Origin of the sequence: Shewanella sp. GD04112 (assembly GCF_029835735.1) — a bacterium.
In the GTDB taxonomy this organism is placed as follows: domain Bacteria; phylum Pseudomonadota; class Gammaproteobacteria; order Enterobacterales; family Shewanellaceae; genus Shewanella.
This window is the reverse complement of the sequence record NZ_JAOEAL010000002.1, coordinates 1-57,084: the sequence shown is the minus strand read 5'-3', so window position 1 is coordinate 57,084 and position 57,084 is coordinate 1. Positions and strand designations below refer to the sequence as shown.

The window sequence follows — 57,084 nt, the reverse complement described above, 5'->3', positions numbered from 1 at the left end:
GTTACCCGTGGTGGCGATAGCGTCGTTATTACCTGACATAGATCATCCTGAGTCGAAATTGGGAAGAAGGATTAAACCAATATCAACGATTCTTTCGCTCTTCTCACATCGTGGTATCACTCACTCATTGTGGGCTGTTGGGCTAATGGTCTGGCTTTTAGCCAGCCATCAAGCTGACTCTATCGCATCGCAAGCCCTAGTCATTGGCTATTTAAGTCATTTACTTGGGGACGCGGTGACTCCTGCCGGAATTAGACCATTTTGGCCATTGGGTAGAGCGCAACGAATTGGGCTAAATCATGCAGTAGTAGCAAGTGTTGGTATTATTTTATTTTTAAGATGGATGTATTGAAGATGGGAAGTTCTGGTGCGCAAAACGTAGTGATGATGTTTAGAGCTCGCGAAGAGAAAACTCTCAGAGATTCAAGATTTTCTGAGATTGTTGATTCTGCGACGCCAAAAGATGTTAAAGCTATGATCACTGTTGTGTTGGAGCAACAACTGAATCGCTCAGTCGTTGTAATTCAGCACGACTCGCATCTTGAGTTTGTCGCCGGTGACACTCGATTAGAAGTCGGGGTTAACGGTAATTACTTCAACGAAAAATTTTGGAACGATGAATACCCTGCGGCTGAGCTACGTTTAGCGTTAATGTTTAGCTCGGATTCGGTGAAATGTACGCCGGAATGGAATGCAATGGTGAATTTCAAAGCTAAGCACATTCGTGATTCTATTCGTGTATCACTCGCCACTGGTGTCGTAACGTGCGCAAGTTGTGCTGATTTCTGGGGTGGGGCAAGTCTGCTAAAATTGAAATTTTTAATCACTAACTTAGTAAATAGCCTGCATCACATCACGTCTTCAGTCTAAATTATTTAACGAAATCTCGCGAAATTCTCCATCTATAGCGAGCATCGCTTAGGTGGAGATGGATAGCGAACCAGCCGTTAGGTTGGCCTATCTTGGTTTTGGATATATTGCTTTAAGATCTCCAAAGGCGCACCGCCTGCCGTTAACAGGCAGTATGCACGACTCCACAACACGGGCTTCCAGTAAAATGGCTTCAAGTGGTCGGCATACTTTTTACGAATCAGCCTACTCGATACTGTTTTGAGGCTATTTATGAATTTAGCGGGTTCGATGGTGGGATTTAGCTCCAACATTAAATGAACGTGGTCTGCCTCCCCGCCAAACTGCAATAGTTGGACGCTCCAATGCTCACACTGAGCTTGAAAAATTGCCTCTAGCTCATCAAGCATTTCATCGGTGAAGCATTTATGCCGATATTTAGTAACTAACACCAAATGAAACTTTATGTCGTAAATGCAGTGATAATGGGATTTCATCGATTGACACCAAATATTATTTACTGCTATTTTTTCAGGTATGAACAAAAAAATCCACACTAAAACACTTAAAGTTAGAGTCCGTGATAAGCATGTCAAAACGCTTAATGCATGGGCTTTTGCCGTTAATCAAGTGTGGAATTATTGCAATGAACTATCTCACCGCGCCATTAAGGAACGCCAAAAATGGCTTTCAGGTTATGATTTACAAGATTACACCAAGGGTGCCAACAAAGAGCTTGGGCTTAATTCTGCCACCATCCAAATGATTGGACACGAGTACGTGACGCGCAGAAAGCAGTTTAAAAAAGCCAAGTTGAACTGGCGTAAGTCTCGTGGAGCAAAGCGATCACTCGGTTGGATTCCTGTTCGTAGCGATTGCATCAGCTTTAAGAATGGGCAGATCTATCATAATCGTCACTATTTCAAGGTATGGGACAGTTATAGCCTCTCTCAATACCAATTCAAATCAGGATCATTCAACGAAGACGCCCAAGGCCGCTGGTACTTTAACGCTGTGGTCGAAGTAAAGCCAGAGCAAAGCTCAGGGACAGCCAGTGTCGGCATAGACCTTGGTTGTAAAGAGGCCGCGACGGATAGTAACGGTCATAAGGTAGTAGGTCGGCAATATCGCAAACTCGAACAGCAATTAGGTATTGCGCAACGGGCTAACAAAAAAACTCGAGTCAAGGCGATTCACGCCAAAATCTGCAATCGTAGAAAAGATGATTTGCACCAATACAGTCGCCAGCTCGTCGATAGCAACGCGGCGATCTTCGTTGGTAACGTCAATTCCCTAGGTTTAACAAAAACCAAACTGGCCAAATCCGTTTTAGATGCTGGATGGGGAATACTCAAAACAATGCTGGAATATAAATGCGCTCACGCAGGCGTTGTTTTTGAAGTGGTCAACGAACGTTACACAACCCAAATCTGTTCGTGCTGTGGGGAGATCCCCGCCAGCAGTCCGAAAGGTAGAGCAGGTTTGCGAATAAGAGAATGGTCTTGTGGCAGTTGTGGTGCTACGCATGATAGAGATGTCAATGCAGCCAAGAACATTCTTGCGGCCGGGCATGGCCGTCTAGCGGTAGGAATCCCCCACTATAGTCAGCTTGTCTGATTTAGTGGAGGGAGGATGTCAAGTTCAAAGATGGCAATATCTACATTGCCAAGTCCAAACAGCCGCTTGATATTCGCTGGTCGCGTGAACTTCCTAGCGAACCAACTACCGTCACTATCTCGAAAGACAGTGCAGGCCGCTACTTCGTGTCTATGCTTTGCCGCTTCGAGCCTAAACCACTGCCTGTTACCAAAAAGACAACGGGTATTGATTTGGGTTTGACCGACCTTGTGATTACCGCTGACGGGTTTAAATCTGGCAATCCCCGCCATACTGCAAAGTACGAGAAGAAATTGGCTCAGGCGCAACGCCGCCTTTCCAAGAAGAAGAAAGGAACTGCCAACTTCCACAAAGCCAGAATCAAAGTTGCTCGCATTCAGGCGAAGATTGCCGACTGCCGCCGCGACTTTACCCACAAACTCACCACTACGTTGATAAACGAAAACCAAGTGATTAGCTGTGAGAGTTTGAGCGTTAAAAACATGGTCAAGAATCCGCGACTTGCTAAGGCCATTGGTGACGCCAATTGGGGCGAAATGGTTAGGCAGCTTGAGTACAAAGCAGAATGGCGCGGCAGAACACTTGTCCAGATTGACAAGTGGTATCCGTCTAGTAAGCGTTGTAATTGCTGTGGTCACGTAGTTGATTCTCTACCGTTACATATAAGGCATTGGACTTGTCCAGCGTGTGAAGCGCGCTTAGACCGTGATACCAATGCCGCTATTAATATCAAAGCCGCTGGGCAAGCGGTGTTAGCTTGTGGAGCGTAAGTAAGTCCCGATTGTTCTAATGAACTTCGGGCATAACGCCTTGAAACAAGAATCCCCTTCGATAGGGAGGGGAGCAGTCAATTAGCGCTCTGATTCTCTATTACTCCAAGTAAAGAAGTGCTTTTGCTTGTGGGTAATGGTCATCCAAGGACGATATTCAGTCCCCTTGTTCTGTGAAAGTCTGGTATAAATCTGCATTACATTCTGTAAGTATTGGATTTTTACCGTGGCAGTTTTAGAGTTGTAATGACCAACCGCCTCCCACACCGACTGACCTACGTTCAATTCTGACATACGGCGCAGCAATACGTCAGCGGCAGCAGCAACGCCAGTACACGTATCCTGGGCCACTTGACGCCAATCAGGGTAGCGCGACTTAAACCATGTCTCCGTATACTGAATCGTGTTGATTTGACCAACGCCCAGATCAAACGAACCATTCTTATTCTGAACAATCGCCCCACGTCTGCCGCCCTCAGCAACCAGTACCGCGAGTAATAAGTCTGGGTCGATAGGCCGAGCAGCTTTAGCAATACAAAACTCAAGTTCCTGCTGGGGTACTCGATAGCCATTACTTAAGTAAGTGTCGTTCAAATCTGCAATAGTTGACATGTTGTTTGCGTTTAAAAAAGTGTGTAATATCGGCGAGTATAACACGAGATATTTATTAGAGAAGCATTCGAATGGCATTCAGCGGCGCAACGATTTTGGAATCATTGGTTAAGAATATTAAAGCCAACAAATTCAGTTTTTTAGATTCGCTTAAAAACAAGCTAAAAAACAAATCGCTTGCGGATAACTCTCGAAAACGGAGAGGTCTTGATCCGGTAATTGTCTCCGTGGTGTCGGTATCTGTCCTTGCGTATTTTATGTATTCCGGCGGTGTCGATAGATTTATCTTGTGGTACAAACTGGCGAGTAATGCAGACAACGCGTTGTTAACTGATCCTGTCAATGTTTCTATTCGCTCACTCGACACATTGGCTGCAGCCAATCCTGTGGCCAAGTCGAATTTGACTGTGCAATTCGATGGGGTGACCACTTACCTTGCCGACGATACAAAATTTAAAATCAGCCTCGTGTTTACTGATTACCCTGACTGCGCTGTCGTTATTGACGGGTATATGGCTGAGACCACTGGCGGAATTAAAGAGGACAGCAAGGCTCACGTAAGCTGCTTATTCTACGAAAGAGAGTCAATTTTTGGCACTATTCCACTCACGAGCATTACCACTATACAGAAGCCAGGCCAAGACAATGAAGTGAACTCCGAACAACGTAATCAGCGTAAGTATCTCGTAGATGCAGAGCCCCTTCCCATGGCCAAAATGATAGGTTGGAACCAACTGACATCCTCCGAGAAAATCAAATTTGGCAGAGAGTAGTTAAGGAGTACCTATGCTGTCAGTTTTGCATATCAATGACCTTTACATCGTTTTAGAAAATCTAACGTCCAACCGAATCCCTGCGACCTATATCTCAGAATTTTTGCCGGAAGCGAAAATACCAGCAATTGTGTACCTAATTGACCGAGGACGACTGGTGAAATTATGTCGTGAAAGAGGTCAGATTGTGGGATTTGAAGCCTGTTCAGTCAGCCAGTTTTCATGGATGCACACCATGATCGCCGCGACAACCACAAATCAAGTGGCTTGTTTATAAAGAAATATTCCAAAAATTTGCCAGAAAAAAAGTGTGTGGCTTAATACTCATAACAGTAAAAACAAAGCGATTACGTTATGAAAGCGAGTCAGTACATACAGTTAGCTATAGCCAACAATCGGCAAGTGACCGTTCCTGAGATAAACATCGAAAAAATGCATATTCAGTATGTTATCGATGAATCGGGTTTTGACCTTCCCAGAGACCAGTTAGAAGCCTACATGCTCAGTGTTTACGCTGCGACAGGCTTGTCATGGAGCCCAGGTGAAAATCTGCTGTATTTGGCGCTGAATGACGAAGGTCAGATTGAAACCAAACTGACCTATATCGGCGGTCTGGATTTAGCGCTGCAATCGGGTGAAATTCAAGCATATCAGGCATGGGCCATTCGAGAAGGGGACTCTATTCGAGTTTTTAACGACAGAATGCCACTGGTCAGCTTGGTTGGCTTATCACCTAAACGTGGCGAATTGCGTGGCGGTATTGCTTCAGCGCTATTGCCATCAGGCGAATACGTGTCCTTTGAGATTGACCAAATTGAACTGGAATCTGTAGCTGAGAACGGCTCAGAGGTTTGGCAATCAATCTACGTCGATGAAATGGTAAAGAAGCAAGCGCTTTGGCGCCTATTAAACCATGTCGCGATCACTGCATTTGACGGCTTTTATAACACCCTTACGGCGCATTGTGAGGCGTTAAGGCCAATCCGCAAAATTGAAGCACCGACCAAGAAAACAAAGTTTATGGCTGCTGGCGTGGTAGAAACATCAGCATGTCGTTTCGATGCACTATTTGACTAAACCAGAGGTTTTTATGAGTACCAGATACACCTCGGCAGATGCCGCACACTACGTTCAACATCTCTGTGTCGAATTTAATACTGCATACCCTAATAACAATTTTCCGTACTCGGAGCTAAACATTTTATTTGCTCAGTTGCAGCGCCTGTTAATGCTCAATCCATCCCAAATTGGCTGGGTAAATATTCATAGCGTTTTTGATGTCATGACTGAGTTGACACAAGCACAAATCAGCCTCAATCCGAACCGCAAGCAGGCATCTATTCTGTTAGGGGCTTACTACGATAGTGGTTGGTTAGGGGTGCAACTGTGCTGGACATACCGTGGTTACCGTGACGCGGCGGCAAAGGCGGGGATCATCCGTTCTGCACGACCTGTGATTGTGTATGAAGCCGATGATTTTCAGTGGATTGACTCTTTTACTCCACCTCGCCACCAATATGACCCATTTAGCAAGAATCGTGGAAATATCCGCGGTGCCTATTGTGTAGCAGAGCTCGCTGGTGGCGGTGTGTGCGTAACACATTTCACCTTTGATGATCTCATGACGACCTTTGAACATCGTCAGGTGGCCACAAGAGCTTGGAATGAATTTTTTGTAGGGATGATCTTAGCTAAAACAGTGAGACTTTCCGAAAAAGCATGGTCAGAAGCGGCTTAAGAGGCGAAAAATGGAATTACAAGTAAAGCCGACAACCCGTTTAAAAACACCCTTCACGATTGCGTCTAACGTGACATCTACTTTCACCGTTGAGGCGTATGTTGAACATGACTCGATAACCATTGCCACTAATTCGGTTAATCAAGGCGTGAAAGCGCTAGAAGTGATCCTGCGTGACAACAACTCCGTGTGGGAGGTCATTCAAAATCGATTCGCGGTGTGGACTCAGCATTTTATTCAGTTAGGGGCTTACTTCTTACAAGAAGGGACGTTGCCGCTCCCAGCGACTAAAGTGAGTGAGCCATTAGAGATACTGAAGTCGATGCCGGAAATCTGTGCCGGTGATTGGATTGTAGAAAGCGGTACTAGCCAGATTTTTACGCTGGTTAAAGATCAGGGAAAGTTAAGTGTATTAACCACGCATCACTGTGAGAGCTTCCATGTTTGCACCAAATTGATTGCATGGTTTGTGGGCCAAGAGCAAGTCACGTCTGCGATGTTTGAGGAATCAAATAGCGGTTATCTCATTTTGGACGTGGCAGAGGATGGGGAGCCATTATCGCCCAAGTTAACCCCAAGTCTGAATGCGCGTAAAGCATCTGCAGGGCGATCACTCGCTGCACTGCGTCATTTGCCCTCGGTTGATATTCGGGTGCCGGTGATGGCTCCTTTGCCAAATATCGACGTGCTGGCCAAGATGCCGACAGCCTATGAAGTGCTGAGCAAAGTTAGCGCCTTACAGCGCAGAGTCGTGGCGATTGGGACTGTGGTGAAATCGAACCAGACAAAAGAAATTATGGGGAACACGTTACAGGGTTTGGCGGGTTTAAGAGACTCTGGTTTGTACGATGTAGAACTCATTCTAAAAGGTAAAAAATTGCTTCGTTGGAAGTATCTGTCAGAGTGATTGGACATCAAGAGAGGTCAACGTGAACGCAAAGCAAATCAAAGTGTATATGGGGCAGCATCAGCCATTTGCGAGCCAATTCCCGCTAACGCTAGGCAGTGGAAAGATTGTCAGTGAGTTTAAGATGGAGTGTAAGTGTGGTGAAGAATTTAAGGATGAATTAGTTAGGGGCAGTATTCATCTCGTAGAGAGTGACATTCTCTATCGTGGAATCGGTATCTGCGATTCATGCCACAAAATCGTGTGCCTAAGCGGCACGGCTACCATGAAGGGGGATGATTTTGAGCTTGAGCCGGACCCATTTGTTGTTCAATCACTGTTTAACCAATAAGGCGCCTAGTATGACCAGGCTGAGTTCACTCGCATTACTTATGCTTTCCTTGTCCATTACTAACGGTTTGGCTGCGGCCGACCTGAAGTATCACCGTGAAGATTACCCGCATTGGAGTGATTTGGATGGCAATGGTCTCAATACGCGCCACGACTTACTCGCTACACAATCCACGGTTAAACCAAGTTTTAGCCGTGATGGTAAAACCGTGACTCGGGGAAGATGGGTGTCACCTTGGACGGGGCAAATCTATCTCGATCCCTTTGCGCTCGATGTGGATCACACTGTACCGCTTGGCTATGCCCATGCCCGAGGCGGTAAATATTGGGATCGCTATCAGCGTGAGATGTTCGCAAACGATGTGAGGGATCTGCAGGTAGTCGAAAAGGGATTGAATAAAGAAAAAGGATCTGCGGGGATCACCGAGTGGTTACCGCCCACCAATCAGTGTCAGTATATCTTGCGATTTTACCGGATCATGAAAACGTATCATCTAAAATATTTCACTAAAGAAGAACCACGGGCGCTGGCGCTGGTAGCTCAGTGTCAAAGGGGGGAAACGTGGTCAAACTTGTTGGAGAGTAATACTTTTCACCAAGTTAAGTTTGATACTGAGTATTAAAGGATCATACTGAAAGGCAGCGCTCACATCGCTGTACTGCCTTTTCTAAATCGTTTATGCCCCAAAACGTGTTAACGTAATTACTCTATAGGTCGGCTTTGAGCGATTTGCGGACATTCGATTTTTCGTGAACCCAGAGCGTATCCTCTAATCAGGGGGCCAATTTCAGTGTGGCACTACACTTTACTTACTCAATGGATCGCAGACACAGACTGTACAACCTCTTGTGCACCTTTTTCTATATCCAAAATTATGCTGGAAAGGAGAGCAATTTTCTCACCATTTTGACCGCTGAGCCCATCGATAGCATTAATGGCTTGCATAACCTGACTAGTTACTTCCAGATTTCTTGCAACAACACTTGATATCTCATCAGTCGCTGAGCTTGTTCTTGAAGCCAGCGATCGGACTTCATCTGCGACAACAGCAAATCCACGTCCAGCCTCGCCAGCACGAGCTGCTTCGATAGCTGCATTTAGAGCAAGCAAGTTGGTCTGCTCTGCTACGCTACGAATGATATTGACCATACTAGAGATTTCTTTTGCTTGGTCACTTAATCGTTGAATAACTTGATTAGTAGTTAAAACTGTTTCGGATATCTCGCTTGCTAAATCTAAAGAGGATTCAATATGACTCTTCCCTTGTTCAGCGATATTAAAGGTTTGAAGCGCTGTTTCGTGAGCAACCTGGGCAGCTTGTTTTGCCCTCATTGCCTGCATAACACGATCTGTAATTGCAGTCGCAAATTTGATAACTTTGATGACTTTGCCGTCATTATCTTTTACAGGGTTATAACTCGCCTCAAACCATATATCATTACCTCTGGCATCATATCTCTTAAACTTACCAGAGCTGAGTTTACCCACAGCCAGGTCTTTCCAGAACTCTGGATTTTCTCTATAAAAACTGTCATCACAAAACATCTTATGGTGTCTGCCTACGATCTCCGATAGTTGATATCCCATAGCTTGAAGGAAGTTTTTATTTGCATTAACGATCTCACCACCGGGAGTGAATTCAATAATAGTCATAGCTTTATCTAGTGCGTGATATATCGCGTTTTGGTCCGTTAACTTTAATGTCTGCTCAGTTACGTCTGAGGCAATTTTGATCACGCTTGATACTTTCCCTACACCACTATGCACGGGAAAATAAGTCGCCTCTAACCAAATAGATTTTCCACGCTTTGTTTTTCTGTTGAATGAGCCATGCTTCGCTTTGCCTGAGGCAAGCTCAGACCAAAAGTTCTTGTACTCATAGCTTGCGGAATATTTGGGATCACAAAAAATTGAATGATGCTTGCCAACAATTTCCGATAGTGAATACCCAACAGTGTGCAGAAATAAATCGTTTGCATCCTGAATATGACCATCAGGGGAGAATTGTATAAATGCAACACTGCCTCTGATTGCGGCAATCACCGAGGTAGCCTCTGACAAAGCTGTACTCAGTCTTTCGTTTTCCTGTTTGATTTTTTTGTTGAACATCGCAGTCTCTGTACGATTGAAAATGTAACAAATTATATCTGAATAGAATGAATTCGAGATGAATTTTCGACAATTACCAAATTTATCAGATATTTGTCTATTTAATGAACGATTTGGCATTTAATGCTGTTTAATAACGACATAAAGGAAGTGGAGGGGCATAGTTAAGACAGCTGAGTAACTGGCCTATTGGTAAAAAATATCAGAAAACTTCGGTCTATGATGGTCCGCTTTCAGTGAAAAGCGCCGATTTTATCGAATCTCAGTGAATTTCCGCTTTTGGCACAGAGCCGTCATTCGGCTCTGAAACGTTTTTGTCCAGAAGTAAGCCACAAGGAGTATGAAAGTTATTCCTCTCCAACACGAACATCCTTCGAAATATCTTATTTTTTCTCGGTCTGACTGCCCGCCACACGGTTGGCAGCTAGAGCTTGGGATAATATCTCCCGTTCACGCTCGGATTGAGATAGATCTAATTTCACCTGATTCAGTTGTTTTTCGACGCTAATAAGCTCAGCTTGGACGCTTCCGAGTTGGTTTGCTTGCTGACGATAACTATTGAGATCTGTATTAAGTCTTTGCGTATCACGCTCAAATGCCAACTTTTCTGCATTAACCTCGGCTAGTTTTGCTCGAGAGTCTGCTAATTCATTGCGCACCGATACTAAGGTTGCCGTTAAATTTTCCGCAGTCTTACCTAGCTTGGCTTCTGTAGCCTTTAATTCTGTTCGGTCCTGCGTCAATCGCTCAAGGTTCGCTGTGGTGTATGAGATCTGGTCTTGCTGCTTTGATAGTGTGGCCTGCAGAGTTGCAATGGTGGCCTTCGCTTGCTCTAACTCTCGCTGTTCTAGTTCACGCTTCGCAAAATCGATGCTGAGTAATTTAATTTGCTCTCGAGATGCCCTTAATTCGGTCTCTGCTTGTGCAACGCGCCCATTCGCTGCGTCTACTAATGCTTCTGCTTTTAATACTTCGGCTTTTGCGTGATTTCTTGCGTCATCAATGGCCTTTTCGCTGGTGGCCTTTAACTCTCGCAGTTGTTGCTCTATCAGGCTTACAGCGGATTGGGCCTTTTCGACCTTGGCTGCGGTGCTGGTTTCAATCTCCGCAACTTGAGCCGCCGTAGTATTCAAGACGCTTTCTAACTTATCTTCACTGTCACTTAACAGCGATAGCGTTTCATCAAGGTTTCGCGTCAACTGGGCAACTTGCTCGGTCAGCGATTCGTTACGACGGTCAATCATGAGCAACAGTTCTTGAGACAGCAACTTAGCTACGGCAAGGCTTCCAACCTCTTCCGCGATAGCATTTTTTCTATGCTCAAGATTATTTTTGTACTCAATCAAGAACCCTTGGATCGACGATGTTCTGCCCTGCAGATGAACGCTCAAGTTACGTGTCGTTGGCTCGACACCGTTTTTAAGCATTTCATTCGCGAGCTTAGTCACTTCCTCAAGAGTTGCCTTCGGTTTCACTGCCAATTGTTCCATTTGCTTGCCTCAAACATCTTCAAAGTTAATGACTTACATCGATAAATCACAGTGTAGCCAGTTATTCAACACTCTGCAATGGAAACGATGTTTTTACGGAAACATCGTTTCCCGTTTCCCGTGGTGATTTGCGTCATTCTTGTCTTGTATGGTGCTGATATAGAAGGGTAAATCCTGAAATTGGCCAGAATCGGCCGCCGTAATAGAATGTTCCTACATCAACTGAATGGGACAGAAAAAATGACCGAACTAGCAACTACGCCAACTGCACCGCGCAACCATGCAGAGGTCGCTATGTACCACTACTATCTGACCAATGCCGTGTTGACGACGAGCCCCAACGAGCAAGTCATTGGTGATGTGTTGGGGATGGGGGAAGATGACTTTGTGATGGAGCTGTTTGCGCTGTCTGAAGCGTTTTGGCTAAAAGGTGAAGATCTCTATGCCGAGGGTAAAGCGTTCTCAGGGCTTGCGGTATTCGACGTTGTGGCTGAGCTGGCTGAGTTCTTCTGGGGGTATGTAGAGCATACTGGAGAAATGCCTGACCTTGATGCGTTCAAGCTGGATATTGACCGAGTGTTTGAGACTTACACGCGATAAATCACCTGTCTAATACTCTTCAAAACAGTGAGGCCTACAACCCCGATGGTAGTAGGCCCAACTTCCAAGCAGTAGTTTCTAACCCTGTAATGGAGTGCTTATCTTTTTAATATTTGTTCCCTCCATGTATTCTTTACGCAAAAAATCATCTTCGGGATTTTCGATGTTTCAATAATTAGTTATACTGTATTAATGTACAGTATTTGTGATTTGTCCTATGAACGTCATCATTGGTTTGGCATCGGCAGGCATACACGGCTTTGAGAGCCCCGCCGCTGGATACCAAGAGAAGGCGCTAAGCCTCAATAATCTTATTGTCTCACACCCATCAGCAACGGTATTTGCAGAGGTTACCGACGATGCTATGACGGGTCTTGGGCTATTTACCGGAGATCTACTTGTCGTTGATAAGTCATTGACTGCGACGCGGGGAGATGTCGTTTTGGCGCTGGTGGACGGCGAAACCGTTTGTCGGCAGCTAGACCATGACCATCATAAACTTCATGCCAATACCAATGCTCATTATTCCGAAATATCAGTCACAGACGGGATAGAGATTCAGGGCGTGGCCATTTGTGCCGTGCGCTTTCATCGACGAAAGCGCGATCCTCTAGTGTTGAAAAGCCTTGATGACCTTCTGGTTGAATCGACGTTTGTGGGCCGTGCAAGAGGTGACTCGATGACGGGGGTGGGCATTCACTCCGGTGACATCCTGATAGTGTCACGTCAACTCACCGCAGGTTCAGGCGATGTCATTATTGCCATGTACGAAAACGAATTTGTCTGTAAAGTCCTCGATCTCACCAATAGCAGGCTGTTATCGGCTAACGACGATTTTGAGCCGGTGTTAATCAAGCCGGATGATAGATTTTGGTGTGAGGGTGTTGTGCCAGCATCAATTAGGCTACTAAAACAGCCGAGTTTATTGCTATGAGCAGTATTATCGCGCTTTGCGACGGGAATAATTTTATAGCTCATGCGAACAGATTTTTAACCCTCTGTATCGTGGTAAGGCACTAATCGTGGTCTCGAACAATGACGGGATGATCGTGACGTTAAGCCCAGAAGCGGCCGCGTTGGGACTTAAAAAATTCACGCCTTACTTTCAAGTGGCCGAGTTCTGTCGGGCGAATGGGGTGGTCATTTGCTCGAGCAATTATGCGTTGTATTCAACAATCAGCACCCAGTTCATGAGGGTCGCGTCGAGAGAGTGCTATTCGTATTTTCCCTATTCTATTGACGAAATTTTTGCTGAATTTGGCAACGACACACCACAAAACCTATCAAAATTAGGCCGTAAGCTAAGGCATGATGTGTGGCGCGAGGTTAGATTGCCTATCGGTGTCGGGCTAGGGGATTCCTTGACGCTGGCGAAGGCCGCAAATCATGCTGCGAAGCGCTTAGGCTATCGCGGTGTTTGCGTGATTAAAGCGCATAATCGCGAAGCCATCTTAGGGGCGATGTTGACTACCGATGTGTGGGGGGTGGGTAAACGAATTGGTCAGCGGCTAAGTTCGATGGGGATTCACACGGCGCTGCAGTTGGCCCAGATGAAGACTAAGACCGCGAGGAAAATGTTTGGCGTTAACATCGAAAGAACGGTTTTCGAGCTGAATGGGACAAAGGCGTTTAGCTGGGACGATATGCCCGTTAATAAGCGACAGATATTCTCTACACGCTCGGTTGGCCAGCGAATAACGACGATAGCAGGGTTAAAGGAGGCGTTGTCATTCCATGCGTGTGAAGCGGCTCGAAAGCTAAGGGGTCAAAAATCGGTAGCACGTTGCTTGGTATTTTTTGCTCAAACATCCGCGTATGACAAGCATGGTGTTAGTGGTTTCAGTCGGACAATTCATTTACCAGCTCCCACCAGTGACAGCATGATCATCAGTCAGCAAATTACCTCTGCGGTTGAGTCATGTTATGCCGCAGTGCCGTACTATCGCGTTGGGGTAGGGCTATTAGATATAGAACCAGGCTTGCAGCTCGATATGTTCAACGACAACCTGGGAAAACCAGCGTTGATGTCAGTCATGGACAGATTAAACGAGCAAATGGGCAAAGGTGCCGTGTTCGTCGTCGCCAATGGCATTGAGAAAAATTGGCAGATGCGCCGTGAGTTTTTGAGCCCGTCCTATCTAACCAACTGGAATGACATCCCTAATATCAAGTGTTAGGACTTGATTAAGGAATACTAGCGTATTAGTACATTTGTGTGAGTAGAATAAAGTTTCATACTAAGTAATAAAGAATCATACTGAGTATTAAAGATTCATACTTAAATGGCAGCGATCAGAGTACACTGCCATTTCTAAAACGTTTATGCCCCATTGCGAGTCAGCATCATGAATTTAGGCTAGGTGTGATACCCACTGATTGACCAAATTTTAGTAATACTACAGAGTGTCTATAAACGAGGTCCACTCCAACCATATGTTGCTTAGGTAATCACAATACTTTAAAGTTAATTTTTGAAAATTAACGATTCAAAAGGAACTTTGAACTTGGTCATTTCATTTTTTGTCGCCTTTTTGCTTGCTTGGCCTACGAAGGGAATATCTTTAGTTATCTATGCCATTATTATTGCTATAAAAATCTATTTTGATGGTAGATCCATGAAATTTGAAATTTACGAAAAAAAAGCGACAATGGCTGTAAATTCTAATCTTTCAAGACTTCCTCAATGGTTCGAGAATGAGGCGAAGTTGGAAGAATTTACTGATGGAGTCATCGAAGTTGCTAGAACTAAAGGGATTCCAGCAGCTTTTTCTAAAGCTCTTTTTAATGACCAAAGTAACAAATTGTTGTTATTCCATTTTGCTGGTGCAATGGAATCTGAAGGTGCATCATTTTTAGAGCAACAAGTCGGCGTGACAAACAAGGTTGTTGAGTCTTACATACATTATAAATCATGAAATGTGTTATAAATATTGATTTTTTGTTCTAAATACTGATTTGGTATTTAGATCTTGCCGATAAACTCATCAACCTAAAAAGGCACTATACTACCTAGGAGTCTTATGCATCTCTTCGTTCCTATAGGTTTTTTCATAGCCTTGGTACTGGCAATCCCTACATTTGGGGTATCGATCATCGTCTTCTTCGTTTTAAAATTCTATATTGACTTGCAAGGTGTGTCCTCAATCGTAGCCGCGGCGTTCAATGCAGAAAGAACCGATGAAACGGTCGTAGCGCCATTCGTTACGAATACGGCTATCCGAAAGTTCTTCAAGAATTATGGTACCACCGAGAACAAGTACGACTCGTTCTTTGGTGCTGGTCTGACTTTTATTGGTTATGTACAGTTGGCTAACACAGAAATTGTTGTGGCAATAGTGAAGAGTAGAGATGCCACATTCATATCAACTTATGAACTCCCTTACCAATTCGGAAACGACTTGAATTCACAGATTCAACGCAAGGAATGTATTGATGAGATAGCTACAGCTATTGGCCGTCCCTCTGCGGCCACTTAATAAACCTATCTAGGGTAATAGCTATGCCGTTTTGCCGCGAAATAATTGCAGGGGGTAGTTTGTAGTTATCAGAAGACAAGGACACCGAGAATTATGAAAAAAACTATGAGAACTTTGTTAAACGGCACGAAGGAAGCTTAGGTCCCTTTATAGTCGGCGTTCCAGTTGTAGGTTAAGTTCAGCCTAACAAGGCAAATCAATGGACGCTTAACGCTTGGGTGCTTATTGTTTAAAGCTTTTCGTTGTTGCAACTTTGGTGAAAACGCCACTGTTTGCGGCGCAAAACCGCTTTTGTGTGCGCGTAACCTGCTGTTTTTATGGGGAAATAAGATAATGCTTTTTTATACTATCGTTTTCGTAATTATCGGCTTTGTTATTGGTGCTTTTATTAAGGACCCACGTAGTGCGATTTTATCTATTGCCGCTATATCAGTCGTTTGGGCATTAGTATGGGGACCATGGGCTTTTGCTGCATTTATAGAACTACTAGTTGGCTACTATATTGCGAAAAATGCTCTAGATAAGCAGCGACAGTCATAGACATTTAACAACGCAAATCAATGGACACTTAACGCTTGGTTCTTGTTATTTAAAGGTTTTGTTACTGAAAAATTGGCAATAGCGCTACTGTTTGCGACGTTTAATCATAGAAATTTTAATCCGAAATAGACTAATTAGAGCAAAGGGTCTATCACGTTAATGTCCAACAACTAGTTGGTAAACTGTCCGGCACGTTTCTGCCCCTAAATGCGCTAGCCCCCGAACTAGGACCACACTCTCGCGCTAGTTATTGACCTACTTTTCCTAATAGCAGATTATGAACCAAGTTGACCAATTGGAATTATACAGACAAAGTCATGGAACGAATTGAACCATTCAATGCACAAACTCTAGAGGCGGCTTGCCGAGTGCTTGCTGACACTGAAAGAGGCTTAACGGGTCCAGAGTTAGGATATTTAATTCAGGATTGCAACATCCATGATATCAGCCCAACGATGACCAAATGGAAGAGGTTATTTAACTCTTTAGTCGATGCTCAAAATACATATCAAGTTGGCAATCATCTAATTATGTTTATTAATCGTGCATTGAATCCTGTTAACTATGCTCGAGATAAGGAAAAATTTGAATGGCGTCGGTCTGAGCTGAACGTGGTTCTATCTTTCTCAGGTTTTCACGTCCGAGAGGATGGAAAAACTATCCGAATAGCCAAAGAGACGACCCTTAAAGGGGCAAGAGAGAAAGCTGGAGCGCTTAGAGTAAAGCTTGAAGATAGAGGTGCTCACGCAGAAGTGTTTAAGTATTGTCGTGCTGAATTACTCGATGAAAACTACTTTCATGCAGTTCTAGAAGCCATAAAAGGTATAGCGCAAAGAATTCGTGATATGTCCCTATTAACAACAGATGGTGCTGAACTCGTAAATTCAGCATTTTCTGTTAAAAATCCGGTACTAAAAATCAACTCATTAACTACAGAAACAGAAATAAGTGAACAGAAAGGCTTTAGCAATATGCTTGTCGGACTGTTTGGGGCAGTACGCAATCCGGTTGCTCATGCGCCTAAAAAATATTGGGTAATGAGCGAACAAGATGCTTTAGATATTTTGTCCACTGCTTCTTTCATACATAGGAAATTGGATATTGCTGTAAAAGCATAAATTCGTTTGGTGCTCATAGAATGCCCCAAAACTTGTTTCGCATGACTGAACCAGTTCTGCTTGGTACTGGATTTTAGACCTAATTTTCGTAATGCTAGTAAGTGTCTACGATTTCAGTGGCGATGAATTTATTCGCCGCTATTTACTGCATGTTTTACCGAAAGGATTTATGCGAGTGCGGCATTTTGGCTTTCTGGCCAACGCGTGCCGTCGTAAAAAACTCGCGCTCATCAAGCCACACTTGCATCAATCTCAGCCAGCCATCGCGAGTCCAGCGGTGAAGGAGCTCTATACGTGGCTCTGCCCAACATGTCAGCACGGTCATCTGCAATTCCAGGGGATAATAAAGCCTGCTGAGTTACTGATAAATACAGCTCAGTTTGCGTCGCCTCGCGCCGCAGGGTTGCCTTGAACTAGAGGATAACGTAAGCGGTAGTTAACGTGTGAGGGATGAGAGCGGATGGCGTGATGCCGATGCAGGGGAAGAGTCATGTTTGACACTTGAACTTACGGGCCAACACGCGCCATCGGCAACACTAAACACGGCCAAAACCGTTGCAGAGGAGGTTAAAGCACAAAATAATTCAAGCAATTAGTCCTCAATCGGTTAAAGAACCCCCTACCGTAAAAAAGCAAATTCCTATAGCATGATTAATACCAAATAGTACGGATGTGGCAGCGGCCAAGTCCAACAATCGATTGATGCCCAGCAAACAGCACAGGGCATCAATACTAAGACGTTATGTTCAAAAAGGAGAAATCGAGTGGCACTCGTAAAATGTAAAGAATGTGGAGAGCAGGTAAGCACAAAGGCGAAGTCATGTCCTAAGTGTGGAGCTAAGCCACCGAAGAAAACGTCTTTCCTTACATGGGCTGTATTAGCCTTTATCGTCATTACTGTTTATGGCGCATATCAGCAGGAGTCGAATATGACTCCTGAGCAAAAGGCTGCGAGAGCAGAGAAGCGAGAAGTCGAAAAAGCAGAAGAAGCGAAGAGAGATGCTGAGAAGAAAGCAGCTCAAGATGAAAAGTACAAAGAGTACGCTTGGATTGAAAAAGGAAAGGATGCTGTACTTGCCAGGCTCAAAGATCCAAAATCGGCAGAATTCAAGGACGTATATTTCTTTCGTGGTGCAGACAATGTTCCAATGACCTGCGGCCAAGTTAATTCTAAAAACTCATTTGGCGGCTTTGTTGGGTTTCAGCATTTCGTTTCGGGCGGTTCACCAGATATGACCTTCTTGCAAAATGAAGTCGATGATTTCGCATCAGTGTGGAACAAGTTCTGCACCAAATGAACAATTTGCTGCACCGGACAAACCTACGCTGCGCTTCGGTTTTCCGGTGAGCAAGGCGTTAGCCCAAAATGGAGAATCACATGATCAAAAATATTTTAATAGGAACGGTTATTGCGCTCGGAATGACCGGCTGTACTAGCATGGCTGACACTATGTCTAAAGCTGCTGGCCTTGGAGTTGTGTCGCAAGAAAAATCAACTTTTGATAACGCGACAATTATTTCTGTTTCCCCAACATTTCTTTATACAAAAGGCTCTTGGGGAAACAGCATTAAGCTTGGGGCACGTTGGTCTAGCAAATCACCGGAGTATGTTGCCTTAATTCTTGCATATGACTCCAGCATCACCAGTAGCAGCACGGCATACCTAAGCCTTACTGGCATAGACATTAACATCGACGGAGAAATATCTTCACACTCCACGGGAAGCCCAACAAACCTTGACAGCAGCGGCTACAACTCTGTGTCAAAAAACATTTACACATCCAGCCAAAATACCGTTGTCATTCCGTACACTCTTCTAGAGCGCATGGTTTCAGCAAAGGACTGCCGCCTCCGCATACAAACAGGCAAGGGCTATGAAGACTCAGAGTTTTCTATTGAGCGTATACCGGGCGGCCAAGGCACAGCAATTCTGTCAATAAAAGAGTTTATGGCCAAAGTTTCTGCGACAAGGGGCTAACAAAAGCAAGCAATGGGATTGTCAAACGCTACGCGTTTGCCAATCCCTGTTGCTGGCGTTATCGCCAGAGAAATTTTAATCCGAAACTCAAAAATTAGAGTTGGGGTTCTAACTCATTTATGTCCAGAAACGTGTTTGAATGGGGCCAATCAATCTGTGGATGCTCAAGACAACCAGTATGATACTTTATTACTCAGTTGTAGCGTGACTCAGATTTTGTAGTAGGAATTAGTATGAATCTTTATTTCTGGGTGAGTATCATTTAGAACGGTACAAACAGGGTTACTTGACTGCTTAGTATGAAACTTTATTCCTCTCCTAGGGGTCGTCTCAGAAAACGGAAAATAAAGCACGCTAAGCCGGTGGCAGCGGTCGCAATGGCCTAAACTTCCCCGCACCGACCTTGGCGCTGCTGCGCCATAGGTAATCGCCGGTCAGGTTGATGTGCTCCCACCCCAGCGGCGACAGATATTGCAACAATGTGTCGTCCAGCGCCGTGCCGTTGCCACGCAAAGCACTGGTGGCACGCTCCAGATATACCGTGTTCCACAACACGATGGCCGCCGTCACCAGATTGAGGCCGCTGGCCCGGTAGCGCTGCTGCTCAAAACTGCGGTCGCGGATTTCACCCAATCGGTAGAAGAAGACCGCCCTGGCCAGCGCGTTGCGCGCCTCGCCCTTATTCAGCCCCGCATGGACGCGGCGGCGCAGCTCCACGCTTTGCAGCCAATCCAAAATGAACAGCGTGCGCTCGATGCGCCCCAGCTCGCGCAACGCCACGGCCAAGCCGTTCTGGCGCGGGTAGCTGCCGAGTTTGCGCAGCATCAGCGAAGCCGTTACCGTGCCTTGCTTGATGGAGGTGGCCAGCCGCAGAATTTCATCCCAATGGGCGCGTATTTGCTTGATGTTCAGCCTGTCGCTGCTAATCATCGGCTTGAGCGCGTCATAGGCGGCATCGCCCTTGGGGATGAATAGCTTGGTTTCGCCCAAGTCACGGATACGCGGCGCGAAGCGAAATCCCAGCAAATGCATCAAGCCAAACACGTGATCGGTGAAGCCTGCCGTGTCGGTGTAGTGTTCCTCGATGCGCAAGTCCGACTCGTGGTACAGCAGGCCATCAAGCACGTAAGTTGAATCACGAATGCCCACGTTGACCACCTTGGCACTGAAGGGCGCGTACTGGTCGGAGATATGGGTGTAGAAAGTCCGTCCTGGACTGCTTCCATACTTCGGGTTGATATGACCAGTGCTTTCTGCTTTGCTGCCGGTTCTGAAGTTCTGGCCGTCCGACGATGACGTGGTGCCGTCACCCCAGTTGCCGGCGAAGGGTTGCCGAAACTGCGCATTCACCAGCTCGGCCAGCGCCGTCGAATAGGTTTCATCGCGGATGTGCCAGGCTTGCAGCCAAGACAGCTTGGCGTAGGTGGTGCCAGGGCAGGACTCGGCCATTTTGGTCAGACCCAGGTTGATCGCGTCGGCCAGGATCGTCGTCAACAGCAAGGTTTTGTCCTTGGCCGTGTCGCTGGTCTTCAGGTGTGTGAAGTGGCGGGTGAAGCCCGTCCATTCATCGACCTCCATCAGCAACTCGGTGATTTTGAGGTGCGGCAGCAGCATAGCTGTCTGGTCGATCATGGCTTGCGCGGCGTCTGGTACTGCCGCGTCCAGCGGCGTGATCTTCAGGCCTGACGCGGTGGTGATGATGGCATCCGGTAAGTCGTTGGCCGCAGCCATGCGGTTGACTGTGGCGAGTTGCGCCTCCAACAATTCCAACCGGTCATGCAGGTATTGGTCGCAGTCGGTGGCCACTGCCAGCGGCAATTCGCTGGCCAGCTTCAAAGTGGCGAACTTCTCGACCGGCACCAGGTATTCGTCGAAGTCCTTGAACTGGCGAGAACCCTGCACCCAGACATCACCGGAGCGCAGCGCGTTCTTCAGCTCCGACAGGGCGCATAACTCGTAGTAACGCCGGTCGATGCCGTCGTCGGTCAGAACCAGCTTTGCCCAGCGCGGCTTGATGAATGCGGTTGGCGCATCGGCGGGCACCTTGCGCGCGCTGTCGCTGTTCATGCCGCGCAGCATGTCGATGGCATCGAGCACACCCTTGGCGGCGGGCGCAGCCCGCAATTTGAGCACGCCCAGGAACTGCGGCGCGTAGCGGCGTAGCGTGGCATAGCTTTCACCGATGTGGTGCAGGAAATCAAAGTCGGCAGGCCGCGCCAATGTTTGCGCTTCGGTGACGCTGGCGGCGAAGGTGTCCCAGGGCATAACGGCCTCGATGGCGGCGAACGGATCGCTGCCGCTTTGCTTGGCCTCAATCAACGCTTGACCGATGCGCCCATACATCCGCACCTTGTCGTTGATCGCCTTGCCGGAAGCCTGGAACTGCTGCTGATGCTTGTTCTTGGCCGCGTTGAACAGCTTGCCGATTATGCGATCGTGAAGGTCGATGATTTCATCGGTGACGGTGGCCATGCCTTCGATGGCCAGCGCTACCAGCGTGGCATAGCGTCGTTGCACCTCGAACTTTGCCAGATCAGCAGGCGTCATCTGGCCACCTTCACGAGCGATTTTGAGCAGGCGGTTCTGGTGAACCTGCCGCTCGATGCCTGCGGGCAGATCAAGTGCTTGCCAGGATTTCAGGCGCTCAATATGTTCGAGCATGTGGCGAGAGTTCGGTTTGGCAGGCGACTGGCGCAGCCATGCCAGCCACGTCACTTTACTGCCGTCCTTGCGCTTGAGAAGTTCGTCCAGGCGCTGACGGTGGGGTGATAACAAAGAATCGGTCAGCGCCGCGTAAATGCGTCGGTTGGCACGGGTGATGGCCTCGGCGCTTGCGCGCTCGATGGCATTCATGGCGGGCAGGATAATGCTCTGCCGCCGCAGATTCTCGACAAGTGCGCTCGCCAGCACGATGCCTTTGTCGGTCTGCAAGGCCAGCTCGGTCAATGTATGCACGGCTTGCCGATAGTGGCTCATGGTGAAGGGCTTGAACCCAAAAACCGTTTGCAGCTCGACCAAGTGCTCCCGCCGTGTCTGTTCGCGCTGGCCGTACTCGCTCCAACTTTCCACTGGCATCTTGAGTTGCGCGGCCACCATGCGCAACAGGGGCGGAAACGGAGGCTCATCGACGCCCAAAAAGGTGCCAGGGAATCGCAAGTAGCAAAGCTGCACAGCGAAGCCCAATCGATTCGCGGCGCCGCGACGCTGACGGATCACCGACAGGTCGGTTTCGTTGAACGTGTAGTGCCGTATCAGTTCGTCTTTGGCATCTGGCAGTGCCAGCAGGCTTTCGCGCTCGGTGGCGGACAGGATTGAGCGGCGTGGCATGGTCAGTCTTCCCGCAGGTACTGGTACAAGGTTTCGCGGCTGATGCCGAAGTCACGGGCCACCAAGGTTTTTTGGTCGCCTGCCGCAACTCGCCGTTTCAACTCGGCAATTTGTTCGCTGTTCAGCGATTTCTTTCGTCCCCGGTAGGCACCGCGCTGCTTGGCCAGCACGATTCCCTCGCGCTGACGTTCGCGGATCAGGGCGCGCTCGAACTCAGCGAAGGCTCCCATGACCGACAGCATCAGATTGGCCATCGGTGAGTCCTCGCCGGTGAACTTCAGCCCTTCTTTGACGAACTCCATGCGCACGCCCCGTTGTGTCAGCCCTTGGACGATGCGGCGCAGGTCATCAAGGTTGCGTGCCAGCCTGTCCATGCTATGCACCACCACGGTGTCGCCCTCGCGGACGAAGGCCAGCAGCCTTTCCAGCTCGGGACGCTGGGTGTCCTTGCCAGAAGCCTTGTCGGTGAACACCCGCGCCACCTGAACACCCTCCAATTGCCGTTCCGGGTTCTGGTCGAAGCTGCTGACGCGGACATAGCCGATGCGTTGACCTTGCAAGATGCCTCCAAAGGCAAAAGTGTCAGGATGAAATCTATTACCTTTGACGGAATATGTCAATCAATAGGAAATTTAACTCTATTCTGACATCGTTTGCACATGGTGTCGTTTTCAGAAGACGGCTGCACTGAACGTCAGAAGCCGACTGCACTATAGCAGCGGAGGGGTTGGATCCATCAGGCAACGACGGGCTGCTGCCGGCCATCAGCGGACGCAGGGAGGACTTTCCGCAACCGGCCGTTCGATGCGGCACCGATGGCCTTCGCGCAGGGGTAGTGAATCCGCCAGGATTGACTTGCGCTGCCCTACCTCTCACTAGTGAGGGGCGGCAGCGCATCAAGCGGTGAGCGCACTCCGGCACCGCCAACTTTCAGCACATGCGTGTAAATCATCGTCGTAGAGACGTCGGAATGGCCGAGCAGATCCTGCACGGTTCGAATGTCGTAACCGCTGCGGAGCAAGGCCGTCGCGAACGAGTGGCGGAGGGTGTGCGGTGTGGCGGGCTTCGTGATGCCTGCTTGTTCTACGGCACGTTTGAAGGCGCGCTGAAAGGTCTGGTCATACATGTGATGGCGACGCACGACACCGCTCCGTGGATCGGTCGAATGCGTGTGCTGCGCAAAAACCCAGAACCACGGCCAGGAATGCCCGGCGCGCGGATACTTCCGCTCAAGGGCGTCGGGAAGCGCAACGCCGCTGCGGCCCTCGGCCTGGTCCTTCAGCCACCATGCCCGTGCACGCGACAGCTGCTCGCGCAGGCTGGGTGCCAAGCTCTCGGGTAACATCAAGGCCCGATCCTTGGAGCCCTTGCCCTCCCGCACGATGATCGTGCCGTGATCGAAATCCAGATCCTTGACCCGCAGTTGCAAACCCTCACTGATCCGCATGCCCGTTCCATACAGAAGCTGGGCGAACAAACGATGCTCGCCTTCCAGAAAACCGAGGATGCGAACCACTTCATCCGGGGTCAGCACCACCGGCAAGCGCCGCGACGGCCGAGGTCTTCCGATCTCCTGAAGCCAGGGCAGATCCGTGCACAGCACCTTGCCGTAGAAGAACAGCAAGGCCGCCAATGCCTGACGATGCGTGGAGACCGAAACCTTGCGCTCGTTCGCCAGCCAGGACAGAAATGCCTCGACTTCGCTGCTGCCCAAGGTTGCCGGGTGACGCACACCGTGGAAACGGATGAAGGCACGAACCCAGTGGACATAAGCCTGTTCGGTTGGTAAGCTGTAAAGTTAGATGCACTAAGCACATAATTGCTCACAGCCAAACTATCAGGTCAAGTCTGCTTTTATTATTTTTAAGCGTGCATAATAAGCCCTACACAAATTGGGAGTTAGACATCATGAGCAACGCAAAAACAAAGTTAGGCATCACAAAGTACAGCATCGTGACCAACAGCAACGATTCCGTCACACTGCGCCTCATGACTGAGCATGACCTTGCGATGCTCTATGAGTGGCTAAATCGATCTCATATCGTCGAGTGGTGGGGCGGAGAAGAAGCACGCCCGACACTTGCTGACGTACAGGAACAGTACTTGCCAAGCGTTTTAGCGCAAGAGTCCGTCACTCCATACATTGCAATGCTGAATGGAGAGCCGATTGGGTATGCCCAGTCGTACGTTGCTCTTGGAAGCGGGGACGGAAGGTGGGAAGAAGAAACCGATCCAGGAGTACGCGGAATAGACCAGTTACTGGCGAATGCATCACAACTGGGCAAAGGCTTGGGAACCAAGCTGGTTCGAGCTCTGGTTGAGTTGCTGTTCAATGATCCCGAGGTCACCAAGATCCAAACGGACCCGTCGCCGAGCAACTTGCGAGCGATCCGATGCTACGAGAAAGCGGGGTTTGAGAGGCAAGGTACCGTAACCACCCCATATGGTCCAGCCGTGTACATGGTTCAAACACGCCAGGCATTCGAGCGAACACGCAGTGATGCCTAACCCTTCCATCGAGGGGGACGTCCAAGGGCTGGCGCCCTTGGCCGCCCCTCATGTCAAACGTTGGGCGAACCCGGAGCCTCATTAATTGTTAGCCGTTAAAATTAAGCCCTTTACCAAACCAATACTTATTATGAAAAACACAATACATATCAACTTCGCTATTTTTTTAATAATTGCAAATATTATCTACAGCAGCGCCAGTGCATCAACAGATATCTCTACTGTTGCATCTCCATTATTTGAAGGAACTGAAGGTTGTTTTTTACTTTACGATGCATCCACAAACGCTGAAATTGCTCAATTCAATAAAGCAAAGTGTGCAACGCAAATGGCACCAGATTCAACTTTCAAGATCGCATTATCACTTATGGCATTTGATGCGGAAATAATAGATCAGAAAACCATATTCAAATGGGATAAAACCCCCAAAGGAATGGAGATCTGGAACAGCAATCATACACCAAAGACGTGGATGCAATTTTCTGTTGTTTGGGTTTCGCAAGAAATAACCCAAAAAATTGGATTAAATAAAATCAAGAATTATCTCAAAGATTTTGATTATGGAAATCAAGACTTCTCTGGAGATAAAGAAAGAAACAACGGATTAACAGAAGCATGGCTCGAAAGTAGCTTAAAAATTTCACCAGAAGAACAAATTCAATTCCTGCGTAAAATTATTAATCACAATCTCCCAGTTAAAAACTCAGCCATAGAAAACACCATAGAGAACATGTATCTACAAGATCTGGATAATAGTACAAAACTGTATGGGAAAACTGGTGCAGGATTCACAGCAAATAGAACCTTACAAAACGGATGGTTTGAAGGGTTTATTATAAGCAAATCAGGACATAAATATGTTTTTGTGTCCGCACTTACAGGAAACTTGGGGTCGAATTTAACATCAAGCATAAAAGCCAAGAAAAATGCGATCACCATTCTAAACACACTAAATTTATAAAAAATCTAATGGCAAAATCGCCCAACCCTTCAATCAAGTCGGGACGGCCAAAAGCAAGCTTTTGGCTCCCCTCGCTGGCGCTCGGCGCCCCTTATTTCAAACGTTAGACGGCAAAGTCACAGACCGCGGGATCTCTTATGACCAACTACTTTGATAGCCCCTTCAAAGGCAAGCTGCTTTCTGAGCAAGTGAAGAACCCCAATATCAAAGTTGGGCGGTACAGCTATTACTCTGGCTACTATCATGGGCACTCATTCGATGACTGCGCACGGTATCTGTTTCCGGACCGTGATGACGTTGATAAGTTGATCATCGGTAGTTTCTGCTCTATCGGGAGTGGGGCTTCCTTTATCATGGCTGGCAATCAGGGGCATCGGTACGACTGGGCATCATCTTTCCCGTTCTTTTATATGCAGGAAGAACCTGCATTCTCAAGCGCACTCGATGCCTTCCAAAAAGCAGGTAATACTGTCATTGGCAATGACGTTTGGATCGGCTCTGAGGCAATGGTCATGCCCGGAATCAAGATCGGGCACGGTGCGGTGATAGGCAGCCGCTCGTTGGTGACAAAAGATGTGGAGCCTTACGCTATCGTTGGCGGCAATCCCGCTAAGAAGATTAAGAAACGCTTCACCGATGAGGAAATTTCATTGCTTCTGGAGATGGAGTGGTGGAATTGGTCACTGGAGAAGATCAAAGCGGCAATGCCCATGCTGTGCTCGTCTAATATTGTTGGCCTGCACAAGTATTGGCTCGAGTTTGCCGTCTAACAATTCAATCAAGCCGATGCCGCTTCGCGGCACGGCTTATTTCAGGCGTTATGCAGCCAAATCCCAACAATTAAGGGTCTTAAAATGGTAAAAGATTGGATTCCCATCTCTCATGATAATTACAAGCAGGTGCAAGGACCGTTCTATCATGGAACCAAAGCCAATTTGGCGATTGGTGACTTGCTAACCACAGGGTTCATCTCTCATTTCGAGGACGGTCGTATTCTTAAGCACATCTACTTTTCAGCCTTGATGGAGCCAGCAGTTTGGGGAGCTGAACTTGCTATGTCACTGTCTGGCCTCGAGGGTCGCGGCTACATATACATAGTTGAGCCAACAGGACCGTTCGAAGACGATCCGAATCTTACGAACAAAAGATTTCCCGGTAATCCAACACAGTCCTATAGAACCTGCGAACCCTTGAGAATTGTTGGCGTTGTTGAAGACTGGGAGGGGCATCCTGTTGAATTAATAAGGGGAATGTTGGATTCGTTGGAGGACTTAAAGCGCCGTGGTTTACACGTCATTGAAGACTAGTCCTTTGCATAACAAAGCCATCAAACCGGACGCCAGAGATTCCGCGCCTGTTGCGCATGGCTTCGCCATTTTATGCGCAATAGGCGCGCCACCCTGTCGCCGTTTATGGCGGCGTTAGATGCACTAAGCACATAATTGCTCACAGCCAAACTATCAGGTCAAGTCTGCTTTTATTATTTTTAAGCGTGCATAATAAGCCCTACACAAATTGGGAGATATATCATGAAAGGCTGGCTTTTTCTTGTTATCGCAATAGTTGGCGAAGTAATCGCAACATCCGCATTAAAATCTAGCGAGGGCTTTACTAAGCTTGCCCCTTCCGCCGTTGTCATAATCGGTTATGGCATCGCATTTTATTTTCTTTCTCTGGTTCTGAAATCCATCCCTGTCGGTGTTGCTTATGCAGTCTGGTCGGGACTCGGCGTCGTCATAATTACAGCCATTGCCTGGTTGCTTCATGGGCAAAAGCTTGATGCGTGGGGCTTTGTAGGTATGGGGCTCATAATTGCTGCCTTTTTGCTCGCCCGATCCCCATCGTGGAAGTCGCTGCGGAGGCCGACGCCATGGTGACGGTGTTCGGCATTCTGAATCTCACCGAGGACTCCTTCTTCGATGAGAGCCGGCGGCTAGACCCCGCCGGCGCTGTCACCGCGGCGATCGAAATGCTGCGAGTCGGATCAGACGTCGTGGATGTCGGACCGGCCGCCAGCCATCCGGACGCGAGGCCTGTATCGCCGGCCGATGAGATCAGACGTATTGCGCCGCTCTTAGACGCCCTGTCCGATCAGATGCACCGTGTTTCAATCGACAGCTTCCAACCGGAAACCCAGCGCTATGCGCTCAAGCGCGGCGTGGGCTACCTGAACGATATCCAAGGATTTCCTGACCCTGCGCTCTATCCCGATATTGCTGAGGCGGACTGCAGGCTGGTGGTTATGCACTCAGCGCAGCGGGATGGCATCGCCACCCGCACCGGTCACCTTCGACCCGAAGACGCGCTCGACGAGATTGTGCGGTTCTTCGAGGCGCGGGTTTCCGCCTTGCGACGGAGCGGGGTCGCTGCCGACCGGCTCATCCTCGATCCGGGGATGGGATTTTTCTTGAGCCCCGCACCGGAAACATCGCTGCACGTGCTGTCGAACCTTCAAAAGCTGAAGTCGGCGTTGGGGCTTCCGCTATTGGTCTCGGTGTCGCGGAAATCCTTCTTGGGCGCCACCGTTGGCCTTCCTGTAAAGGATCTGGGTCCAGCGAGCCTTGCGGCGGAACTTCACGCGATCGGCAATGGCGCTGACTACGTCCGCACCCACGCGCCTGGAGATCTGCGAAGCGCAATCACCTTCTCGGAAACCCTCGCGAAATTTCGCAGTCGCGACGCCAGAGACCGAGGGTTAGATCATGCCTAGCATTCACCTTCCGGCCGCCCGCTAAATATCTCCTTTTGGGTTGTTAATAAAACATCCAATAAGTTGACTGTGCGTGAAAAAGAAAGTTTTGTGTGATGGCGTTGAAGATCGCACCGTTAAGCTCTTATGTGGGATGGTGCAGAGCTCGACGACTACCGATAAAACGCAACCGCCGCAAACAGACAAGAAAAAGCCCCAACTGATAACAGTTGGGGCTTCAGTATTGTGATTGGTGGAGCAATAGCACCCTGAACCCAAAACCTTCTCGCTCAACCGGTAGTGGCTGATAACAACTCGTGAGGGCTATTGCGGGTTAAGCATTTAGCGATGTCTAGGGCCAGACTGGACGTCTGAACGCAAGCCGCTGATACTGTACATAACCACAGTATCAGCGGAGGATACCCATGTCGCTGGCAAGGAACGCCACGGCGAGTCAATCGCCCACTCAAACAAACGGTTACGAACGCCACCAACCCGACCAGACGCTGCTCTACCAGCTGGTTGAGCAGCACTACCCAGCCTTCAAAGCCTCACTCGAAGCCCAAGGTCAACACCTGCCTCGCTACATCCAACAAGAATTCAACGACCTCCTCCAATGTGGCCGTCTGGAGTATGGTTTCATGCGGGTTCGCTGCGAGGATTGTCATCACGAGCGTCTGGTCGCCTTCAGCTGTAAACGACGCGGCTTTTGCCCTAGCTGCGGTGCCCGCCGGATGGCCGAGAGTGCGGCGCTGCTGATAGACGAAGTCTTCCCCAAGGAGCCCATTCGCCAGTGGGTGCTCAGCTTTCCTTTCCAGCTACGCTTTTTGCTGGCTCGCCATCCCCAGCTGATGGGCCAGGTCTTGAGTATCGTCTATCGTACACTCTCAACTCATCTGATCAAAAAAGCCGGTTACACCAAAGCCTCTGCACAAACTGGCTCAGTGACTCTTATCCAACGCTTTGGCTCCGCGCTAAATCTCAATGTCCACTACCACATGCTGTTTCTCGATGGTGTCTATGCCGAAGATGACTATGGCAAGCAACGCTTCCATCGTGTCAAGGCACCCACTTACGATGAGCTGAATACGCTCGCTCACACCCTCAGCCATCGCATCGCTCGCTGCATGGAAAAGCGTGGGATTTTGGAGCGTGATGCCGAGAATACGTGGTTGACACTGGAAGAGGGCGAAGACGATACGCTGACTCAATTACATGGTGCTTCGGTTACGTATCGCATTGCCGTCGGCCCCCAGCAAGGGCGCAAAGTCTTCACCCTGCAAACCTTGCCAGGGCGTGAGGATAAAGCCGACTCAAGCAGTCGAGTAGCCAACCATGCTGGTTTCTCGCTACACGCCGGTGTGATGGCCGAAGCGCATCAGCGGGATAAGCTTGAGCGCTTGTGTCGCTACATTAGTCGGCCAGCGGTTTCAGAAAAACGTCTGGCATTAACCGCCAATGGGCAGGTGCGTTACGAGCTCAAAACTCCGTACCGCAATGGCACCACCCATGTGATCTTCGAGCCGCTGGACTTCATCGCCAAACTCGCTGCGTTGGTACCTAAGCCGCGAGTCAACCTCACACGCTTCCACGGCGTCTTTGCACCGAACAGCAAACACCGAGTTCAAGTAACACCCGCCAAGCGGGGCAAGAAGCCCGACAAATCGGAAGGTCTCGATACTAACTGGCGTGACAAGAGTCCTGCAGAGCGCCACCGCGCCATGACCTGGATGCAACGCCTCAAGCGAGTCTTCAATATTGATATTGAAGTCTGCGAACACTGCGGCGGTCACGTCAAAGTGATTGCCAGCATCGAAGATCCGAAGGTCATTGAGCAGATTCTCAAGCATCTGAAACAGAAAACAGCCAAGGCGAATGCCGCCAAGCAGCGTGAGCTGCCACCAGAACGAGCGCCGCCACTGACTCCCAGCCTGTTCGATCCATCACAGAGTCGTCTCTTTGACTGACGACCCCAAATCCAACACTGCTCAACACTGCCAACTTTTAAACGGGGCGGTGGGGCAGTTTGTATCTCTCGAGCTATCAGGCTAGAGATTTTACCGCCAAATCGAACCTTATTAGAGCGGTTTAGGCTGGACCGGCAGTTAAAATTGGGGCTTGAGCGGTAAACGAGTGAGGGAATTTCAGGTAAGATACTTCGGATGAGGAGCAAAAAGGTGGTTTATACTTCCTATACCCGTTAGCACCCTCCCTGATTAAAGGAAGCCGTATGGATATTATTGATAAAGTTTTTCAGCAAGAGGATTTCTCACGCCAGGATTTGAGTGACAGCCGTTTTCGCCGCTGCCGCTTTTATCAGTGTGACTTCAGCCACTGTCAGCTGCAGGATGCCAGTTTCGAGGATTGCAGTTTCATTGAAAGCGGCGCCGTTGAAGGGTGTCACTTCAGCTATGCCGATCTGCGCGATGCCAGTTTCAAGGCCTGCCGTCTGTCTTTGGCCAACTTCAGCGGTGCCAACTGCTTTGGCATAGAGTTCAGGGAGTGCGATCTCAAGGGCGCCAACTTTTCCCGGGCCCGCTTCTACAATCAAGTCAGCCATAAGATGTACTTCTGCTCGGCTTATATCTCAGGTTGCAACCTGGCCTATACCAACTTGAGTGGCCAATGCCTGGAAAAATGCGAGCTGTTTGAAAACAACTGGAGCAATGCCAATCTCAGCGGCGCTTCCTTGATGGGCTCAGATCTCAGCCGCGGCACCTTCTCCCGCGACTGTTGGCAACAGGTCAATCTGCGGGGCTGTGACCTGACCTTTGCCGATCTGGATGGGCTCGACCCCAGACGGGTCAACCTCGAAGGAGTCAAGATCTGTGCCTGGCAACAGGAGCAACTGCTGGAACCCTTGGGAGTAATAGTGCTGCCGGATTAGCTCGAATGCAAACACAAGAGGCAAATATCACTTGAGTTCCGCGCTACAACAAGGCAGATTCTGCTATAGCAGAGTATTACCGCCGGAATGCCGTTTCTCTGCTGCCGCAGCCGACGTTATACCTTCCCTTCAAAGGAGGCATTATGAAGACTCAACTGCCCTAAAGAAAAACTTACAGGTGGATTATGGTCAGACGTTATCTCCCCCTTAACCCGCTGCGCGCCTTTGAGGCCGCCGCCCGTCATCTCAGTTTTACCCGCGCGGCGATTGAGCTGAATGTCACCCATGCCGCCGTCAGCCAGCAGGTCAGGGCGCTGGAAGAACAACTCGGCTGTGTGCTGTTTACCCGCGTCTCGCGCGGGCTGGTGCTGACCCATGAAGGTGAGGGATTACTGCCGGTGCTCAATGAGGCGTTTGACCGGATTGCGGATACTCTGGAGTGTTTTTCTCACGGGCAGTTCCGTGAGCGGGTGAAAGTCGGTGCGGTGGGAACATTTGCCGCAGGCTGGCTGCTGCCGCGTCTGGCCGGATTCTATGACAGCCATCCGCATATTGATCTGCATATCTCCACCCATAACAATCATGTGGACCCGGCGGCGGAAGGGCATGATTATACGATCCGTTTCGGTAACGGCGCGTGGCATGAGTCAGATGCGGAACTGATTTTCAGTGCACCACACGCTCCGCTGTGCTCACCGGCCATTGCAGAACAGTTACAGCAGCCGGATGATGTTCACCGCTTTACCCTGCTGCGCTCATTCCGCCGGGATGAATGGAGCCGCTGGCTGGATTGTGCGGGCGGCACACCGCCTTCCCCGTCACAGCCGGTAATGGTGTTCGATACCTCACTGGCCATGGCCGAGGCGGCACAACTGGGTGCCGGGGTAGCGATCGCACCGGTATGTATGTTCAGCCGCCTGTTACAGTCAGGCGCACTGGTACAGCCGTTTGCCGCAGAAATCACCCTCGGCGGCTACTGGCTGACGCGGTTACAGTCCCGTACGGAAACCCCGGCCATGCAGCAATTCGCCCGCTGGCTGCTGAATACGGCGGCGGCGTAAAACTCACTCACCTTCCAGGCTTTTTACCCGCAAATCATCACCTTCACTGATGCGCAGCCGTTCACTGCCGCAGTGCGGACAGCATCCGGCGTGCTGCATGATTTCGGCCTCACGGCTGCAATCCCAGCACCATGCCTGTGCCGGGATAACATCAATATGCAGTGTGCAGCCCTGCGCCACGGTATCACGGCAGGCGATATCAAAACAGAAATGCAGTGCACTCTCCTCAACATCCGCCAGTGCGCCGACTTCCAGCCAGACATCCGTTACCCGCGCAATGCCGTGCTGTTCAGCCTGTTCGCGGATAATGTCCGCCGCACCGAGGGCTTTACTAAGCTTGCCCCTTCCGCCGTTGTCATAATCGGTTATGGCATCGCATTTTATTTTCTTTCTCTGGTTCTGAAATCCATCCCTGTCGGTGTTGCTTATGCAGTCTGGTCGGGACTCGGCGTCGTCATAATTACAGCCATTGCCTGGTTGCTTCATGGGCAAAAGCTTGATGCGTGGGGCTTTGTAGGTATGGGGCTCATAATTGCTGCCTTTTTGCTCGCCCGATCCCCATCGTGGAAGTCGCTGCGGAGGCCGACGCCATGGTGACGGTGTTCGGCATTCTGAATCTCACCGAGGACTCCTTCTTCGATGAGAGCCGGCGGCTAGACCCCGCCGGCGCTGTCACCGCGGCGATCGAAATGCTGCGAGTCGGATCAGACGTCGTGGATGTCGGACCGGCCGCCAGCCATCCGGACGCGAGGCCTGTATCGCCGGCCGATGAGATCAGACGTATTGCGCCGCTCTTAGACGCCCTGTCCGATCAGATGCACCGTGTTTCAATCGACAGCTTCCAACCGGAAACCCAGCGCTATGCGCTCAAGCGCGGCGTGGGCTACCTGAACGATATCCAAGGATTTCCTGACCCTGCGCTCTATCCCGATATTGCTGAGGCGGACTGCAGGCTGGTGGTTATGCACTCAGCGCAGCGGGATGGCATCGCCACCCGCACCGGTCACCTTCGACCCGAAGACGCGCTCGACGAGATTGTGCGGTTCTTCGAGGCGCGGGTTTCCGCCTTGCGACGGAGCGGGGTCGCTGCCGACCGGCTCATCCTCGATCCGGGGATGGGATTTTTCTTGAGCCCCGCACCGGAAACATCGCTGCACGTGCTGTCGAACCTTCAAAAGCTGAAGTCGGCGTTGGGGCTTCCGCTATTGGTCTCGGTGTCGCGGAAATCCTTCTTGGGCGCCACCGTTGGCCTTCCTGTAAAGGATCTGGGTCCAGCGAGCCTTGCGGCGGAACTTCACGCGATCGGCAATGGCGCTGACTACGTCCGCACCCACGCGCCTGGAGATCTGCGAAGCGCAATCACCTTCTCGGAAACCCTCGCGAAATTTCGCAGTCGCGACGCCAGAGACCGAGGGTTAGATCATGCCTAGCATTCACCTTCCGGCCGCCCGCTAAATATCTCCTTTTGGGTTGTTAATAAAACATCCAATAAGTTGACTGTGCGTGAAAAAGAAAGTTTTGTGTGATGGCGTTGAAGATCGCACCGTTAAGCTCTTATGTGGGATGGTGCAGAGCTCGACGACTACCGATAAAACGCAACCGCCGCAAACAGACAAGAAAAAGCCCCAACTGATAACAGTTGGGGCTTCAGTATTGTGATTGGTGGAGCAATAGCACCCTGAACCCAAAACCTTCTCGCTCAACCGGTAGTGGCTGATAACAACTCGTGAGGGCTATTGCGGGTTAAGCATTTAGCGATGTCTAGGGCCAGACTGGACGTCTGAACGCAAGCCGCTGATACTGTACATAACCACAGTATCAGCGGAGGATACCCATGTCGCTGGCAAGGAACGCCACGGCGAGTCAATCGCCCACTCAAACAAACGGTTACGAACGCCACCAACCCGACCAGACGCTGCTCTACCAGCTGGTTGAGCAGCACTACCCAGCCTTCAAAGCCTCACTCGAAGCCCAAGGTCAACACCTGCCTCGCTACATCCAACAAGAATTCAACGACCTCCTCCAATGTGGCCGTCTGGAGTATGGTTTCATGCGGGTTCGCTGCGAGGATTGTCATCACGAGCGTCTGGTCGCCTTCAGCTGTAAACGACGCGGCTTTTGCCCTAGCTGCGGTGCCCGCCGGATGGCCGAGAGTGCGGCGCTGCTGATAGACGAAGTCTTCCCCAAGGAGCCCATTCGCCAGTGGGTGCTCAGCTTTCCTTTCCAGCTACGCTTTTTGCTGGCTCGCCATCCCCAGCTGATGGGCCAGGTCTTGAGTATCGTCTATCGTACACTCTCAACTCATCTGATCAAAAAAGCCGGTTACACCAAAGCCTCTGCACAAACTGGCTCAGTGACTCTTATCCAACGCTTTGGCTCCGCGCTAAATCTCAATGTCCACTACCACATGCTGTTTCTCGATGGTGTCTATGCCGAAGATGACTATGGCAAGCAACGCTTCCATCGTGTCAAGGCACCCACTTACGATGAGCTGAATACGCTCGCTCACACCCTCAGCCATCGCATCGCTCGCTGCATGGAAAAGCGTGGGATTTTGGAGCGTGATGCCGAGAATACGTGGTTGACACTGGAAGAGGGCGAAGACGATACGCTGACTCAATTACATGGTGCTTCGGTTACGTATCGCATTGCCGTCGGCCCCCAGCAAGGGCGCAAAGTCTTCACCCTGCAAACCTTGCCAGGGCGTGAGGATAAAGCCGACTCAAGCAGTCGAGTAGCCAACCATGCTGGTTTCTCGCTACACGCCGGTGTGATGGCCGAAGCGCATCAGCGGGATAAGCTTGAGCGCTTGTGTCGCTACATTAGTCGGCCAGCGGTTTCAGAAAAACGTCTGGCATTAACCGCCAATGGGCAGGTGCGTTACGAGCTCAAAACTCCGTACCGCAATGGCACCACCCATGTGATCTTCGAGCCGCTGGACTTCATCGCCAAACTCGCTGCGTTGGTACCTAAGCCGCGAGTCAACCTCACACGCTTCCACGGCGTCTTTGCACCGAACAGCAAACACCGAGTTCAAGTAACACCCGCCAAGCGGGGCAAGAAGCCCGACAAATCGGAAGGTCTCGATACTAACTGGCGTGACAAGAGTCCTGCAGAGCGCCACCGCGCCATGACCTGGATGCAACGCCTCAAGCGAGTCTTCAATATTGATATTGAAGTCTGCGAACACTGCGGCGGTCACGTCAAAGTGATTGCCAGCATCGAAGATCCGAAGGTCATTGAGCAGATTCTCAAGCATCTGAAACAGAAAACAGCCAAGGCGAATGCCGCCAAGCAGCGTGAGCTGCCACCAGAACGAGCGCCGCCACTGACTCCCAGCCTGTTCGATCCATCACAGAGTCGTCTCTTTGACTGACGACCCCAAATCCAACACTGCTCAACACTGCCAACTTTTAAACGGGGCGGTGGGGCAGTTTGTATCTCTCGAGCTATCAGGCTAGAGATTTTACCGCCAAATCGAACCTTATTAGAGCGGTTTAGGCTGGACCGGCAGTTAAAATTGGGGCTTGAGCGGTAAACGAGTGAGGGAATTTCAGGTAAGATACTTCGGATGAGGAGCAAAAAGGTGGTTTATACTTCCTATACCCGGACGTCAACAAGTCGATCTATCTGGAGGGCAAGAGCCCACAGCCGCACCGCTGGGAGCCTGCCGAGGGCTGGTTTGCGAAATACGATCACCCGCTATGGAAACGCTACGCCGATCTGGCGGCAGGGGCCGGGCATGGCGGGATGGACTGGTTCGTGATCCACGCTTTTGTCGAGGCGCTGAAGGCCAAGGCCCCGATGCCAATCGACATTTACGACGCGCTGGCCTGGAGCGCGATCACGCCTCTGTCGGAACAATCGATTGCTGAGGGCAATCGCACGTTAGATTTTCCCGACTTCACCCGAGGGCAGTGGCGCACCCGCAAGCCGATCTTTGCGCTGAACGACGCCTATTGATCGACGCGATTTAGGCCAAGCGCACCGCAAAGGCGAAATTGGTAATCTTGTCGGTATCCTTGACGCCCGGCGCGCTTTCGACGCCGCTGGAGGTATCGACCAGCGGCGCTCCGGTGCGCGCAATCGCCTCGGCAACATTCGTCGGATTTAGCCCGCCTGCCAGCCCCCACGGCAAGGCACCGCGATATCCGGCCAGCAGCGACCAGTCGAACGCCAACCCCATGCCGCCGGGCAGCGCGCCTTTGGGGGTCTTGGCGTCGAACAAGATCAAGTCCGCCGCCCCGGCATAGGCTGCGGCGCGTGCGACATCGCTGGCGCTGGCGACGGGCAGCGCCTTCCACACCGGCTTGCCAAACCGCGCGCGCAACTGGGCCACGCGTTCGGGCGATTCCGAACCGTGCAGCTGCAGCGCGTTCAGCTTGGCTGCCACCAGTGCGTCGGCGATGACAGCATCATCCGCATCGACGAACAAACCGACCATGGCGATCTGGCCAGCTGCGCGCGATGTCAAAGCGCCCGCGACATTCGACGTAACCGCACGGGGCGACGCTGGATAGAACACCAACCCGGCATAGTCCGCCCGCGCCGCGATGGTCGCATCGAGCGCCTCGGGTGTGCTGATCCCGCAAATCTTGATTTTCGCGGGCATGCGGTCAGTCGGGGTTCTGGATCAGCCGCACCAGCGTGCAGTCGGGATCGATCAGGTAGCCGATCCTCAGGCCGCTCGCCTCCAGTTGCGGAGCTTTGAAGCGCGGCCAGCCGGTGCTTTTTTCCTCGGCTCCCGCCGCGTTCACCAATGCCACCATGGCATCGAGATCATCCAACCGCAGGCAACAGCCGAACGAGCTCGTAGCTGGGTCGAGGTCAGGATAGGGGAAGAATTCGAGCTGCAAACCGCCGCGCTGCAGGATCATCCAGCCGCGATCCTTCCAACTCGTCGCAAAGCCCAGCTTCGCATAAAACGCCTCTGTCACATCGAAATCGCGCGATGGCAGATTGGGGGTGACGTGGTCAGCCATGGCTCAGCGCAGCTTGTCGGCCATGCGGGCCGTATGAGTGATTGCGGCGCGGCTATCGGGGGCGGAATGGCTCATCACGATCATGCTGGCCTTGGGGAACGCCGCACCAAACGCGCGCGCTGACGCGGCGTAGTGCTCAGTGTCGGCATCACCGAGATTGCCGAGCGACTTGGCCTTGCTGTCCTTGATCAGGCAGCCACCAAAAGCGATGTCGGTGCCGTCGATCCCAACGGTGATATTGTCACTGGTGTGGCCGGGGCCGGGGTAAAATACCTTGAGCGGGCCAAAGTTGGGCGCGGTTGCTGGTTCGACCCAGCCATTGGCGGCGAAAGTCAGGCTGTGTTGCGCCGCAACCATCCCCTCTTGCGGGGCAAGCTGGTTCGACAACGCATTGGCATAAGTCGCAATCCCCGCCGCATGCAGCGCGTCCATACCGCCCATCTTGTCCTGATGCGCGTGAGTCACCACCGCCAGCGCGACCGGCAGGTTGATCTCCTGCTTGATCCAGTTGAGGATCTGGGCGGTCTGGTCATCGGTCCAGGCGGTATCGACCACCAGCACGCGGCCGCCATCCCTGACGATCAAACCGTTGGAAGCGACTGCCCCGAAACCCGGCATGTCGAGATAGGAAGTGTGCTGCCAGACATTCGGTGCGAGCTGGCGGAAAACCAGATCGCCAAACCGTTGGTCGCCAGTTTCCATTTGCTGGCCAATCGTCGGGCGGATTTCACCGGGCATGCACCCGCTCAGCATCAATGCAGCGGCTAATGCGGTGCTCAGCTTCGCGACCGGGTGCATAATATTGGGCAATTCCATCAAGTTTTCCTTTTATTCAGCATTAAAAACCCCGCAAATGCGAGGCCTAGTAAATAGATGATCTTAATTTGGTTCACTGTAGCAAAAATATGGGGCGAATTCAAACATGAGGTGCGACAGTTTCAAAAGCCATATGATAATCAACAAGCTGTCTTTCGAGTACGGCATTAGCTGGTTCAATTACAGAAAATACGTCTTGGAACAAAGAGTTCTCTGCCGAAGCCGTCAATGGTGTCTTCGTGCTTTGTAAAAGTAGCAGTAAATCCTGCGCTACCAATGACTTAGCTCGTGCATCAAAGGAATATCTTCCAGCATCAACATTTAAGATCCCCAACGCAATTATCGGCCTAGAAACTGGTGTCATAAAGAATGAGCATCAGGTTTTCAAATGGGACGGAAAGCCAAGAGCCATGAAGCAATGGGAAAGAGACTTGACCTTAAGAGGGGCAATACAAGTTTCAGCTGTTCCCGTATTTCAACAAATCGCCAGAGAAGTTGGCGAAGTAAGAATGCAGAAATACCTTAAAAAATTTTCCTATGGCAACCAGAATATCAGTGGTGGCATTGACAAATTCTGGTTGGAAGGCCAGCTTAGAATTTCCGCAGTTAATCAAGTGGAGTTTCTAGAGTCTCTATATTTAAATAAATTGTCAGCATCTAAAGAAAACCAGCTAATAGTAAAAGAGGCTTTGGTAACGGAGGCGGCACCTGAATATCTAGTGCATTCAAAAACTGGTTTTTCTGGTGTGGGAACTGAGTCAAATCCTGGTGTCGCATGGTGGGTTGGGTGGGTTGAGAAGGAGACAGAGGTTTACTTTTTCGCCTTTAACATGGATATAGACAACGAAAGTAAGTTGCCGCTAAGAAAATCCATTCCCACCAAAATCATGGAAAGTGAGGGCATCATTGGTGGCTAAAACAAAGTTAAACATCATGAGGGAAGTGGTGATCGCCGAAGTATCGACTCAACTATCAGAGGTAGTTGGCGTCATCGAGCGCCATCTCGAACCGACGTTGCTGGCCGTACATTTGTACGGCTCCGCAGTGGATGGCGGCCTGAAGCCACACAGTGATATTGATTTGCTGGTTACGGTGACCGTAAGGCTTGATGAAACAACGCGGCGAGCTTTGATCAACGACCTTTTGGAAACTTCGGCTTCCCCTGGAGAGAGCGAGATTCTCCGCGCTGTAGAAGTCACCATTGTTGTGCACGACGACATCATTCCGTGGCGTTATCCAGCTAAGCGCGAACTGCAATTTGGAGAATGGCAGCGCAATGACATTCTTGCAGGTATCTTCGAGCCAGCCACGATCGACATTGATCTGGCTATCTTGCTGACAAAAGCAAGAGAACATAGCGTTGCCTTGGTAGGTCCAGCGGCGGAGGAACTCTTTGATCCGGTTCCTGAACAGGATCTATTTGAGGCGCTAAATGAAACCTTAACGCTATGGAACTCGCCGCCCGACTGGGCTGGCGATGAGCGAAATGTAGTGCTTACGTTGTCCCGCATTTGGTACAGCGCAGTAACCGGCAAAATCGCGCCGAAGGATGTCGCTGCCGACTGGGCAATGGAGCGCCTGCCGGCCCAGTATCAGCCCGTCATACTTGAAGCTAGACAGGCTTATCTTGGACAAGAAGAAGATCGCTTGGCCTCGCGCGCAGATCAGTTGGAAGAATTTGTTCACTACGTGAAAGGCGAGATCACCAAGGTAGTCGGCAAATAATGTCTAACTCAAGCGTTAGATGCACTAAGCACATAATTGCTCACAGCCAAACTATCAGGTCAAGTCTGCTTTTATTATTTTTAAGCGTGCATAATAAGCCCTACACAAATTGGGAGATATATCATGAAAGGCTGGCTTTTTCTTGTTATCGCAATAGTTGGCGAAGTAATCGCAACATCCGCATTAAAATCTAGCGAGGGCTTTACTAAGCTTGCCCCTTCCGCCGTTGTCATAATCGGTTATGGCATCGCATTTTATTTTCTTTCTCTGGTTCTGAAATCCATCCCTGTCGGTGTTGCTTATGCAGTCTGGTCGGGACTCGGCGTCGTCATAATTACAGCCATTGCCTGGTTGCTTCATGGGCAAAAGCTTGATGCGTGGGGCTTTGTAGGTATGGGGCTCATAATTGCTGCCTTTTTGCTCGCCCGATCCCCATCGTGGAAGTCGCTGCGGAGGCCGACGCCATGGTGACGGTGTTCGGCATTCTGAATCTCACCGAGGACTCCTTCTTCGATGAGAGCCGGCGGCTAGACCCCGCCGGCGCTGTCACCGCGGCGATCGAAATGCTGCGAGTCGGATCAGACGTCGTGGATGTCGGACCGGCCGCCAGCCATCCGGACGCGAGGCCTGTATCGCCGGCCGATGAGATCAGACGTATTGCGCCGCTCTTAGACGCCCTGTCCGATCAGATGCACCGTGTTTCAATCGACAGCTTCCAACCGGAAACCCAGCGCTATGCGCTCAAGCGCGGCGTGGGCTACCTGAACGATATCCAAGGATTTCCTGACCCTGCGCTCTATCCCGATATTGCTGAGGCGGACTGCAGGCTGGTGGTTATGCACTCAGCGCAGCGGGATGGCATCGCCACCCGCACCGGTCACCTTCGACCCGAAGACGCGCTCGACGAGATTGTGCGGTTCTTCGAGGCGCGGGTTTCCGCCTTGCGACGGAGCGGGGTCGCTGCCGACCGGCTCATCCTCGATCCGGGGATGGGATTTTTCTTGAGCCCCGCACCGGAAACATCGCTGCACGTGCTGTCGAACCTTCAAAAGCTGAAGTCGGCGTTGGGGCTTCCGCTATTGGTCTCGGTGTCGCGGAAATCCTTCTTGGGCGCCACCGTTGGCCTTCCTGTAAAGGATCTGGGTCCAGCGAGCCTTGCGGCGGAACTTCACGCGATCGGCAATGGCGCTGACTACGTCCGCACCCACGCGCCTGGAGATCTGCGAAGCGCAATCACCTTCTCGGAAACCCTCGCGAAATTTCGCAGTCGCGACGCCAGAGACCGAGGGTTAGATCATGCCTAGCATTCACCTTCCGGCCGCCCGCTAGCGGACCCTGGTCAGGTTCCGCGAAGGTGGGCGCAGACATGCTGGGCTCGTCAGGATCAAACTGCACTATGAGGCGGCGGTTCATACCGCGCCAGGGGAGCGAATGGACAGCGAGGAGCCTCCGAACGTTCGGGTCGCCTGCTCGGGTGATATCGACGAGGTTGTGCGGCTGATGCACGACGCTGCGGCGTGGATGTCCGCCAAGGGAACGCCCGCCTGGGACGTCGCGCGGATCGACCGGACATTCGCGGAGACCTTCGTCCTGAGATCCGAGCTCCTAGTCGCGAGTTGCAGCGACGGCATCGTCGGCTGTTGCACCTTGTCGGCCGAGGATCCCGAGTTCTGGCCCGACGCCCTCAAGGGGGAGGCCGCATATCTGCACAAGCTCGCGGTGCGACGGACACATGCGGGCCGGGGTGTCAGCTCCGCGCTGATCGAGGCTTGCCGCCATGCCGCGCGAACGCAGGGGTGCGCCAAGCTGCGGCTCGACTGCCACCCGAACCTGCGTGGCCTATACGAGCGGCTCGGATTCACCCACGTCGACACTTTCAATCCCGGCTGGGATCCAACCTTCATCGCAGAACGCCTAGAACTCGAAATCTAACGTCCGTTCGGGCATCGAGGTCCATGTCGGGGTGGGACGGGCCCGTGGCTTCAAGATCACTTGCAGTCCGACCGCGATGTCTTGGTTGCGCGAGAGGTTGTCGATATCCTCCACTTCCATCATCAACCCTGGATAATGCCGCCGCCGTCATCGCCGCCGACGCCCGTGCCGGGCTTTTCGGGCCTGTCAGGCTTGCTCGGCCTTCAGCCTGCCTGGGCGAGATCTCCGGCGGACGGATTAACGGCGGAGCTTCGCCGCCTTTCGTGCGTGTGAAGGCCGAAGATAGTTCTCTCAAAAACATCCGTTTATGAGAGATACCAAATGTCATTTTCAGAAGACGACTGCACCAGTTGATTGGGCGTAATGGCTGTTGTGCAGCCAGCTCCTGACAGTTCAATATCAGAAGTGATCTGCACCAATCTCGACTATGCTCAATACTCGTGTGGGCTCTGTTGCAAAAATCGTGAAGCTTGAGCATGCTTGGCGGAGATTGGACGGACGGAACGATGACGGATTTCAAGTGGCGCCATTTCCAGGGTGATGTGATCCTGTGGGCGGTGCGCTGGTATTGTCGCTATCCGATCAGCTATCGCGACCTTGAGGAAATGCTGGCGGAACGCGGCATTTCGGTCGACCATACGACGATCTATCGCTGGGTCCAGTGCTACGCCCCGGAGATGGAGAAGCGGCTGCGCTGGTTCTGGCGGCGTGGCTTTGATCCGAGCTGGCGCCTGGATGAAACCTACGTCAAGGTGCGGGGCAAGTGGACCTACCTGTACCGGGCAGTCGACAAGCGGGGCGACACGATCGATTTCTACCTGTCGCCGACCCGCAGCGCCAAGGCAGCGAAGCGGTTCCTGGGCAAGGCCCTGCGAGGCCTGAAGCACTGGGAAAAGCCTGCCACGCTCAATACCGACAAAGCGCCGAGCTATGGTGCAGCGATCACCGAATTGAAGCGCGAAGGAAAGCTGGACCGGGAGACGGCCCACCGGCAGGTGAAGTATCTCAATAACGTGATCGAGGCCGATCACGGAAAGCTCAAGATACTGATCAAGCCGGTGCGCGGTTTCAAATCGATCCCCACGGCCTATGCCACGATCAAGGGATTCGAAGTCATGCGAGCCCTGCGCAAAGGACAGGCTCGCCCCTGGTGCCTGCAGCCCGGCATCAGGGGCGAGGTGCGCCTTGTGGAGAGAGCTTTTGGCATTGGGCCCTCGGCGCTGACGGAGGCCATGGGCATGCTCAACCACCATTTCGCAGCAGCCGCCTGATCGGCGCAGAGCGACAGCCTACCTCTGACTGCCGCCAATCTTTGCAACAGAGCCCGCCGTGCTAGTCTGCTCGGTGATGGTGGAGTGAAGCCAACCCGCAATCGGGTTATGAATCTGCATCGCGATTCGCAATCAGCTGTCTCTTGAGCATGTCGAACTCCTGCGATGTTATCTCGCCGTGCTCGTGCTGCTACACCAACTTGTCCAACTCATCCGCCACACCGCTCCCCACCACCTGCGATGGCCAGGTTGTTTGCTGGGCGCATTGGCGGAGTATCGTCTCGACCCGGGACACCCACACCGGCACAACCTTACGGGAGTGATTCACTGTCAAAGAATCGGCCCGGTGCTCTGACGCAAGTATCGGGATGGTCACCATTTGTAAGCCGTAGACCTGAGTGGTGATCAAGACTTCGATACCACCGACCGTACCGGTACTAATCGACGACGGTCGTGTTCGTCGCCTGCCGCAGGGACTCTGCACACCTCCGTTTACGCATGTGCCTGGAGGAGTTGGAAATCGTCGTGTTCGGGAAACATTAAACACAGGATGGCAGCGATCTGAGCCAGCACATGATCAGCTAGCTCACCATCCGGATCGACGGCCCACTGCATCGTCGCGCCAGCGATGACCGAGTGCAGGAGCAACTCAGCTGCCGCAGGAGCACCTGGGGGCAGTCGCTTGCGGATCCCCTCCACCACCGCGCGGTTCCGCTGGATCGCAAGCGTGCGTAGCTCCGGCACCTGGAGCTCGTACCAGGAGATGAGATAGTTCACCGAGAAGTCGTTGCGAGTGTTCATGCTCCGAACGAGCACCTGCAAAAATTCCCAGAGCCCTTGCGGCCCTGCGCCTATCGGTATCGCATTCAGGTAATGCCGCACCTGCTCGACGCCGCGCTCCATCATCCTCACCAGCAGCGTATCGCGGTTGGTGAAGCGCTGGATTAACGCTGCGCGGGAGAGCCCCACCTCCTTTGCTACTCCGCTGAGCGTGAACTCTATGGGACCGCAACGCTTCAGCACTACGGTGGCGGCCTCGAGTACCTCGTCATCGGACTTGAGCTTGGGGCGGGGCATCAGTGTTCACCTTCTGTATGGGTTGGGGCGGAGGCTGTGGCTGCCGCCGCCATTGTAGCAAATTGAAGACGGAGCGAGAGTAGAGCCACGAGCCCCGCAAACACGGCCGATACAACGAGGCCAGGGAGCGGACCAGCAAGGTCGACAAACGCGCCGGCCGCAAGCATAACCATGGGCGAGGCTGACAGCATCACCGCCGAGACCGTGCCGAGTACCCGGCCGAGAAGTTCTGGCGGCGTGCGGTTGTAGATGGCAGCGTTGAGAATGGGAGAGACTGAGCCGGTCAGCAGTCCCACGAGCGCGCCCAACAACATCAGCACCGGCACGCCTGGCAACTGTGAAAGCAGAAGCGAGCCCACCGCAGAGCCACAAAATGCCACCGCCAGCCAGTTCTGCGCTGATATCCGGGCGCCGACCGACGCATGAATGGCAATGCCAAGGAGACCACCAGCCCCCATCATTGAGGAGAACAGCCCGAGCTCTGCTACTTGGCGTCCTGCATCTACAAACAGCGCAGGCATGATGACGCTGCCGTTGGCGCCAACGATGCCCACGAAGATCATCACTATACCAAAGAGAGGGCGCAGCAGGGGTTCGCTCCAGAGAAAAGCGACGCCGGCGCGCATGGAGAGAGTCGCCGTCGTGGTCATCGTCCGAGCGGCACGCGCGGGAAGCACCCACGCGCCGAGCAGACCTGCAAGGACGGAGCAGAACGCCGTCAGCCCGAGCGTTGGCGCAGCGCCAAGCAGGCCGATTGCGGCCCCCCCAAGGGCCGGGCCACCTAGAATCGCGACGTTCCCGATCACCGCTTTCAGTGACGAGACGCGCTCAACGGAGAGCCCGGCGACGTGGCCGAGTTTGGGCAGCTCACTGTCCTGCGCGGCCATACCGGGTGCGTCGAACGCGGCACCGAGCACCACGCAAGCGATCAGCCCAGTGTTCGAGAGGGCGCCAACGGCATCGAGCAGTGGGATGCTCGCCATGGCCACGCCGCCCACCACACCCGAGATCAATGCGACGGGCGCGCGCCCGAACCGATCGACGAGGCCACCACCAACCCACGCGCCGATGATGGTCGCGATGACGCTGCTAGCGGCCGTGGCGCCCGCCCAGGCCGCGCTCTTTGTATGAGACAGGACGAACCATGGAAGCGCGAGGGCCGCCACCGCGTTGCCGATCCGGAAGAGAAAGGTCGCCGCGAACAGCGTCGCGAGCGGGCTATATCGACGTTCGCTCATTCCGCTGCGGCGAGCTGCGCCTTCGCCGCAGCGAGGTACTCTTCGTTACCCGAGTCGAGGGCGAAGAGTGCGTAGGTGACCGCCCCGAACGCAAGGCGCTCCGCGATGTGGTGGGCGAGCCGCGGCCACACCCGGCCACCGGCCGCTTCATACGTGAGGAGGAGCTTCGCGAGCCCCTCTTCACCAAAGACCATAAGGTGCGCGGCCATGTCGATGGCAGGGTCATCAACGCGGGCCTCGCTCCAGTCGATCATCCCGCTGACGCGCTCCGTGTTGTCGATGAGCACATGGCCCACGTAGAGATCGCCATGCACCACCACGGAGAAATCTGGCCACGACGAATCGTCGTCGAGCCAGCGCTGCCACCGGTGGAGGCGCTTGTCGTTCACCACGAACTCGCGTCGGACGCGGTCAACGTCGTCGGCCACCTTCTGACGGGCCTGCGTCGGTGTACGGATGAGCATCCCCGCATCCACGGCGGCGGAAATGGGGACGGCATGCAGGGCGGCGAGCGCGGTCGCGAAGCTCTCCGCGAAGACCTCCGAGTCCTGCGGCACGACCCAGTCGGGCGTGGACGAACCAGGCTGGATGACCATCGCAGTCGAGTCTTCGAGCATGGGATAGGCAACGAGCTCGGCGTTGGCCACGCGCCAGTCCGGCACCGCGAACGGCAGGCGATTCTTGAGCATTGCCAGCACCCGCGCCTCTGGTTCGACCTTCGCGCTTACCTCGGCTCGGCGCGGGATGCGCAGCACCCACCGACGTCCATCGTCGACGGTGGCGATCACGATCCTATAGTCGAGCCCAAGCTCATTGACAGTCAGCGGGCCATGGAGCTTGAGCCCATGTCGGGCTGCAAGTGCGTACAGTTGGAAGGTATCGGCGGTCGTGACTACGGTCATGATTCACTCCTGAGGGCTTGACGGGTTTAGCCACCTAAATATAACAGTCACGTCGGTTATATTCAATCCTCATGCGAATCGGGGTACGACCCACAGCCCCCTCAGTACAGGTCCATCGTCACACCCGAGATCGTTGGGGTCCAGCTCCCAGTGGTTCGGAGCAACGGGCGGCAGGGCAATGATCCGAAAATTACCCCTTCCTTTGCGTCACCACAGCTTGCACCAACTGACCCTGAATTAAAAAATTGAAAAACTAACTTTTGGGTGTTGACTTAAAGCAAACCAAGCATATGCTAACCAATAGTTAGCAAATTGATTTCGCACGATGGACAACCCCAGCCGGAGGACCAGCACAACACTGGCAGCGGTGGCAACAAACCGCTTGGGGAAATAACACCGGCAACCGGGCTGACTAACCTCCCCGCTCTCCCTTGGCAAGGCTGGAATGCATGCCGACCAAGGTGAATGGAAATTAAGGCAGTGACCGGCTGACAGCTGGAAAGACAGCACAGTTGAAGTGATAGCGAACACAGCGAGTGGCGGGTCTGACTCCCCAGCCACCCACCCGGTGAAAGGCCGGGACACAACCGGGATTGCATTGCAGGTGAGCCAAGGCCCATGGGGTACCGCACGAGAGACCCGGAGACCAATGCAATCCACGGTTGTGGTGAATGGGAAGGTCTTTGCGCCAACCGGCATTCGTAGGGATGCCCCCTAGACCTCGGCCGGTGTCAGACCCGGCCACCACAACCAACCGATATGACCACCCCAAGGAGGTGATCACATCTCCCACCGCAGGGTTAAGCGGATGCCTGGTCCCGCTGTGAAGCGCCACCCAGGCCCTCGCCGAGAGGCGACCGTTTCGAATGGTAGGTCTGCCCGTGAGGGCGCACCGGTACCGACAGCAAGAACGGCTGACTCACTGTGAAGTGCTCAAGCCACCACCACAGGTGCAATGCATGTGGTTACAGCTCTCTCCTGGCCCCGTCAACGGGGCCTTTATCCCACAAGCGATAGCGGCCCGACAGCGGGTCACGGACTCCTATTGCCTGTCGTTTGTGTGATGAGACCAGTTTCTGGAAGAACGGAGGCATCCATGCACCCACGCGAGTTCATTGCCAAGCACATCAAGGCAACGCTGGAGAAGGAGGAATTTCCCCCTCATGCGGTCTCGCTGGGGGTGAAAGAAGCCACCTTCTTTTTCGACCGAACACCCAGCTTCGCAAAGGGGAAAGTGTTCGATGAGTGCCTCAAGGCGGCCCGTGCAGTAGCCAGGGTCGCGAAGAAGGCCAAGCCATGATCCGGGGAGCGGGTCATATCTCAACAAAGGGGCGAATAGAGAAAACGGAAAAAATCGTACGTTAAGGTTTTCCGGGCAGCCTTAGCGGCCGAAACTTCCCGTCCTCCAGCCTGCGGCTCTGCCGCCAGACATAATCGCCGGTCAGGTTGATGTGCTCCCACCCCAGCGGCGACAGGTATTGCAGCAGCTCGCTATCCACCGACTTCCCCGCTTCGCTCATCGCCTGGGTGGCGCGTTCCAAGTACACCGTGTTCCACAGCACGATGGCGGCCGTCACCAGGTTGAGACCGCTGGCCCGGTAGCGCTGCTGCTCGAAGCTCCGATCCCTGATTTCGCCGAGGCGGTTGAAGAACACCGCCCTGGCCAGGGAGTTGCGCGCCTCGCCCTTGTTCAGTCCGGCATGCACGCGGCGACGTAGCTCTACGCTTTGCAGCCAGTCGAGGATGAACAGTGTGCGCTCAATCCGGCCCAGTTCGCGCAAGGCCACGGCCAGACCGTTCTGGCGCGGGTAGCTGCCGAGCTTGCGCAGCATCAGCGAGGCAGTGACGGTGCCCTGCTTGATCGAGCTGGCCAGGCGCAGGATGTCGTCCCAGTGGGCGCGGACATGCTTGATGTTCAGGGTGCCGCCAACCATTGGGCGCAATGTCGGGTAGTCCTGGACGCTATTCGGAACATACAGCTTGGTTTCGCCGAGGTCGCGGATGCGCGGTGCGAAGCGGAAGCCCAGCAGGTGCATCAGGGCGAAGACGTGATCGGTGAAGCCAGCCGTGTCGGTGTAGTGCTCCTCAATCCGTAGGTCGGACTCGTGGTACAGCAAGCCGTCAAGCACATAGGTGGAATCGCGCACGCCGACATTCACCACGCGGGTGCTGAACGGTGCGTACTGGTCGGAAATATGGGTGTAGAACAGCCGCCCCGGCTCGCTGCCGTACTTCGGGTTGACGTGCCCGGTGCTTTCACCCCGACCGCCCGCCCGGAAGCGCTGGCCATCGGAAGAAGAGGTCGTTCCGTCGCCCCAGTGAGCGGCGAAGGTATGACGGTACTGGTGGTTGACCAGCTCGGCTAGGGCCGCCGAGTAGGTTTCGTCTCGGATGTGCCAGGCTTGCAGCCAGGATAGCTTGGCGTAGGTCAGGCCGGGGCTCGACTCGGCCATCTTGGTCAGCCCGAGGTTGATCGCATCGCCCAGGATCGCTGACAGCAGCAATGTCCGGTCTTTGGCCTCGGCACCGTCCTTCAGGTGGGTGAAGTGGCGGCTGAAGCCCGTCCAGTCGTCCACGTCCATCAGCAGTTCGGTGATCTTGATGCGCGGCAGCAACTGGCTGGTCTGGTCGATCAGCGCCTGCGCGGTATTGGGCACCGCGGAATCCAGTGGGGTGATCTTCAGCCCCGACTCGGTGAGGATGGCATCGGGCAGCTCGTTGTCCTTGGCCAGGCGGGTGACGGTGGCCAGCTGCTCGTCCAGCAGCTGCAAGCGCTCTTCCAGGTACTGGTTGCTGTTCGGGTTGATCGCCAGGGGCAGAGCCTGCGCATGCTTGAGCGCGGCGAACCTCTCTGCCGGCAGCAGGTAGTCGTCAAAGTCGCGGAACTGCCGCGAGCCCTTGACCCAGATGTCGCCGGATCGCAGCGCGTTCTTCAGCTCGGACAGGGCGCAGATTTCGTAAAAGCGCCGGTCGAGGCCTTCCGGGGTTATCACTAGCGGCTTCCAGCGCGGCTTGATGAAGGCGGTGGGCGCATCGGCCGGCACCTTGCGCAGGTTGTCGGCGTTCATCTCGCGCAGGGCCTGCACGGCCGCCAGCACGCCTTGCGCAGCCGGGGCGGCGCGCAGTTCCAGCACCTCCAACAAGGCCGGCGTATAGCGGCGCAGGGTGGCGAAGTTCTCGCCAACCAGGTGCAGATGGTCGAAGCCCTCCGGCCGGGCCAGCAGCTCGGCCTCGCTGACGCTCTCGGTGAACTCGTCCCAGGGAATCACCGCCTCGATGGCGGCGTAGGGATCGCTGCCGCTTTCCTTGGCCTCCAGCAGGGCCTGGCCGATCTTGGAGTACAGGCGCACCTTGTCGTTGATCGCCTTGCCTTGCTTCTGGAACTGCTGCTGATGCTTGTTCTTGGCGCTGCTAAACAGCTTGACCAGGATGCGGTCGTGCAGATCGACCAGCTCATCAATCACGGTCGCCGTACTCTCCAGCACCACGGCGGCCAGGGTCGCGTAGCGCCGCTGCGGCTCAAACTTACCGAGGTCTTTGGGCGTCATCTGCCCACCCTCGCGGGCCAGCTTGAGCAGGCGGTTCTGGTGGATGTGCCGGCCCAGAGCTTCGGGCAAATCCACCAGCTGAAATGTCTTCAGCCGCTCGATGTGTTCGAGCATGTGCCGGGAGTTCGGTTTTAGTGGGGCCTGCCGCAACCAGGTCAACCAGGTGATGCTGCTGCCGGCCTTGAGCTTCAACAGCTCGTCCAGCTTGGCCCGATGCGAGTCCGTGAGTGGTTCGACGAGGGCGCGGTAGACCCGGCGATTGGCCCGCGCAATGGCTTCCGAGCAGGCCCGGTCAATCACGCTCAGCGCCGGCAGGATGCGCCGCTTCTGCCGCAGACTCTCCAGCGCCTGGCCGGCCAGCAGCAAACCCTTATCGGTCTGCTGGGCCAACTCGGTCAGCTCGCGCACCAGGGCGCGGAAGTCGGACAGGCCGAACGGGGCCAGTTGTAGGTAGGTGCGCAGTTCCTGGGCGTGCTCGCGGCGAGTCACGTCGCGTTCGCCGTACTTCGCCCAGCTCGCCGGGTCGGCCTGAACTTGCTTGGCCACCCACTGGATGACCGGCTCGGGCAGCTCACTGTCAGTACCCAGTGCGTAGCCGGGGTAGCGCAGCAGGCAGAGCTGCACCGCAAAGCCCAGGCGGTTGGCGTCGCCGCGCCGCTGGCGGATCAGCGACAGGTCGGAGTCGTTGAAGGTGTAGTAGCGGATCAGGTCATCCTGGCTTTCTGGCAGCGCAAGCAAGGTGTCTCGCTCAGTGGCCGAGAGAATCGAGCGACGCGGCATGGTTCAGTCGTCCGTGCGAAGGTACTGGTAGAGGGTTTCACGGCTGATGCCGAACTCGCGGGCGAGCTGAGCCTTCGGCTCGCCCGCAGCGGCCCGCTGCCGCAACGTGATGGCTTGCTCGTCGGAGAGGGCTTTCTTGCGGCCCCGGTAGGCACCGCGCTGCTTGGCCAGGGCGATGCCCTCGCGCTGCCGCTCGCGGATCAGGGCGCGCTCGAACTCGGCAAAGGCACCCATGACCGACAACATGAGGTTGGCCATGGGAGAGTCCTCGCCGGTGAACACCAACCCCTCCTTCAAGAACTCGATGCGTACACCGCGCTTGGTCAGCTTTTGCACCAGACGGCGCAGATCGTCGAGGTTGCGCGCCAGGCGATCCATGCTGTGCACCACCACGGTATCGCCTTCGCGGACGAATCCGAGCATAGCCTCCAGTTGCGGGCGCTGGGTGTCCTTGCCTGAGGCCTTGTCGGTGAACAGCTTGCCGATCTCGACCTGCTCAAGTTGGCGTTCCGGGTTCTGGTCATAACTGCTGACTCGGACGTAACCGATGCGTTGTCCCTGCAAGATGCCTCCATAGGCTGGATGGGCGGTAGGGCTTACGTTGGTTTTTGGTTCCATTGTCGTTTTCAGAAGACGGCTGCACTGAACGTCAGAAGCCGACTGCACTATAGCAGCGGAGGGGTTGGATCCATCAGGCAACGACGGGCTGCTGCCGGCCATCAGCGGACGCAGGGAGGACTTTCCGCAACCGGCCGTTCGATGCGGCACCGATGGCCTTCGCGCAGGGGTAGTGAATCCGCCAGGATTGACTTGCGCTGCCCTACCTCTCACTAGTGAGGGGCGGCAGCGCATCAAGCGGTGAGCGCACTCCGGCACCGCCAACTTTCAGCACATGCGTGTAAATCATCGTCGTAGAGACGTCGGAATGGCCGAGCAGATCCTGCACGGTTCGAATGTCGTAACCGCTGCGGAGCAAGGCCGTCGCGAACGAGTGGCGGAGGGTGTGCGGTGTGGCGGGCTTCGTGATGCCTGCTTGTTCTACGGGGCACTGTTGCAAATAGTCGGTGGTGATAAACTTATCATCCCCTTTTGCTGATGGAGCTGCACATGAACCCATTCAAAGGCCGGCATTTTCAGCGTGACATCATTCTGTGGGCCGTACGCTGGTACTGCAAATACGGCATCAGTTACCGTGAGCTGCAGGAGATGCTGGCTGAACGCGGAGTGAATGTCGATCACTCCACGATTTACCGCTGGGTTCAGCGTTATGCGCCTGAAATGGAAAAACGGCTGCGCTGGTACTGGCGTAACCCTTCCGATCTTTGCCCGTGGCACATGGATGAAACCTACGTGAAGGTCAATGGCCGCTGGGCGTATCTGTACCGGGCCGTCGACAGCCGGGGCCGCACTGTCGATTTTTATCTCTCCTCCCGTCGTAACAGCAAAGCTGCATACCGGTTTCTGGGTAAAATCCTCAACAACGTGAAGAAGTGGCAGATCCCGCGATTCATCAACACGGATAAAGCGCCCGCCTATGGTCGCGCGCTTGCTCTGCTCAAACGCGAAGGCCGGTGCCCGTCTGACGTTGAACACCGACAGATTAAGTACCGGAACAACGTGATTGAATGCGATCATGGCAAACTGAAACGGATAATCGGCGCCACGCTGGGATTTAAATCCATGAAGACGGCTTACGCCACCATCAAAGGTATTGAGGTGATGCGTGCACTACGCAAAGGCCAGGCCTCAGCATTTTATTATGGTGATCCCCTGGGCGAAATGCGCCTGGTAAGCAGAGTTTTTGAAATGTAAGGCCTTTGAATAAGACAAAAGGCTGCCTCATCGCTAACTTTGCAACAGTGCCTAAAATAAGCCTTATATCCAAGCATAAAACAAGGTTGTCTAGACTTCTTTTAACAGTAAAGTTATCATAAAACTGAATTTTATTTTTTAGGTAAGTTTATGCATTCTATCCGCATTCGTTAAGACACAACTATTTGCATAGTGACACTATTTTATAATGGTGGGCTTTTGTTGTGTCTTTAAGAATATATGCGGATATATAAAGTAAAAGTATGCTTAATTTATAAGTATGCTTTTAGTGCATAGTTTCCAGTTATAACTTAATTGACTAGCTATTTGTCCACCCTGTGGATGAATAGCTTTTTTTTTGGGAGGACACTGTGATGCTAGCTTTTGTTTTCACCTAAATCCTGTTTGCTGCATAAAAAATTTCAAGAGCTAAACAGGAGTAAATAAAAATGAGTTTAATTATTAAAGCGAGAAACATACGCTTGGATTATGCTGGGCGTGATGTTTTGGATATTGATGAATTGGAAATTCACTCTTATGACCGTATTGGTCTTGTGGGTGATAACGGAGCAGGAAAGAGTAGTTTACTCAAAGTACTTAATGGCGAAATTGTTTTAGCCGAAGCGACATTACAGCGTTTTGGTGATTTTGCACATATCAGCCAACTGGGCGGAATCGAAATAGAAACGGTCGAAGACCGGGCAATGTTATCTCGCCTTGGTGTTTCCAATGTACAAAACGACACAATGAGTGGCGGAGAGGAAACTCGTGCAAAAATTGCTGCCGCATTTTCCCAACAAGTACATGGCATTCTAGCGGATGAACCAACCAGCCACCTTGATCTCAATGGAATAGATCTACTTATTGGTCAACTTAAAGCATTTGATGGAGCATTACTTGTTATCAGTCATGACCGATATTTTCTTGATATGGTTGTAGACAAGATATGGGAGTTAAAAGACGGTAAAATTACGGAATATTGGGGTGGTTACTCGGATTACTTGCGTCAAAAAGAAGAAGAGCGACAACACCAAGCCGTAGAATATGAGCTGATGATGAAGGAACGGGAGCGATTAGAATCTGCTGTGCAAGAAAAACGCCAGCAAGCTAATCGATTAGACAATAAGAAAAAAGGAGAAAAATCCAAAAACTCTACCGAAAGTGCTGGACGACTTGGGCATGCAAAAATGACTGGCACCAAGCAAAGAAAACTGTATCAGGCAGCTAAGAGTATGGAAAAGCGTTTGGCTGCATTAGAAGATATTCAAGCACCAGAGCATTTGCGTTCTATTCGTTTTCGTCAAAGTTCAGCCCTAGAACTGCACAATAAGTTCCCGATTACGGCAGATGGTCTGAGCTTAAAATTTGGTAGCCGTACTATCTTTGATGACGCTAACTTTATAATACCGCTTGGCGCTAAAGTCGCTATAACTGGATCGAATGGAACAGGGAAAACGTCCTTGTTAAAAATGATATCAGAACGTGCTGATGGATTAACCATATCTCCAAAAGCTGAAATTGGCTACTTTACACAAACAGGATATAAATTTAACACGCATAAATCTGTGCTCTCCTTTATGCAGGAAGAGTGCGAGTACACAGTTGCGGAAATTCGTGCAGTATTGGCTTCAATGGGGATCGGAGCGAATGATATTCAAAAAAACTTATCCGACTTATCGGGAGGTGAAATCATCAAACTGCTTTTATCCAAAATGCTTTTAGGAAAATATAATATTTTGCTTATGGATGAACCAGGAAACTATCTTGACCTAAAAAGTATTGCCGCATTAGAAACAATGATGAAGTCCTATGCAGGAACTATTATCTTCGTATCTCATGACAAGCAATTGGTCGATAATATTGCTGACATTATCTACGAGATCAAAGACCACAAAATCATCAAGACTTTTGAGAGAGATTGTTAATGATAGCCAATCTAATCCGAACATTAATTATTGAACTCTTTAAAGGAAATTAAAAATGACAATTCAAGATATTCAATCACTTGCTGAAGCACACGGCTTGTTGCTTACGGACAAAATGAATTTCAATGAAATGGGCATTGATTTTAAGGTCGTTTTTGCTCTTGATACAAAGGGGCAACAATGGTTGCTGCGTATTCCTCGTCGTGATGGCATGAGGGAACAAATCAAGAAAGAAAAACGCATTTTAGAATTGGTAAAAAAACATCTTTCTGTAGAGGTTCCTGATTGGAGAATTTCATCTACAGAATTAGTGGCTTATCCCATACTTAAAGATAATCCTGTTTTAAATTTGGATGCTGAAACCTATGAAATAATTTGGAATATGGACAAAGATAGCCCGAAATACATAACATCTTTGGCAAAAACCTTATTTGAAATCCATAGTATTCCTGAAAAAGAAGTTCGGGAAAATGATTTGAAAATTATGAAACCTTCAGATTTAAGACCTGAAATAGCAAACAATTTGCAGTTAGTAAAATCTGAAATTGGTATAAGTGAGCAATTGGAAACCCGCTACAGAAAATGGTTGGATAATGATGTTCTATGGGCAGATTTCACCCAATTTATACATGGCGATTTATATGCTGGGCATGTACTAGCTTCAAAGGATGGAGCTGTTTCAGGCGTTATTGATTGGTCAACAGCCCATATAGATGACCCAGCGATTGATTTTGCTGGGCATGTAACTTTGTTTGGAGAAGAAAGCCTCAAAACTCTAATCATCGAGTATGAAAAACTAGGGGGTAAAGTTTGGAATAAACTATATGAACAGACTTTAGAAAGAGCAGCGGCCTCTCCTTTGATGTATGGTTTATTTGCCTTAGAAACTCAAAATGAAAGCCTTATCGTTGGAGCAAAAGCTCAGTTGGGAGTTATATAATTTAAAAATATGATTGCTGAGAACTGCCTTGTTTTGAAACTTGGTTGGCTTTAATTAGTTTTTAGTATTCTTTATAGAAAATGCCTCGATCAAGGGGCATTTCTAACAATCATTTAACATAAAATTTCTTATACGAAATGCTTGATATTTCTCTTTAAATATCATTATATTAACGTAAGCCGTTCTGGAGTATAGGGCACCAGAACGGCTTTTTATTGATTATTCATGTTCCACGATCACTAATTGAGCGATGTTCCACGGTTTTATTCAGTTTTAATAAACATCATCCGGTTTTTTGAGGAGTCATTATTTCAAGTGCTTGCACTGAAATTGGCTCTTCAAAAAACTGGAGTCTTGGCTAACCATATGGAAGGAAAAAGCGGCTTAGGAAGCCTCTCTTCTTCTGTTCTGGTTCAACATGCTCCGGGATAGGAATACGCTTATTGTCTTGCTGAGGAGTAGTCAATTCGTCATAGTTCGTTGCTAGTTCCGACCGAGGATCCGTTGCTATATCCTGTTTAAAGCTCTGATCGGTAAAGGTAGTCATATTGGCTTTTGGTGCTTCTAGTAAGCGCTGCATAGCTTCAATCTGTTCTTGATAAAACGATTCACGTTCTAAAGATTGATTTTCTCTCTGTATTGCCTGATTTAATTGTTTTTCCAGTATGTCAACTTGACGTTTTAGTAAGTCAACTTCTGTCAAGTTTTGACTGTTAATTGATTGACTTTGATTGACTGTATCCTCTTTTTTTTGTGGTTCCCCAAAAACTCTTAGGGCCTCTGAAAAGTCAATTAATCCATCAGATCCTTTAGATAAATTTCCTTTGTTTATATGTGCATATATGGCTTGTCTTGAATATCCATAAAGCTTAGCTAACTCTGAAACTGACAGTTTTTTCATTATGTAAACCAGTTTTCAACTTGTGTTAATACCTGACTGTTAACTTAACAATTTCAATTAACAATGTCATTGAAATCCTAATTTTCTGAGTAAAGGAAGTAATTCCTTAAATTTCTCTGCATCTTGCAGCATGGCAGCTATACGTACAGCAAACTGCTGATAGCTTTCTGTGCCTTGTGAATATTTACTCATCTCAGGAAGCTCTGAGAGCTTGTTGGCGAATAGATGGCGTTGTTTATCTGTTATTTTTGAAAAGAGGTCTAATGTATTCGGATCTCTTTTAGATTCGACTGAATGCGTGGCTGATTTTTTCTGTTTAAAGCTAAATGAAAAACCAGTAATAGATCTACCTGTTTTATGCTGTTCAACTTTGACAATAATATCGGTATGTTCATTTACTTGTTTTAATGCAATGTCTAAAACATATTTTTTAAAATCATACATTCGTTTGTATTCAGTCTCGAGTACACCTATTTTTTGTCTAAAATCATACATAGTTATGAGAGGCGTTTTTCCAGTACTACGCCATGCAATCAATATTTCATATAAACGAACAGCATAAGCACTTGTTAAATTACTTATTTGTTGTATTTCATACTTTGTAAATTGTTCTTCTAACCTAGTAATTAAAGGCACAATAGCAGGGGCAAAAATAAGTCTAACGACAGCTTCATTATCAATATAAGCCACCTCGCTCACCCATCTTGATTTGTGATTAATAGTGTTACCTTTTTCACTAAGACTCTGATAACTGAATTGTCTTGCAAACAAGTCATCGCAAGCATCTTTTAACGCCTGATAAGCCGTATTTCGATGTACACGGCACTGTTGCAAATAGTCGGTGGTGATAAACTTATCATCCCCTTTTGCTGATGGAGCTGCACATGAACCCAT

Annotated in this window: 59 protein-coding genes and 4 pseudogenes (1 of these 63 only partly in view); 44 read left to right on the top strand and 19 right to left on the bottom strand. The window is 51.3% G+C overall.

Going from position 1 to position 57,084, the window contains the following annotated elements; translation table 11 throughout:
- On the top strand, positions 1-352 hold the 3' portion of the coding sequence (locus tag N7386_RS21730; protein WP_037429945.1) for a metal-dependent hydrolase. Its footprint begins 113 nt before the window's first position; only the last 352 of its 465 coding nucleotides appear in the window; the start codon falls outside the window, past its left edge; it ends in the stop codon at positions 350-352.
- Between the two features lie 2 nt (positions 353-354).
- Positions 355-870, top strand: a complete 516-nt coding sequence (locus N7386_RS21725; protein ID WP_011711522.1) for a hypothetical protein — start codon at positions 355-357, stop codon at positions 868-870.
- A 77-nt stretch (positions 871-947) separates the two neighbouring features.
- Here N7386_RS21725 and tnpA read toward each other — a convergent pair whose 3' ends face one another.
- Complete coding sequence (gene tnpA / locus N7386_RS21720; RefSeq protein ID WP_208660760.1) at positions 948-1,346, bottom strand: IS200/IS605 family transposase; 399 nt, start codon at positions 1,344-1,346, stop codon at positions 948-950.
- A 40-nt stretch (positions 1,347-1,386) separates the two neighbouring features.
- On the opposite strand from tnpA, the gene N7386_RS21715 reads away from it, so the two are divergent.
- The gene (locus N7386_RS21715; RefSeq protein ID WP_037429940.1) at positions 1,387-2,466 is read left to right on the top strand and encodes an RNA-guided endonuclease TnpB family protein; all 1,080 of its coding nucleotides are present in this window, start codon (positions 1,387-1,389) and stop codon (positions 2,464-2,466) included.
- Between the two features lie 38 nt (positions 2,467-2,504).
- The gene (locus N7386_RS21710; protein ID WP_279771361.1) at positions 2,505-3,236 is read left to right on the top strand and encodes an RNA-guided endonuclease TnpB family protein; all 732 of its coding nucleotides are present in this window, start codon (positions 2,505-2,507) and stop codon (positions 3,234-3,236) included.
- A gap of 81 nt (positions 3,237-3,317) precedes the next feature.
- Here the strand turns inward: N7386_RS21710 and N7386_RS21705 are convergent, their stop codons facing one another.
- The gene (locus N7386_RS21705) at positions 3,318-3,848 is read right to left on the bottom strand and encodes a lytic transglycosylase domain-containing protein (protein WP_086903608.1); all 531 of its coding nucleotides are present in this window, start codon (positions 3,846-3,848) and stop codon (positions 3,318-3,320) included.
- A 71-nt stretch (positions 3,849-3,919) separates the two neighbouring features.
- Here N7386_RS21705 and N7386_RS21700 point away from each other — a divergent pair, with 71 nt between their 5' ends.
- From N7386_RS21700 to N7386_RS21670, 7 genes are all read left to right on the top strand, one after another.
- On the top strand, positions 3,920-4,621 hold the full coding sequence (locus tag N7386_RS21700) for a hypothetical protein (protein ID WP_259563903.1): 702 nt from the start codon (positions 3,920-3,922) through the stop codon (positions 4,619-4,621).
- Positions 4,622-4,634: 13 nt separating this feature from the next.
- A complete protein-coding gene (locus tag N7386_RS21695) occupies positions 4,635-4,898 on the top strand; it encodes a hypothetical protein (protein WP_259563902.1) in 264 nt (87 codons plus the stop codon).
- A 77-nt stretch (positions 4,899-4,975) separates the two neighbouring features.
- Positions 4,976-5,698 (top strand): recombinase RecT, encoded by a 723-nt coding sequence (locus N7386_RS21690; protein WP_011711518.1) that lies wholly within the window; start codon positions 4,976-4,978, stop codon positions 5,696-5,698.
- A gap of 13 nt (positions 5,699-5,711) precedes the next feature.
- Positions 5,712-6,359, top strand: a complete 648-nt coding sequence (locus N7386_RS21685; protein ID WP_011711517.1) for a recombinase RecT — start codon at positions 5,712-5,714, stop codon at positions 6,357-6,359.
- 10 nt (positions 6,360-6,369) lie between these two features.
- Entirely contained in the window at positions 6,370-7,266 is an 897-nt protein-coding gene (locus tag N7386_RS21680; RefSeq protein WP_208660758.1) for a hypothetical protein, read from the top strand.
- 22 nt (positions 7,267-7,288) lie between these two features.
- Positions 7,289-7,597 carry a hypothetical protein gene (locus tag N7386_RS21675; RefSeq protein WP_208660757.1) on the top strand — a complete coding sequence of 103 codons (309 nt, stop codon included), beginning with the start codon at positions 7,289-7,291 and terminating at the stop codon, positions 7,595-7,597.
- A 10-nt stretch (positions 7,598-7,607) separates the two neighbouring features.
- The gene (locus tag N7386_RS21670) at positions 7,608-8,219 is read left to right on the top strand and encodes an HNH endonuclease (RefSeq protein ID WP_279771133.1); all 612 of its coding nucleotides are present in this window, start codon (positions 7,608-7,610) and stop codon (positions 8,217-8,219) included.
- Between the two features lie 191 nt (positions 8,220-8,410).
- Here the strand turns inward: N7386_RS21670 and N7386_RS21665 are convergent, their stop codons facing one another.
- A complete protein-coding gene (locus tag N7386_RS21665; protein ID WP_279771131.1) occupies positions 8,411-9,706 on the bottom strand; it encodes a PAS domain-containing methyl-accepting chemotaxis protein in 1,296 nt (431 codons plus the stop codon).
- A 383-nt stretch (positions 9,707-10,089) separates the two neighbouring features.
- Positions 10,090-11,196 (bottom strand): hypothetical protein, encoded by a 1,107-nt coding sequence (locus N7386_RS21660; protein ID WP_140907554.1) that lies wholly within the window; start codon positions 11,194-11,196, stop codon positions 10,090-10,092.
- Between the two features lie 240 nt (positions 11,197-11,436).
- On the opposite strand from N7386_RS21660, the gene N7386_RS21655 reads away from it, so the two are divergent.
- The 10 genes and pseudogenes from N7386_RS21655 to N7386_RS21610 all read left to right on the top strand — a co-directional run bounded on the left by N7386_RS21655 (position 11,437) and on the right by N7386_RS21610 (position 18,908).
- Positions 11,437-11,796 carry a hypothetical protein gene (locus N7386_RS21655; protein WP_011711511.1) on the top strand — a complete coding sequence of 120 codons (360 nt, stop codon included), beginning with the start codon at positions 11,437-11,439 and terminating at the stop codon, positions 11,794-11,796.
- A 217-nt stretch (positions 11,797-12,013) separates the two neighbouring features.
- A complete protein-coding gene (locus N7386_RS21650; protein WP_254803682.1) occupies positions 12,014-12,730 on the top strand; it encodes a S24 family peptidase in 717 nt (238 codons plus the stop codon).
- A gap of 88 nt (positions 12,731-12,818) precedes the next feature.
- Complete coding sequence (locus N7386_RS21645; protein WP_279771125.1) at positions 12,819-13,973, top strand: Y-family DNA polymerase; 1,155 nt, start codon at positions 12,819-12,821, stop codon at positions 13,971-13,973.
- A gap of 294 nt (positions 13,974-14,267) precedes the next feature.
- On the top strand, positions 14,268-14,711 hold the full coding sequence (locus tag N7386_RS21640; protein ID WP_279771123.1) for a hypothetical protein: 444 nt from the start codon (positions 14,268-14,270) through the stop codon (positions 14,709-14,711).
- Between the two features lie 105 nt (positions 14,712-14,816).
- Positions 14,817-15,272, top strand: coding sequence for a hypothetical protein (locus tag N7386_RS21635; protein ID WP_279771121.1), 456 nt, complete (start codon positions 14,817-14,819; stop codon positions 15,270-15,272).
- 225 nt (positions 15,273-15,497) lie between these two features.
- Complete coding sequence (locus N7386_RS21630; RefSeq protein ID WP_279771119.1) at positions 15,498-15,812, top strand: hypothetical protein; 315 nt, start codon at positions 15,498-15,500, stop codon at positions 15,810-15,812.
- 317 nt (positions 15,813-16,129) lie between these two features.
- The gene (locus N7386_RS21625) at positions 16,130-16,930 is read left to right on the top strand and encodes a TIGR02391 family protein (protein WP_208191126.1); all 801 of its coding nucleotides are present in this window, start codon (positions 16,130-16,132) and stop codon (positions 16,928-16,930) included.
- Between the two features lie 121 nt (positions 16,931-17,051).
- A pseudogene (locus N7386_RS21620) lies at positions 17,052-17,342 on the top strand (transposase); the annotation flags it as partial.
- A 352-nt stretch (positions 17,343-17,694) separates the two neighbouring features.
- Positions 17,695-18,228, top strand: a complete 534-nt coding sequence (locus N7386_RS21615; RefSeq protein WP_101095837.1) for a zinc ribbon domain-containing protein — start codon at positions 17,695-17,697, stop codon at positions 18,226-18,228.
- Between the two features lie 80 nt (positions 18,229-18,308).
- Positions 18,309-18,908 (top strand): hypothetical protein, encoded by a 600-nt coding sequence (locus tag N7386_RS21610; protein ID WP_147289694.1) that lies wholly within the window; start codon positions 18,309-18,311, stop codon positions 18,906-18,908.
- Positions 18,909-19,262: 354 nt separating this feature from the next.
- On the opposite strand, the gene N7386_RS21605 is transcribed toward N7386_RS21610, so the two are convergent.
- From N7386_RS21605 to intI1, 3 genes and pseudogenes are all read right to left on the bottom strand, one after another.
- Positions 19,263-22,235, bottom strand: coding sequence for a Tn3 family transposase (locus N7386_RS21605; RefSeq protein ID WP_001138073.1), 2,973 nt, complete (start codon positions 22,233-22,235; stop codon positions 19,263-19,265).
- A 2-nt stretch (positions 22,236-22,237) separates the two neighbouring features.
- Complete coding sequence (locus N7386_RS21600) at positions 22,238-22,795, bottom strand: recombinase family protein (RefSeq protein WP_001162012.1); 558 nt, start codon at positions 22,793-22,795, stop codon at positions 22,238-22,240.
- A 305-nt stretch (positions 22,796-23,100) separates the two neighbouring features.
- Positions 23,101-24,030 (bottom strand): annotated as a pseudogene (gene intI1 / locus N7386_RS21595) (class 1 integron integrase IntI1); the annotation flags it as partial.
- Between the two features lie 158 nt (positions 24,031-24,188).
- Here intI1 and N7386_RS21590 point away from each other — a divergent pair.
- From N7386_RS21590 to ampR, 9 genes are all read left to right on the top strand, one after another.
- Entirely contained in the window at positions 24,189-24,743 is a 555-nt protein-coding gene (locus tag N7386_RS21590; protein ID WP_063840321.1) for a fluoroquinolone-acetylating aminoglycoside 6'-N-acetyltransferase AAC(6')-Ib-cr5, read from the top strand.
- 130 nt (positions 24,744-24,873) lie between these two features.
- Positions 24,874-25,704 carry an oxacillin-hydrolyzing class D beta-lactamase OXA-1 gene (locus N7386_RS21585; RefSeq protein WP_001334766.1) on the top strand — a complete coding sequence of 277 codons (831 nt, stop codon included), beginning with the start codon at positions 24,874-24,876 and terminating at the stop codon, positions 25,702-25,704.
- A gap of 137 nt (positions 25,705-25,841) precedes the next feature.
- On the top strand, positions 25,842-26,474 hold the full coding sequence (locus N7386_RS21580) for a type B-3 chloramphenicol O-acetyltransferase CatB3 (RefSeq protein WP_000186237.1): 633 nt from the start codon (positions 25,842-25,844) through the stop codon (positions 26,472-26,474).
- A gap of 84 nt (positions 26,475-26,558) precedes the next feature.
- Positions 26,559-27,011, top strand: a complete 453-nt coding sequence (locus tag N7386_RS21575; protein ID WP_001749986.1) for an NAD(+)--rifampin ADP-ribosyltransferase Arr-3 — start codon at positions 26,559-26,561, stop codon at positions 27,009-27,011.
- A gap of 222 nt (positions 27,012-27,233) precedes the next feature.
- The gene (locus N7386_RS21570) at positions 27,234-27,581 is read left to right on the top strand and encodes a quaternary ammonium compound efflux SMR transporter QacE delta 1 (protein WP_000679427.1); all 348 of its coding nucleotides are present in this window, start codon (positions 27,234-27,236) and stop codon (positions 27,579-27,581) included.
- Positions 27,575-28,414: a sulfonamide-resistant dihydropteroate synthase Sul1 gene (sul1, locus tag N7386_RS21565; protein ID WP_000259031.1), complete on the top strand. Its 840-nt coding sequence runs from the start codon at positions 27,575-27,577 to the stop codon at positions 28,412-28,414. Before N7386_RS21570 ends, sul1 (N7386_RS21565) begins: the two co-directional genes overlap by 7 nt.
- A 404-nt stretch (positions 28,415-28,818) precedes the next feature.
- On the top strand, positions 28,819-30,360 hold the full coding sequence (locus N7386_RS21560) for an IS91-like element ISCR1 family transposase (protein ID WP_000050481.1): 1,542 nt from the start codon (positions 28,819-28,821) through the stop codon (positions 30,358-30,360).
- Positions 30,361-30,623: 263 nt separating this feature from the next.
- Positions 30,624-31,280, top strand: a complete 657-nt coding sequence (locus N7386_RS21555; RefSeq protein ID WP_012579084.1) for a quinolone resistance pentapeptide repeat protein QnrA1 — start codon at positions 30,624-30,626, stop codon at positions 31,278-31,280.
- A gap of 185 nt (positions 31,281-31,465) precedes the next feature.
- The gene (ampR, locus tag N7386_RS21550; protein WP_004193231.1) at positions 31,466-32,341 is read left to right on the top strand and encodes a LysR family transcriptional regulator AmpR; all 876 of its coding nucleotides are present in this window, start codon (positions 31,466-31,468) and stop codon (positions 32,339-32,341) included.
- A 3-nt stretch (positions 32,342-32,344) separates the two neighbouring features.
- Here the strand turns inward: ampR and hypA are convergent, their stop codons facing one another.
- The gene (gene hypA, locus N7386_RS21545) at positions 32,345-32,620 is read right to left on the bottom strand and encodes a hydrogenase maturation nickel metallochaperone HypA (RefSeq protein ID WP_267736048.1); all 276 of its coding nucleotides are present in this window, start codon (positions 32,618-32,620) and stop codon (positions 32,345-32,347) included.
- Here hypA and N7386_RS21540 point away from each other — a divergent pair.
- The 4 genes from N7386_RS21540 to N7386_RS21525 all read left to right on the top strand — a co-directional run bounded on the left by N7386_RS21540 (position 32,603) and on the right by N7386_RS21525 (position 36,304).
- Positions 32,603-32,938: an SMR family transporter gene (locus N7386_RS21540; RefSeq protein WP_052238321.1), complete on the top strand. Its 336-nt coding sequence runs from the start codon at positions 32,603-32,605 to the stop codon at positions 32,936-32,938. The genes hypA and N7386_RS21540 overlap by 18 nt on opposite strands.
- Positions 32,932-33,771, top strand: coding sequence for a sulfonamide-resistant dihydropteroate synthase Sul1 (sul1, locus tag N7386_RS21535; protein WP_000259031.1), 840 nt, complete (start codon positions 32,932-32,934; stop codon positions 33,769-33,771). Before N7386_RS21540 ends, sul1 (N7386_RS21535) begins: the two co-directional genes overlap by 7 nt.
- Before the next feature lie 404 nt (positions 33,772-34,175).
- On the top strand, positions 34,176-35,717 hold the full coding sequence (locus N7386_RS21530) for an IS91-like element ISCR1 family transposase (protein WP_000050481.1): 1,542 nt from the start codon (positions 34,176-34,178) through the stop codon (positions 35,715-35,717).
- A 374-nt stretch (positions 35,718-36,091) separates the two neighbouring features.
- Positions 36,092-36,304, top strand: coding sequence for a hypothetical protein (locus N7386_RS21525; protein WP_225002637.1), 213 nt, complete (start codon positions 36,092-36,094; stop codon positions 36,302-36,304).
- Between the two features lie 10 nt (positions 36,305-36,314).
- On the opposite strand, the gene N7386_RS21520 is transcribed toward N7386_RS21525, so the two are convergent.
- Genes N7386_RS21520 through N7386_RS21510 form a run of 3 tightly spaced genes read right to left on the bottom strand, consistent with a single transcriptional unit; the run spans position 36,315 to position 38,139 of the window.
- Positions 36,315-36,953: a phosphoribosylanthranilate isomerase gene (locus N7386_RS21520; protein ID WP_004201168.1), complete on the bottom strand. Its 639-nt coding sequence runs from the start codon at positions 36,951-36,953 to the stop codon at positions 36,315-36,317.
- Positions 36,954-36,957: 4 nt separating this feature from the next.
- Positions 36,958-37,323 carry a bleomycin binding protein Ble-MBL gene (gene ble / locus N7386_RS21515; protein ID WP_004201167.1) on the bottom strand — a complete coding sequence of 122 codons (366 nt, stop codon included), beginning with the start codon at positions 37,321-37,323 and terminating at the stop codon, positions 36,958-36,960.
- A gap of 3 nt (positions 37,324-37,326) precedes the next feature.
- Entirely contained in the window at positions 37,327-38,139 is an 813-nt protein-coding gene (locus N7386_RS21510) for a subclass B1 metallo-beta-lactamase NDM-1 (protein ID WP_004201164.1), read from the bottom strand.
- Positions 38,140-38,294: 155 nt separating this feature from the next.
- On the opposite strand from N7386_RS21510, the pseudogene blaOXA reads away from it, so the two are divergent.
- From blaOXA to N7386_RS21475, 6 genes and pseudogenes are all read left to right on the top strand, one after another.
- Positions 38,295-39,056, top strand: a pseudogene (gene blaOXA, locus N7386_RS21505) (OXA-10 family class D beta-lactamase); the annotation flags it as partial.
- A gap of 16 nt (positions 39,057-39,072) precedes the next feature.
- Entirely contained in the window at positions 39,073-39,864 is a 792-nt protein-coding gene (gene aadA1, locus N7386_RS21500; protein WP_001209508.1) for an ANT(3'')-Ia family aminoglycoside nucleotidyltransferase AadA1, read from the top strand.
- Between the two features lie 123 nt (positions 39,865-39,987).
- Entirely contained in the window at positions 39,988-40,335 is a 348-nt protein-coding gene (locus N7386_RS21495; RefSeq protein ID WP_000679427.1) for a quaternary ammonium compound efflux SMR transporter QacE delta 1, read from the top strand.
- On the top strand, positions 40,329-41,168 hold the full coding sequence (gene sul1 / locus N7386_RS21490) for a sulfonamide-resistant dihydropteroate synthase Sul1 (RefSeq protein WP_000259031.1): 840 nt from the start codon (positions 40,329-40,331) through the stop codon (positions 41,166-41,168). The genes N7386_RS21495 and sul1 (N7386_RS21490) overlap by 7 nt, the downstream gene beginning before the upstream one ends.
- Positions 41,169-41,295: 127 nt before the next feature.
- A complete protein-coding gene (locus N7386_RS21485; protein ID WP_000376623.1) occupies positions 41,296-41,796 on the top strand; it encodes a GNAT family N-acetyltransferase in 501 nt (166 codons plus the stop codon).
- A 506-nt stretch (positions 41,797-42,302) separates the two neighbouring features.
- On the top strand, positions 42,303-43,067 hold the full coding sequence (locus N7386_RS21475; protein WP_001389365.1) for an IS6-like element IS6100 family transposase: 765 nt from the start codon (positions 42,303-42,305) through the stop codon (positions 43,065-43,067).
- 492 nt (positions 43,068-43,559) lie between these two features.
- Here the strand turns inward: N7386_RS21475 and mphR(A) are convergent, their stop codons facing one another.
- Genes mphR(A) through N7386_RS21460 form a run of 3 tightly spaced genes read right to left on the bottom strand, consistent with a single transcriptional unit; the run spans position 43,560 to position 46,284 of the window.
- A complete protein-coding gene (mphR(A), locus tag N7386_RS21470; RefSeq protein WP_001137892.1) occupies positions 43,560-44,144 on the bottom strand; it encodes a macrolide-binding transcriptional repressor MphR(A) in 585 nt (194 codons plus the stop codon).
- Complete coding sequence (gene mrx(A), locus N7386_RS21465) at positions 44,144-45,382, bottom strand: macrolide resistance MFS transporter Mrx(A) (RefSeq protein WP_000004159.1); 1,239 nt, start codon at positions 45,380-45,382, stop codon at positions 44,144-44,146. Before mrx(A) ends, mphR(A) begins: the two co-directional genes overlap by 1 nt.
- Positions 45,379-46,284 carry an Mph(A) family macrolide 2'-phosphotransferase gene (locus N7386_RS21460; protein ID WP_000219387.1) on the bottom strand — a complete coding sequence of 302 codons (906 nt, stop codon included), beginning with the start codon at positions 46,282-46,284 and terminating at the stop codon, positions 45,379-45,381. The genes mrx(A) and N7386_RS21460 overlap by 4 nt, the downstream gene beginning before the upstream one ends.
- A gap of 1,096 nt (positions 46,285-47,380) precedes the next feature.
- Here N7386_RS21460 and N7386_RS21455 point away from each other — a divergent pair.
- Entirely contained in the window at positions 47,381-47,584 is a 204-nt protein-coding gene (locus N7386_RS21455; RefSeq protein ID WP_000553518.1) for a hypothetical protein, read from the top strand.
- Between the two features lie 61 nt (positions 47,585-47,645).
- On the opposite strand, the gene N7386_RS21450 is transcribed toward N7386_RS21455, so the two are convergent.
- From N7386_RS21450 to N7386_RS21440, 3 genes and pseudogenes are all read right to left on the bottom strand, one after another.
- The gene (locus N7386_RS21450; RefSeq protein ID WP_034064681.1) at positions 47,646-50,612 is read right to left on the bottom strand and encodes a Tn3 family transposase; all 2,967 of its coding nucleotides are present in this window, start codon (positions 50,610-50,612) and stop codon (positions 47,646-47,648) included.
- 3 nt (positions 50,613-50,615) lie between these two features.
- Positions 50,616-51,176: a recombinase family protein gene (locus N7386_RS21445; protein ID WP_034064682.1), complete on the bottom strand. Its 561-nt coding sequence runs from the start codon at positions 51,174-51,176 to the stop codon at positions 50,616-50,618.
- 256 nt (positions 51,177-51,432) lie between these two features.
- Positions 51,433-51,654, bottom strand: a pseudogene (locus N7386_RS21440) (tyrosine-type recombinase/integrase); the annotation flags it as partial.
- Positions 51,655-51,719: 65 nt separating this feature from the next.
- Between N7386_RS21440 and N7386_RS21435 the strand changes: the two are divergent.
- From N7386_RS21435 to N7386_RS21425, 3 genes are all read left to right on the top strand, one after another.
- Positions 51,720-52,424: an IS6-like element IS26 family transposase gene (locus N7386_RS21435; RefSeq protein WP_001067855.1), complete on the top strand. Its 705-nt coding sequence runs from the start codon at positions 51,720-51,722 to the stop codon at positions 52,422-52,424.
- A gap of 449 nt (positions 52,425-52,873) precedes the next feature.
- Positions 52,874-54,349 (top strand): ABC-F type ribosomal protection protein Msr(E), encoded by a 1,476-nt coding sequence (gene msr(E) / locus N7386_RS21430; RefSeq protein WP_000052512.1) that lies wholly within the window; start codon positions 52,874-52,876, stop codon positions 54,347-54,349.
- A gap of 55 nt (positions 54,350-54,404) precedes the next feature.
- Positions 54,405-55,289, top strand: a complete 885-nt coding sequence (locus N7386_RS21425) for an Mph(E) family macrolide 2'-phosphotransferase (protein WP_000155092.1) — start codon at positions 54,405-54,407, stop codon at positions 55,287-55,289.
- A gap of 358 nt (positions 55,290-55,647) precedes the next feature.
- On the opposite strand, the gene N7386_RS21420 is transcribed toward N7386_RS21425, so the two are convergent.
- Together N7386_RS21420 and repM are read right to left on the bottom strand one after the other, a co-directional pair.
- Positions 55,648-56,190: a plasmid replication DNA-binding protein gene (locus N7386_RS21420; protein ID WP_004896925.1), complete on the bottom strand. Its 543-nt coding sequence runs from the start codon at positions 56,188-56,190 to the stop codon at positions 55,648-55,650.
- Positions 56,191-56,256: 66 nt separating this feature from the next.
- Positions 56,257-57,084 (bottom strand): replication initiation protein RepM (repM, locus tag N7386_RS21415; protein WP_000534216.1); only part of this gene is annotated, 828 nt, incomplete at its 5' end.

Bases quoted from the DNA above. Each gene is read 5' to 3' on its own strand.
- N7386_RS21725 (WP_011711522.1), top strand. From the start codon at position 355: ATGGGAAGTTCTGGTGCGCAAAACGTAGTGATGATGTTTAGAGCTCGC.
- tnpA (WP_208660760.1), bottom strand. From the start codon at position 1,346: ATGAAATCCCATTATCACTGCATTTACGACATAAAGTTTCATTTGGTG.
- N7386_RS21715 (WP_037429940.1), top strand. From the start codon at position 1,387: ATGAACAAAAAAATCCACACTAAAACACTTAAAGTTAGAGTCCGTGAT.
- N7386_RS21705 (WP_086903608.1), bottom strand. From the start codon at position 3,848: ATGTCAACTATTGCAGATTTGAACGACACTTACTTAAGTAATGGCTAT.
- N7386_RS21700 (WP_259563903.1), top strand. From the start codon at position 3,920: ATGGCATTCAGCGGCGCAACGATTTTGGAATCATTGGTTAAGAATATT.
- N7386_RS21695 (WP_259563902.1), top strand. From the start codon at position 4,635: ATGCTGTCAGTTTTGCATATCAATGACCTTTACATCGTTTTAGAAAAT.
- N7386_RS21690 (WP_011711518.1), top strand. From the start codon at position 4,976: ATGAAAGCGAGTCAGTACATACAGTTAGCTATAGCCAACAATCGGCAA.
- N7386_RS21685 (WP_011711517.1), top strand. From the start codon at position 5,712: ATGAGTACCAGATACACCTCGGCAGATGCCGCACACTACGTTCAACAT.
- N7386_RS21680 (WP_208660758.1), top strand. From the start codon at position 6,370: ATGGAATTACAAGTAAAGCCGACAACCCGTTTAAAAACACCCTTCACG.
- N7386_RS21670 (WP_279771133.1), top strand. From the start codon at position 7,608: ATGACCAGGCTGAGTTCACTCGCATTACTTATGCTTTCCTTGTCCATT.
- N7386_RS21665 (WP_279771131.1), bottom strand. From the start codon at position 9,706: ATGTTCAACAAAAAAATCAAACAGGAAAACGAAAGACTGAGTACAGCT.
- N7386_RS21660 (WP_140907554.1), bottom strand. From the start codon at position 11,196: ATGGAACAATTGGCAGTGAAACCGAAGGCAACTCTTGAGGAAGTGACT.
- N7386_RS21655 (WP_011711511.1), top strand. From the start codon at position 11,437: ATGACCGAACTAGCAACTACGCCAACTGCACCGCGCAACCATGCAGAG.
- N7386_RS21650 (WP_254803682.1), top strand. From the start codon at position 12,014: ATGAACGTCATCATTGGTTTGGCATCGGCAGGCATACACGGCTTTGAG.
- N7386_RS21635 (WP_279771121.1), top strand. From the start codon at position 14,817: ATGCATCTCTTCGTTCCTATAGGTTTTTTCATAGCCTTGGTACTGGCA.
- N7386_RS21625 (WP_208191126.1), top strand. From the start codon at position 16,130: ATGGAACGAATTGAACCATTCAATGCACAAACTCTAGAGGCGGCTTGC.
- N7386_RS21610 (WP_147289694.1), top strand. From the start codon at position 18,309: ATGATCAAAAATATTTTAATAGGAACGGTTATTGCGCTCGGAATGACC.
- N7386_RS21605 (WP_001138073.1), bottom strand. From the start codon at position 22,235: ATGCCACGCCGCTCAATCCTGTCCGCCACCGAGCGCGAAAGCCTGCTG.
- N7386_RS21585 (WP_001334766.1), top strand. From the start codon at position 24,874: ATGAAAAACACAATACATATCAACTTCGCTATTTTTTTAATAATTGCA.
- N7386_RS21580 (WP_000186237.1), top strand. From the start codon at position 25,842: ATGACCAACTACTTTGATAGCCCCTTCAAAGGCAAGCTGCTTTCTGAG.
- N7386_RS21575 (WP_001749986.1), top strand. From the start codon at position 26,559: ATGGTAAAAGATTGGATTCCCATCTCTCATGATAATTACAAGCAGGTG.
- N7386_RS21570 (WP_000679427.1), top strand. From the start codon at position 27,234: ATGAAAGGCTGGCTTTTTCTTGTTATCGCAATAGTTGGCGAAGTAATC.
- sul1 (WP_000259031.1), top strand. From the start codon at position 27,575: ATGGTGACGGTGTTCGGCATTCTGAATCTCACCGAGGACTCCTTCTTC.
- N7386_RS21560 (WP_000050481.1), top strand. From the start codon at position 28,819: ATGTCGCTGGCAAGGAACGCCACGGCGAGTCAATCGCCCACTCAAACA.
- N7386_RS21555 (WP_012579084.1), top strand. From the start codon at position 30,624: ATGGATATTATTGATAAAGTTTTTCAGCAAGAGGATTTCTCACGCCAG.
- ampR (WP_004193231.1), top strand. From the start codon at position 31,466: ATGGTCAGACGTTATCTCCCCCTTAACCCGCTGCGCGCCTTTGAGGCC.
- sul1 (WP_000259031.1), top strand. From the start codon at position 32,932: ATGGTGACGGTGTTCGGCATTCTGAATCTCACCGAGGACTCCTTCTTC.
- N7386_RS21530 (WP_000050481.1), top strand. From the start codon at position 34,176: ATGTCGCTGGCAAGGAACGCCACGGCGAGTCAATCGCCCACTCAAACA.
- N7386_RS21525 (WP_225002637.1), top strand. From the start codon at position 36,092: ATGGACTGGTTCGTGATCCACGCTTTTGTCGAGGCGCTGAAGGCCAAG.
- N7386_RS21520 (WP_004201168.1), bottom strand. From the start codon at position 36,953: ATGCCCGCGAAAATCAAGATTTGCGGGATCAGCACACCCGAGGCGCTC.
- ble (WP_004201167.1), bottom strand. From the start codon at position 37,323: ATGGCTGACCACGTCACCCCCAATCTGCCATCGCGCGATTTCGATGTG.
- N7386_RS21510 (WP_004201164.1), bottom strand. From the start codon at position 38,139: ATGGAATTGCCCAATATTATGCACCCGGTCGCGAAGCTGAGCACCGCA.
- aadA1 (WP_001209508.1), top strand. From the start codon at position 39,073: ATGAGGGAAGTGGTGATCGCCGAAGTATCGACTCAACTATCAGAGGTA.
- N7386_RS21495 (WP_000679427.1), top strand. From the start codon at position 39,988: ATGAAAGGCTGGCTTTTTCTTGTTATCGCAATAGTTGGCGAAGTAATC.
- sul1 (WP_000259031.1), top strand. From the start codon at position 40,329: ATGGTGACGGTGTTCGGCATTCTGAATCTCACCGAGGACTCCTTCTTC.
- N7386_RS21485 (WP_000376623.1), top strand. From the start codon at position 41,296: ATGGACAGCGAGGAGCCTCCGAACGTTCGGGTCGCCTGCTCGGGTGAT.
- N7386_RS21475 (WP_001389365.1), top strand. From the start codon at position 42,303: ATGACGGATTTCAAGTGGCGCCATTTCCAGGGTGATGTGATCCTGTGG.
- N7386_RS21460 (WP_000219387.1), bottom strand. From the start codon at position 46,284: ATGACCGTAGTCACGACCGCCGATACCTTCCAACTGTACGCACTTGCA.
- N7386_RS21455 (WP_000553518.1), top strand. From the start codon at position 47,381: ATGCACCCACGCGAGTTCATTGCCAAGCACATCAAGGCAACGCTGGAG.
- N7386_RS21450 (WP_034064681.1), bottom strand. From the start codon at position 50,612: ATGCCGCGTCGCTCGATTCTCTCGGCCACTGAGCGAGACACCTTGCTT.
- N7386_RS21435 (WP_001067855.1), top strand. From the start codon at position 51,720: ATGAACCCATTCAAAGGCCGGCATTTTCAGCGTGACATCATTCTGTGG.
- N7386_RS21425 (WP_000155092.1), top strand. From the start codon at position 54,405: ATGACAATTCAAGATATTCAATCACTTGCTGAAGCACACGGCTTGTTG.
- N7386_RS21420 (WP_004896925.1), bottom strand. From the start codon at position 56,190: ATGAAAAAACTGTCAGTTTCAGAGTTAGCTAAGCTTTATGGATATTCA.